Source organism: Mycoplasma sp. 'Moose RK' (assembly GCF_015708155.1).
In the GTDB taxonomy this organism is placed as follows: domain Bacteria; phylum Bacillota_I; class Bacilli_A; order Mycoplasmatales; family Metamycoplasmataceae; genus Mesomycoplasma.
In genome coordinates, this window is record NZ_JADDYD010000001.1 from 406,027 (window position 1) to 463,697 (window position 57,671).

General features: G+C 28.2%; 44 protein-coding genes, 5 tRNA genes and 1 CRISPR repeat array (2 of these 50 only partly in view). Of the genes, 22 read left to right on the forward strand and 27 right to left on the reverse strand.

The features are described 5' to 3' along the window. The 3 genes in view from IM807_RS01405 to IM807_RS01415 are tightly spaced (at most 10 nt apart) and all read right to left on the reverse strand, a layout consistent with a single transcriptional unit that may run on beyond the window. Nucleotides 1-906 carry the 5' portion of a hypothetical protein gene (locus tag IM807_RS01405; RefSeq protein ID WP_230861153.1) on the reverse strand. Its footprint begins 765 nt before the window's first position, so only the first 906 of its 1,671 coding nucleotides appear in the window; its start codon is at nucleotides 904-906; its stop codon lies off the left edge, out of view. Further along, a complete protein-coding gene (locus IM807_RS01410) occupies nucleotides 887-1,093 on the reverse strand; it encodes a hypothetical protein (protein WP_196362730.1) in 207 nt (68 codons plus the stop codon). The genes IM807_RS01405 and IM807_RS01410 overlap by 20 nt, the downstream gene beginning before the upstream one ends. A 10-nt stretch (nucleotides 1,094-1,103) precedes the next feature. Continuing rightward, the gene (locus IM807_RS01415; protein WP_196362794.1) at nucleotides 1,104-2,243 is read right to left on the reverse strand and encodes an Mbov_0400 family ICE element protein; all 1,140 of its coding nucleotides are present in this window, start codon (nucleotides 2,241-2,243) and stop codon (nucleotides 1,104-1,106) included. Nucleotides 2,244-2,362: 119 nt separating this feature from the next. Here IM807_RS01415 and IM807_RS01420 point away from each other — a divergent pair, with 119 nt between their 5' ends. Beyond that, entirely contained in the window at nucleotides 2,363-3,580 is a 1,218-nt protein-coding gene (locus tag IM807_RS01420; RefSeq protein ID WP_196362795.1) for an Mbov_0401 family ICE element transposase-like protein, read from the forward strand. Between the two features lie 221 nt (nucleotides 3,581-3,801). On the opposite strand, the gene IM807_RS01425 is transcribed toward IM807_RS01420, so the two are convergent. From IM807_RS01425 to IM807_RS03675, 7 genes are all read right to left on the reverse strand, one after another. Then, nucleotides 3,802-4,380, reverse strand: a complete 579-nt coding sequence (locus IM807_RS01425) for a hypothetical protein (protein WP_196362796.1) — start codon at nucleotides 4,378-4,380, stop codon at nucleotides 3,802-3,804. A 69-nt stretch (nucleotides 4,381-4,449) separates the two neighbouring features. Then, nucleotides 4,450-5,118, reverse strand: a complete 669-nt coding sequence (locus tag IM807_RS01430; protein WP_196362797.1) for a 5'-methylthioadenosine nucleosidase — start codon at nucleotides 5,116-5,118, stop codon at nucleotides 4,450-4,452. Then, the gene (locus IM807_RS01435; RefSeq protein ID WP_196362798.1) at nucleotides 5,099-6,184 is read right to left on the reverse strand and encodes a nicotinate-nucleotide adenylyltransferase; all 1,086 of its coding nucleotides are present in this window, start codon (nucleotides 6,182-6,184) and stop codon (nucleotides 5,099-5,101) included. The genes IM807_RS01430 and IM807_RS01435 overlap by 20 nt, the downstream gene beginning before the upstream one ends. A 2-nt stretch (nucleotides 6,185-6,186) precedes the next feature. Further along, a complete protein-coding gene (locus IM807_RS01440) occupies nucleotides 6,187-7,107 on the reverse strand; it encodes a Cof-type HAD-IIB family hydrolase (protein WP_196362799.1) in 921 nt (306 codons plus the stop codon). A gap of 228 nt (nucleotides 7,108-7,335) precedes the next feature. Continuing rightward, complete coding sequence (locus tag IM807_RS04235) at nucleotides 7,336-9,708, reverse strand: DEAD/DEAH box helicase family protein (protein WP_196362594.1); 2,373 nt, start codon at nucleotides 9,706-9,708, stop codon at nucleotides 7,336-7,338. Beyond that, complete coding sequence (locus IM807_RS01450) at nucleotides 9,695-11,083, reverse strand: site-specific DNA-methyltransferase (protein ID WP_308699299.1); 1,389 nt, start codon at nucleotides 11,081-11,083, stop codon at nucleotides 9,695-9,697. Before IM807_RS01450 ends, IM807_RS04235 begins: the two co-directional genes overlap by 14 nt. After that, nucleotides 11,005-11,376: a type III restriction endonuclease subunit M gene (locus IM807_RS03675; protein ID WP_230861154.1), complete on the reverse strand. Its 372-nt coding sequence runs from the start codon at nucleotides 11,374-11,376 to the stop codon at nucleotides 11,005-11,007. The genes IM807_RS01450 and IM807_RS03675 overlap by 79 nt, the downstream gene beginning before the upstream one ends. A 1,045-nt stretch (nucleotides 11,377-12,421) precedes the next feature. Here IM807_RS03675 and IM807_RS01455 point away from each other — a divergent pair. The 5 genes from IM807_RS01455 (at nucleotide 12,422) to IM807_RS01475 (ending at nucleotide 17,010) form a co-directional block, all read left to right on the forward strand. Then, nucleotides 12,422-13,591: an Mbov_0400 family ICE element protein gene (locus tag IM807_RS01455; RefSeq protein WP_196362800.1), complete on the forward strand. Its 1,170-nt coding sequence runs from the start codon at nucleotides 12,422-12,424 to the stop codon at nucleotides 13,589-13,591. 10 nt (nucleotides 13,592-13,601) lie between these two features. Then, nucleotides 13,602-13,808 carry a hypothetical protein gene (locus tag IM807_RS01460; RefSeq protein WP_196362730.1) on the forward strand — a complete coding sequence of 69 codons (207 nt, stop codon included), beginning with the start codon at nucleotides 13,602-13,604 and terminating at the stop codon, nucleotides 13,806-13,808. Continuing rightward, nucleotides 13,789-15,471, forward strand: a complete 1,683-nt coding sequence (locus IM807_RS01465) for a hypothetical protein (protein WP_230861155.1) — start codon at nucleotides 13,789-13,791, stop codon at nucleotides 15,469-15,471. Before IM807_RS01460 ends, IM807_RS01465 begins: the two co-directional genes overlap by 20 nt. A 161-nt stretch (nucleotides 15,472-15,632) precedes the next feature. Then, nucleotides 15,633-16,784: an Mbov_0400 family ICE element protein gene (locus IM807_RS01470; RefSeq protein ID WP_196362801.1), complete on the forward strand. Its 1,152-nt coding sequence runs from the start codon at nucleotides 15,633-15,635 to the stop codon at nucleotides 16,782-16,784. Between the two features lie 19 nt (nucleotides 16,785-16,803). Continuing rightward, nucleotides 16,804-17,010, forward strand: coding sequence for a hypothetical protein (locus tag IM807_RS01475; RefSeq protein ID WP_196363096.1), 207 nt, complete (start codon nucleotides 16,804-16,806; stop codon nucleotides 17,008-17,010). Between the two features lie 400 nt (nucleotides 17,011-17,410). Here the strand turns inward: IM807_RS01475 and IM807_RS01480 are convergent, their stop codons facing one another. Then, the gene (locus tag IM807_RS01480; RefSeq protein ID WP_196362802.1) at nucleotides 17,411-17,857 is read right to left on the reverse strand and encodes a hypothetical protein; all 447 of its coding nucleotides are present in this window, start codon (nucleotides 17,855-17,857) and stop codon (nucleotides 17,411-17,413) included. Nucleotides 17,858-18,340: 483 nt separating this feature from the next. On the opposite strand from IM807_RS01480, the gene IM807_RS04240 reads away from it, so the two are divergent. From IM807_RS04240 to IM807_RS01525, 10 genes are all read left to right on the forward strand, one after another. Further along, nucleotides 18,341-19,906, forward strand: a complete 1,566-nt coding sequence (locus IM807_RS04240; RefSeq protein ID WP_196362803.1) for a S8 family serine peptidase — start codon at nucleotides 18,341-18,343, stop codon at nucleotides 19,904-19,906. Further along, the gene (locus IM807_RS01490) at nucleotides 19,890-20,687 is read left to right on the forward strand and encodes a hypothetical protein (RefSeq protein ID WP_196362804.1); all 798 of its coding nucleotides are present in this window, start codon (nucleotides 19,890-19,892) and stop codon (nucleotides 20,685-20,687) included. Before IM807_RS04240 ends, IM807_RS01490 begins: the two co-directional genes overlap by 17 nt. A gap of 213 nt (nucleotides 20,688-20,900) precedes the next feature. Beyond that, nucleotides 20,901-21,308, forward strand: a complete 408-nt coding sequence (locus IM807_RS04450) for a hypothetical protein (protein ID WP_230861156.1) — start codon at nucleotides 20,901-20,903, stop codon at nucleotides 21,306-21,308. Continuing rightward, a complete protein-coding gene (locus IM807_RS01495) occupies nucleotides 21,268-23,073 on the forward strand; it encodes a putative immunoglobulin-blocking virulence protein (RefSeq protein ID WP_230861249.1) in 1,806 nt (601 codons plus the stop codon). Before IM807_RS04450 ends, IM807_RS01495 begins: the two co-directional genes overlap by 41 nt. A 21-nt stretch (nucleotides 23,074-23,094) precedes the next feature. Then, the gene (mip, locus tag IM807_RS04245) at nucleotides 23,095-25,575 is read left to right on the forward strand and encodes an Ig-specific serine endopeptidase MIP (RefSeq protein WP_196362806.1); all 2,481 of its coding nucleotides are present in this window, start codon (nucleotides 23,095-23,097) and stop codon (nucleotides 25,573-25,575) included. A gap of 306 nt (nucleotides 25,576-25,881) precedes the next feature. Further along, entirely contained in the window at nucleotides 25,882-26,691 is an 810-nt protein-coding gene (locus IM807_RS01505; protein WP_196362807.1) for a hypothetical protein, read from the forward strand. Beyond that, nucleotides 26,692-29,004: an ATP-binding cassette domain-containing protein gene (locus tag IM807_RS01510; protein ID WP_196362808.1), complete on the forward strand. Its 2,313-nt coding sequence runs from the start codon at nucleotides 26,692-26,694 to the stop codon at nucleotides 29,002-29,004. It begins immediately after the preceding gene. Between the two features lie 81 nt (nucleotides 29,005-29,085). Beyond that, nucleotides 29,086-31,041, forward strand: a complete 1,956-nt coding sequence (locus IM807_RS01515; protein WP_196362809.1) for an ABC transporter ATP-binding protein — start codon at nucleotides 29,086-29,088, stop codon at nucleotides 31,039-31,041. Between the two features lie 913 nt (nucleotides 31,042-31,954). After that, nucleotides 31,955-34,840: a preprotein translocase subunit SecA gene (gene secA, locus IM807_RS01520; protein WP_230861157.1), complete on the forward strand. Its 2,886-nt coding sequence runs from the start codon at nucleotides 31,955-31,957 to the stop codon at nucleotides 34,838-34,840. Between the two features lie 53 nt (nucleotides 34,841-34,893). Further along, nucleotides 34,894-35,370 carry a hypothetical protein gene (locus IM807_RS01525; RefSeq protein ID WP_196362810.1) on the forward strand — a complete coding sequence of 159 codons (477 nt, stop codon included), beginning with the start codon at nucleotides 34,894-34,896 and terminating at the stop codon, nucleotides 35,368-35,370. Between the two features lie 179 nt (nucleotides 35,371-35,549). Here the strand turns inward: IM807_RS01525 and IM807_RS01530 are convergent, their stop codons facing one another. The 15 genes from IM807_RS01530 to IM807_RS01600 form a co-directional block, all read right to left on the reverse strand. Further along, a complete protein-coding gene (locus tag IM807_RS01530; protein WP_196362811.1) occupies nucleotides 35,550-36,461 on the reverse strand; it encodes an aromatic motif membrane protein in 912 nt (303 codons plus the stop codon). Nucleotides 36,462-36,469: 8 nt separating this feature from the next. Beyond that, complete coding sequence (locus tag IM807_RS04250; RefSeq protein WP_196362812.1) at nucleotides 36,470-38,467, reverse strand: aromatic motif membrane protein; 1,998 nt, start codon at nucleotides 38,465-38,467, stop codon at nucleotides 36,470-36,472. A 3-nt stretch (nucleotides 38,468-38,470) separates the two neighbouring features. Next, the gene (locus IM807_RS01540; protein ID WP_196362813.1) at nucleotides 38,471-39,187 is read right to left on the reverse strand and encodes an ABC transporter ATP-binding protein; all 717 of its coding nucleotides are present in this window, start codon (nucleotides 39,185-39,187) and stop codon (nucleotides 38,471-38,473) included. A gap of 1 nt (nucleotide 39,188) precedes the next feature. After that, entirely contained in the window at nucleotides 39,189-40,871 is a 1,683-nt protein-coding gene (locus tag IM807_RS01545; protein ID WP_230861158.1) for an ABC transporter permease, read from the reverse strand. 864 nt (nucleotides 40,872-41,735) lie between these two features. After that, nucleotides 41,736-42,581: an FAD synthase gene (locus tag IM807_RS01550; RefSeq protein WP_196362814.1), complete on the reverse strand. Its 846-nt coding sequence runs from the start codon at nucleotides 42,579-42,581 to the stop codon at nucleotides 41,736-41,738. A gap of 1 nt (nucleotide 42,582) precedes the next feature. Beyond that, nucleotides 42,583-43,392, reverse strand: a complete 810-nt coding sequence (locus IM807_RS01555; RefSeq protein WP_196362815.1) for a YcsE-related riboflavin metabolism phosphatase — start codon at nucleotides 43,390-43,392, stop codon at nucleotides 42,583-42,585. Between the two features lie 13 nt (nucleotides 43,393-43,405). Further along, nucleotides 43,406-44,254: a tRNA pseudouridine(55) synthase TruB gene (gene truB, locus IM807_RS01560; RefSeq protein WP_196362816.1), complete on the reverse strand. Its 849-nt coding sequence runs from the start codon at nucleotides 44,252-44,254 to the stop codon at nucleotides 43,406-43,408. Nucleotides 44,255-44,309: 55 nt separating this feature from the next. Next, nucleotides 44,310-44,393, reverse strand: a tRNA-Leu gene (locus IM807_RS01565). A gap of 17 nt (nucleotides 44,394-44,410) precedes the next feature. Next, nucleotides 44,411-44,487 (reverse strand) — tRNA-Thr (locus tag IM807_RS01570). A 4-nt stretch (nucleotides 44,488-44,491) separates the two neighbouring features. Beyond that, nucleotides 44,492-44,567, reverse strand: a tRNA-Val gene (locus IM807_RS01575). Nucleotides 44,568-44,576: 9 nt separating this feature from the next. Next, a tRNA-Glu gene (locus IM807_RS01580) sits at nucleotides 44,577-44,652 on the reverse strand. A gap of 4 nt (nucleotides 44,653-44,656) precedes the next feature. Beyond that, nucleotides 44,657-44,731: transfer RNA gene (locus IM807_RS01585), tRNA-Asn, on the reverse strand. 72 nt (nucleotides 44,732-44,803) lie between these two features. Continuing rightward, a complete protein-coding gene (gene rpmF / locus IM807_RS01590) occupies nucleotides 44,804-45,001 on the reverse strand; it encodes a 50S ribosomal protein L32 (RefSeq protein WP_196362817.1) in 198 nt (65 codons plus the stop codon). Nucleotides 45,002-45,043: 42 nt separating this feature from the next. Beyond that, nucleotides 45,044-47,194 (reverse strand): phenylalanine--tRNA ligase subunit beta, encoded by a 2,151-nt coding sequence (locus tag IM807_RS01595; protein ID WP_196362818.1) that lies wholly within the window; start codon nucleotides 47,192-47,194, stop codon nucleotides 45,044-45,046. Between the two features lie 17 nt (nucleotides 47,195-47,211). After that, nucleotides 47,212-47,892, reverse strand: coding sequence for a hypothetical protein (locus IM807_RS01600; RefSeq protein ID WP_196362819.1), 681 nt, complete (start codon nucleotides 47,890-47,892; stop codon nucleotides 47,212-47,214). 1,027 nt (nucleotides 47,893-48,919) lie between these two features. On the opposite strand from IM807_RS01600, the gene IM807_RS01605 reads away from it, so the two are divergent. From IM807_RS01605 to IM807_RS01630, 6 genes are all read left to right on the forward strand, one after another. Further along, nucleotides 48,920-49,108, forward strand: coding sequence for a hypothetical protein (locus IM807_RS01605; RefSeq protein ID WP_196362820.1), 189 nt, complete (start codon nucleotides 48,920-48,922; stop codon nucleotides 49,106-49,108). A gap of 613 nt (nucleotides 49,109-49,721) precedes the next feature. Beyond that, nucleotides 49,722-51,509, forward strand: coding sequence for an AAA family ATPase (locus IM807_RS04255; RefSeq protein WP_196363078.1), 1,788 nt, complete (start codon nucleotides 49,722-49,724; stop codon nucleotides 51,507-51,509). Continuing rightward, entirely contained in the window at nucleotides 51,496-52,761 is a 1,266-nt protein-coding gene (locus IM807_RS01615) for a hypothetical protein (RefSeq protein WP_196362821.1), read from the forward strand. Before IM807_RS04255 ends, IM807_RS01615 begins: the two co-directional genes overlap by 14 nt. Nucleotides 52,762-53,174: 413 nt before the next feature. Further along, nucleotides 53,175-54,029, forward strand: coding sequence for a type II CRISPR-associated endonuclease Cas1 (cas1, locus tag IM807_RS01620; protein WP_196362822.1), 855 nt, complete (start codon nucleotides 53,175-53,177; stop codon nucleotides 54,027-54,029). A 25-nt stretch (nucleotides 54,030-54,054) separates the two neighbouring features. After that, nucleotides 54,055-54,363 (forward strand): CRISPR-associated endonuclease Cas2, encoded by a 309-nt coding sequence (gene cas2 / locus IM807_RS01625; protein WP_230861159.1) that lies wholly within the window; start codon nucleotides 54,055-54,057, stop codon nucleotides 54,361-54,363. Beyond that, nucleotides 54,363-55,136, forward strand: a complete 774-nt coding sequence (locus IM807_RS01630; RefSeq protein WP_196362823.1) for a hypothetical protein — start codon at nucleotides 54,363-54,365, stop codon at nucleotides 55,134-55,136. The genes cas2 and IM807_RS01630 overlap by 1 nt, the downstream gene beginning before the upstream one ends. Nucleotides 55,137-55,206: 70 nt before the next feature. Beyond that, a CRISPR array of direct repeats spans nucleotides 55,207-56,698; the repeat unit is 36 nt; unit sequence GTTTTTGTGCTGTACAATTTCTTATTAGAGTAAAAC. A 195-nt stretch (nucleotides 56,699-56,893) separates the two neighbouring features. On the opposite strand, the gene cas9 is transcribed toward IM807_RS01630, so the two are convergent. Then, nucleotides 56,894-57,671, reverse strand: partial view of a type II CRISPR RNA-guided endonuclease Cas9 gene (gene cas9 / locus IM807_RS01635; protein ID WP_196362824.1) — the end only. The gene runs 2,783 nt beyond the window's last position; the window shows 778 of its 3,561 coding nt (coding positions 2,784-3,561); its start codon lies beyond the right edge, outside the window — the gene reads right to left on this strand; its stop codon occupies nucleotides 56,894-56,896.

Here is a 57,671-nt window from a genome sequence, read left to right on the forward strand (position 1 = left end):
ATTACTAGGTTGATATCTTTTTTCAATATAATAATCATCTCGGAAATAACGCGCAGTATTTATTATTGAATCATCATCCGAGAGTAATGGTTTATCAACTGACGAAGGTCAAATTCGTTCATTAGCTAATAAAAAATCAAAAACAATTGCGTATTTTATTGTTTCATCATTAGGAATTTGGACTTTGTAACGGTCAAGTTCGGGTTTAATTATTGAAAATACTTTGTTTACGTCAATATCACCCAATGACTTTACCTTATCCTTATCAGTTAAATCTTCATTAAAATCATAAGTTGATTTGCCATTCATTTTTTTTATAAAGTCTTCATATGATTTTCGCAGGCCTTGTTTTCAAACTTCGACTTCACCAGGATTTTGGTATGATTGATAATCAACTAAATTGCGATTATAATATCCTCTAATTTTTTCATAAAAATAATCAAGTCTTTTTAAATATTCTTCTTTATTATATTTATAAGTATTAAATCCTTTTTTCTTTAGATATTCAGGAATTGACTGTAAAAAGTATCAATAAGGCAAAAGTCCATATTTCCCGGTTCCGCCTTTATTTGGAATAAAACTAGCTTCAGGAATTTCTTCGGTGTAATTTTTTTCAACATTAAAGCGATTTTTTGCTTCTTTTGGGTTTTTCTTTTGTCCGTTAAATCCTAAAACCGAATTAGTAATTGTATCGGAATTTTCTTCTAAAATTGGATTTCCAGCAACTGGATTTGCAGATTTTGGGTTATAACTACCCGGGGTAGGAACGAGCGATTTAGAAATATGTTTTTGCATTTCTTGATAAGGCTGAAAACAAGAAACTAACAAAGTTGGCGCTAATGAAAAACTAGTACTTAATAATAGAATTTTTTGTTTTTTCAATTTTTTATAGATCAAATGCAACATAAAATACTCCATAAATTAAACAAGCTATAATTAAAAAATAAAAATAAGTTAAATTTCGTTTGCGCTTTGCTGTTTTAGAAATAAAAGCTTTTATTCTGTTTGTTTGCTTAACTTTTGTAATATAAATTCCAAAACTAGACCAGAATATCAATGAGAAAATTGCACCAATTAAATGCCCAATTTCCATATTTCTCTCCTTACATCTTCATTTTTAGTTTCTTTTTGTTTTTATCTTTTTCTTCTTCTGGTTTCTGCTTTGCTTTATCTCAAACAGAATTTGAATGATTTGATTGGTTAGTATTTTTTTGCAAGTTTTCTTCAGCTTGAATTACTAATGAAGTTTTAAATCTTTCATTTTCTATTTTTTTTAAAATATCGTTAAATTCAAATTCTAGGTGATTAAAATCAAAAACATCAATTTGATTATTATCTTTTTGCATTATTAATTTGAATATTTTAAAATTGTCTAGATCAAGACTTAAATTACTTTCAACAAACCAATTTATCATAAATTCAAAGTCGTTTTTTTGTAACTCATCTGTTAATTTATCATAATCAATTATTGATTTAGTAATTACTTTTGCATCAATATTAATTGGTATTATTGGCTCTTCTAATGAATTATATTGCTTGATAATCTCCATTGAATTAAGACCATTTTGAATGAATTTATTTTTCTTAATTCATTTTAATAAAGGTCAATGAATTTTTTCTTCCTCGTATTCTTTCTTAGCAAGTGATAAATTATTTCTCAAAAGATTGAGATTTTGAGAGTCTCTTTCTTTTTGCAAACCTTCTTTTTTAAATTTGATTTCGGGCGATTTTGAAGAATTATTATAGTCTTTTTTAAGATGCCAATCGCTAGCATACAATACTTTTGAAGTGGCTTTTTGAATTTTTTCATCATAATCCACTTGTGTAAGCACTACAAACGGTGGTCTTTGATTTAAAAAAGAATTGATAGTATTGAAAATTTTATTTACATAATAATAATCTAATTCCTGAGTGTCCCAAATTTTAGTTTGATTTTTCTTTAAAAACTTTTCCAAGTCATCTTTGTCTATATAAAAAATTTGGGAGCAATCAAGATATGAGTCCTTTCTAAATAATGTTTTAGGTTTATTTACTTTTGGTATTTCAATCTCACCTTTTAACTTTTTTCTAATTTCACCGTTTTTTTTATATTTCGAACGCGCTTTGACATAATAGTATAAATCAGTGTTTGAATCATAAAAAACAACAACAGGATGAGCATCTACTGGTTCTTCAAGACTAGAAAAAATAAGAGAATCATTAAAACTAGTAGGTGTGAATTTCTCTATTAGTTTTTTGGCCATTTTAAACACCCCTTTGACTAAAATTTATTCTTAATTAATATAAATTATAATGTGAAAAAAGTTAATTTTTCCTAATTTTTTCTTTTTTTAAAAAAATTTCTATTATAAAATGAAAAATTATGATTTATACAGAATTAGAAAAAGAAATTTTATTAGCAAACTTAATTGCAAAAGTTAAACAAGAAGATGTAAAATTTTCTCAAAAAATAATTAAAAATTCTGAACAAGGCCTTCACTCAAAAATTAAACGAAAACTGAAAACTGAATACGGAAAAATTGAAATTGAAATTAATAGATATTGAAAAAAAATTTTAGTAGGTGATGAAAACGGCGAAGTCATTGGCAAAAAAAGAAAAATTTTCTATTGTGATTTTTTTGAAAAATTAGTGCAAAAAGGAAGAACAATTACTAATTCACTAATTAAAAAAATTCTGAACCTTTGATACGAAGTTAAATATGGCACAGCAATTTCGCGGATTTTTAATAAAACAATTTCAACTACGTCAGTTAATTTAATATTAAAAAAAATTGATACAACTAGCTATTTAGAAAGCTTTCATGAACTAAGTGTTACTCAAAATTATATTAACTTAGCGGTTGATGATAGTTATAGCAAAATCGTTCAAAATCGAAAAATATTTAAGGTTAAAAATCGAATGCTAGTGTTATATTTAGGCAAAAAAAATGGAAAAGTTTTTGGTAAAACTAATATTCTTGAAGTAAGAAAAACAAATAGCCCTAGCTTTAGAATTGATCAACTTGCAGAAATTGTTAAAGATACAATTTGGCGTGTTTATAATAAAAATCTAAAAATTATTGTCTATGGCGATGGGGCAAAATGAATAAAAACACTTGCAAAACAATTAGACGGAATTTATATTTTAGATAAATTCCACCTATTAAAAAAGTTATCCGATTTAGTATCTTTAAAGAATAATAGCTCGTTAAATCGTATTTTGTTTAAAGATAAATTCCCACAACTTTATCAAAAATTATTAGGTTATTTTGAAAAAAATCAAGGTGATAAAGTTGTTTTTAAACTTCGTCAAATAATAAAATATCTTGAAATTATAGCAACAAAAAATCCTTGACTTTTTAGTAGGATCAGACAAAAAATCGAAGAAGTTGAAGACTTTTTACGCTATGTAATGTCTAATTCAGCTGCAGTTAGTCAATTATTTTTATTTCAGAATGCAAGTAGTTATACCGAAAGTTTTGTTGCAAATTTAGTTAAATATAATACAAAAATTAAATACTCAACTTATTCGTTTGGTCGTTATTTTAATAATTTAAATTTACATCACAAGAAAATTAATACAAATTTGTTATTAGTTTAAAGTTTTTTTAAAATGTTAGTTTTTGGAATTTTATATATATTACTATGTAATATATACTTTCTTAAGTAAGTCAAAAATCAAAAAAAAAGTAAATGCTGTTTTTTATGGAAATAAAAAAAAACTATAAAATTTACTAATTATCATTGATAATTAGTAACAGCATAAAAAAGGAATGCCTTTTCGTTAGAAAAATCTAGGCATGCCTGCCTATTAAAGGGTAATTAAAAAGACAAAGTCGGAAAATTACCCTTTAATGTTCTACCACAAAGGAAATAAAAAAAAGTTTTGTTATTGATTTTTTTGTGATAAAATAATGAATATCAGGATCGAATCACAAATTTTTTTACCTTACGTGCCTTTGTTTTTAAATTTTCAAGTCGAGAATCTGAAGTTGAAAGCGAAGGCTTTTGTGATTTTGAAATCACTTCTGGTCTAGTTAGTGGAATATCGATTTGTTTTTTGGCACCTGGGTCCACAGGTGCGGTTTTCTCAATTTCTTTTTTAGTTACTTTTGCTTCTTTTTGGGGTAATTTTTCAGGAAGTGGGCTAACTTCTGCAGGCGGAGCAACTATAAGTTTCTCAGTTGGTCTGATTTCAGTTATCGGGTTTTCTTGTCCAGTTTTATTACCATTTTTTTCAATTGTTGAAGGATTATGTTGTCAATATCTGATTGGGTTTGATTCAAAATTGAGGCTTTGAAACTGACTAAAACCAACACTGACACCTGCAACGACAAGAGGAAAGACAGCAACTAGGATTAGTTGCTGTCTACGCGTAATTTTTCGTATGAAATTAGCCATGAGTTTTACTCCTTTCATATAAAAGATTTAATTTATATTATACAAAAAAAAGCAAAAACATTTACAAAACTATTTGCTTGCAAGATCATCAAGGATTTTGAAAACAAAATTAATTGCTTTTTGGGCGCCATTTTTAATTGCAAAATTGACTTTTTCAAGGTCAAAATTTGCTTCAATTTGATCACTTGGATATTTTATACAATAAAATTTAAGGTCATTTTTCCTACTTATTTGCGCGAAAGCAAATGCCTCCATGTCAAAAAAGTCAACAAAATTAAAATCAACAATCTGTTTGGAATCAGCGATGAAGCTGTTGGATGAACCAAGAATTCAGGGCTGATTTGCCAGCAAATTGTTGTTATAAAAAGGTGATTCACCAGGCAATTGTCCCAGTGGATACCAAGGTGTTTTAGCATCAAGAAGGTAAAATTTTTGTGGAAAAACAAGTTGATTTTGTATTTTTGCAAAATCAACTTGCAAATTTGTGCCGCAACTCCCATAATTAATTAGATTTTCAATTGCAAATTCTGTAACAACTGCCTGGGCAAACATTGTTGCATTAATAAGGCCAATTCGTGAATTTACATACAAAAATTCTTGATTTTTGTATGTAAAAAGTGGCACTTTTGTGCTTAAAATGGTATAATTTTTTACAAAAATTGCGCCATTTTTTTCTAAATTCACAGCCTCATTTTCATCAGCATAAAAAATTGCAGTCTTAATTTTTGTGCTTTTCATAAAGAGCTTCTTGTTGATTAGAATTTGCTGAATATTGGTGTTTTTTAGCAGCTTTTTGAACAAGAATTTTAAATGCTTGTTCCAAATCTTGCTTTGCAAGTTGGCGTAAATTTTGGATTCCAAAAAATTTGCGACCACGAGCAAGTTTGTCTGCTACATAAATTGCTTTATCAAAAATTGACATTTCAAAACAAAGACTTGTGTGGCAAGAAATTGCATAAATTACCTCTTTATATGGTAAAAAATAGACGTTTTCAAGTCAAATTGCCGCTGAAAGTTGGTGCAATTGATAATCTTCAAGATGGGTGATTTCTTGATTTTGGCTTTTGAGAAATTCAAGGTGCTTTTCTCTTGGCCAAGTTTTAGTAAGATCATGAAAAAGTCCAGAAAAATAAGCTAATTTTGAGTTTAAATTATAAATTAAGGCGTATTCTTTGGCTAATTTTGCAGTATTTCTTGAATGAATCAAGCGCTTTGAATTACCAACAAAACTTTCTAAAATTGAATCTGCATAAAGGAAATTTTTACCAATATATTTCTGAACCTTCAAATCAAGCCCACTAAAATCACCCTTGCGAATTTCAGAAGAACTAAAATTTGGTAAATTGACTGGCAAAATCAAGGCATTGTAGCGTTTGACAAGACTAATGTTTGGAAAACCTTTACGGGCAAAAACAACAAGTTGGACTTTCTCAAGAATTTCCTTGTAATTTTTTCAAGCTTTGAAAGTTTTGAGATTATCAGAACCAATAATTAAAAAAATCTGACAATTTGGATATTTTTTATGAAAAAAATTCACAGTGTCAATTGTGTAACTGACTTTTTTGGCTTTGATTTCAAAATCACTGACAGTTGATTTTGGAATTTCTATCAATTTGAGCATCTCAAAACGGTGTTCGGCTGCAATGTTATTTTTTTTGCGTTTCTTTAGTGGGTTAAGGTAATTTGGTACAAAAAAAAGTTGATCAACATTTAAAAAATCAATTGCCCGTTGGGCAATTTCAACATGAGCTCGGTGAACTGGATTAAAAGTACCACCATAAATTGCAATTTTTTTAAAATTCATTTTTAATAATCGACACTGCCAACAACAACAGATCAACGAAGTTCCTTAATTTTCTTTGATTTTTGAATTTCTTTTTGTGGATCCTTTAAAAAGCGTCTGATGTAATCGCCAACACCGCCCTCGCGATTAGTCTTTTTTAAAATGACTGTTGCATGTTTTTTTACTTGTGGCGCTGAGTTTTTCATTGCAACTGAGATTGTTGCAATTGAAAACATGCCAATGTCATTAAAACTATCACCAATTGAGATAATATGGTCAAGGTCAATTTTGTAATAACGTGAAAGCATCGAAACTGCTTTGGATTTATTGACTCCAATTGCCGTCATATCAAAAACATAGGAATTATTTTCACCCTTGGATCAAGCCGAAAATTCACCTAAATCACCAAAACGACGTTCTAAATAGAGCTTAAAATCAGCAATGTTTGTTGATTTTTTTGTGTCCAAAATCAAACAAGTTGGTCGCAAAGGAATTTTATAAAAATTTAGACCAGGTTTTAAGTTTGGAAGATGATCAAAACCAAAAATCTTTTCAAGATCAGAATCACGCTTTTTAATTTTCGCTCATCCCGGACCCTCAATTGCAATATTTGTGATCTCACTTTTCACACGTTTGTCACCAACAATATAAAGAATATCATTAAGATTTATGTAATTAATAGTGGGAACAAAATCGTTATCAGTTGGATTATGAACAAAGGCACCATTAAAATTAGCAACAATCGTATTGAGACCAAGTCGATCATAAATAGGTTTTGTTGACCTTCAAGGTCTTCCCGTCAAAATACAAACAATATGACCTAATTCAATTGCACGTTTAATTTCACTTTCAGTATCGGGGTGAATATCAGATTTGCCACTATCTGACAAAACTGTACCATCAAGATCTAAAACAAAAAGGAAACGTGTTTTTGAAGTTTTCATCTAAAAAATTTTATCACAAAAGTGGTTTTTTCAAAATGAAAAAGGCAGCCTAAAAAATTTGCAATCAAAAACCCTTTGAAAAAAAGGTAAATTAGTGAAATTTAGAAATTTAATTTTAGGCATGGTTCCTTGGTACCCTCTACTTTTTTTTTTTTTTTTGAATAGCTGCACTTTCAAAATTGAGGAAGCTGCAGAAATTAGAAAGCAATATTTTGAAAATAACAACACTTAAAATTCAAAAAATTTTGCCAAATTTTGGGAAGGAATTTCTTCTTTTCTTTTTTTCTCAAATTCCTCTTTTGAGTTAGATGACAAATTAAAATCAATTAATTCCTTCAACTCTTTCAAAGTAGATGAGCCAGCAAAATATAGTTCTTTAGTATCGGTTTTAACCCAACATAATACTAAAGTTAAGTTAATTTGATTGTTAATGTGAGTTTCTAAATATTTTTGATAATGCTCGATTAGCAATTTTGTCTTGCTAGGATCAAAATCATTGTAATTTTTAATTTCAAAATAGAAAAAGTGGTTACCCTTTCTTACTAAAAAATCAGGATAAGATTGCGCAATTTGTTCCACTTTTATATATTGAAACCCTAATTTGCCATATGCTGAATTTTTTGCCCAAAAATTAATTTTTTCATTTTGCTTATTAATTTTTATTAATTCATTTGCAAAAAATTTTTCTGCTTCTGAATCTAAAAGAAGTTCGTCTTTCTTGTTTTTGCTGCCGATTTTGCGGTAACCAAAATATTCATCAGGTTCAATTATTCGTCCTTCAGGGCCAAACTCAATTTGCTCTGGCAACGGCTCGTCAAAACTAAGTTTGTACTTAATTTCCTCATTTTTAATCTGCGAATTAATAGTGTCATTGTAAATACCAATAAATTCAGGTCTAAAATATGACAACAGAATCATTTCTAAAATTTGTGAATTTATTTTATGTTTTTGAATAAGTTTAGCTTTGATTTCTGCAAAGAAATTGCTAATTTGTTGCGTTAGATATTTTTTAAGATTATTTTTTAATTTGATTAGAAAAATTTCTAATTCAATAATATTTGAAATTTTTCTAGTAATCAGCGTTCCTGAACCAAACTTTTCTGACCCAGCAATAATAAATTTATCACCTTCTCACTGTTGTTTATACTTGTTGATTAGACTTTCAAAAGAAACATAAAACTTACTTTTCTGGATAGATTCAGTCTTAAATTTATCCAGTTCAGGCCTGAATTTATCCAGAAAATTTTTTTCATACTGTTTTATGTCAACAATATTTTTAGAGTTATTTTTATGATTGGAATACTCAATATTGCCTGATATGAATCGATAATCCTTATATTTATCCTTTAAAAAAAGTTTATGCACAGTTTTGTCTTCTTGATCCAAATTACTGTAAATAAAATATTTTAAAGCAATTGAATTATTCAAAAAATTATATTCGGGATTAGGATTTCTTTTGATTCTCCCGATTGTTTGAATTGACAAATTGGTTGAAGAAATATTCCTTAACTGAACTAACATACAAGCTCTGGGAATATTCCAGCCAGTTGCTGGACCAATTTTAAAAATTATCACATCAACTGAGGAAATATTTTTGGAAATATCACGTAGGGAAAAATTTTCCTTTTGCCTTAAACTGCTTTCTTTTTTGTTTTTATCAAAATATTTAACTCAACTGAGGTTATTTTTTTCAATGATTTTGATGATGGTTTTAATATTTTTTTCAAAAATTTCCCTTTTTGCAATATCTTTTTCACTATCATTGTCGATTTGAATTAACATTGCCGGGTTAATTCCTTTTAACCCTGGTTCATTTACATCATCATTGTATTTTTCTTTGATTTTATTAAATTTTTCACAGGCAATTTGTAAAATTTCTTCATTACTGTAATCACCACCACTTTTTAAACCAAAATTAAATTCTTTTTTGTTTTTAAGAAGTTGAATATTATCTTCTTCTAAATCTTTTTCTGATAATTCAATTAATGGTAAATCAGTTTTAGGGGTAGCGGTCATTTTAAGAATAAAATTTGCATTTGCTTGCATTTGTGTTTCAAACGATTTTTCTTTTTCATTGAGTCTAACACTAGAACCAATATGGGCTTCGTCTCTAATATAAATTAAGACTTGGTTTTTTCTTTTAATTTCAGCTAAAAATAACTCAATTGCTCCTTGTTCCCGGAGAATTGAGTTGGATTTAAAAGATGCACCACCCATAATATAAATTGAATCAGGCTTTGAAAAAAATTGATAATTTTTATCAATTTTTGATGTTCTATTTAAATTTGATGGGCTTTCAATTCGAAAAATCTCCAAATTAGAATTGTTAATAAATTGCTTGTATTCATCAAAACTTTCTTCCATTTGCTTTGGTAATTCAGCGCTAGATAGCGTAACAATTACAAAAACTAGCTCATGATTACTATGAAATTTATTTCATTGTATTAATTCATCAATGTAATTTAGCATCATGAATGTTTTGCCAGAACCTGTTGGGGCTTTGAAGTAAATTGCATTATAATTGATTTCTTGCTTGAGAAATGACTTTGTTGTTTCAACTAAATTTTCAACAGCTTTATTTTGGGCGCTAGTTAAATTCATCATTTTCCTTGCTTTTTTGTGGTTTTAGCGCTAAAAGATGATTAAGCAATTCAAGATATTTGCCTTCGCTAACATTCTCATTAATTTTAATATTAAATTCGCGAAATAATTTCATGAGTAAATTAGTCAGTTGTTCAATTTCAATTTCAGAATTAAAAATGCTGGTGTCAAAATAGTTAATATCAAAAACTTTTAGATTAGTACAATAAGCTTCATTTTTTTCAGACCAAGCCACTTTTTCATTTTTTGTGCCAAAACCATTTGCAACCCGAAAAAGTCTTTCGTAAGTAACATTAATTCCAATATTATTTTGGTTATTTGTCACTAAAGTAAAAGTTCGATTGCCACCGTCTTGACGATTAAGATCCCAAACAGCATGGCCGGTTGTTCCTGATCCAGCAAAAAAATCAAGCACTTTTATATTTTTATTAGGGTGCAAATTAATTAAATATTTAATTAAATCAACGGGTTTTGGATGATCAAAGACTTTGGTTGCAAAAATATTTTTTTGTTCCTGAGCGCCCTCAGTTCCTTGAGCTAATAATATTAAATTGGAAAATTTCGAAACTCTTTCTATTTTTTGGTTATTGTTATCAACAAATTGATACTGTTTTGTATAAACCCTTTCATTTTTGAAAACAATAAAACCGTTTTCGATCCCTCATTTAACTTTTTGGTTACTTCAGCGTCAGCGCCAATCCTTTACAGCGTGGCTTCCATGATGTCTGGCATTTCACTTTTCTTGACTTCCACCAGCATAATAAGTTTTACCGTTATATTTAATCGGATAATCGAGACGTTCAGATCATGTTAATGAAGCAAAATCAAGTTGAATCAACTTATATTTTCCTCTTTCGTGAATATATTCATCAGAAAATTTATATGATCCGTCATCAATATTTTGGATATAAATATTTGTTGTTAGTTGTTGAATATTTTTTGAATAAGCTAATATATGTTCGGTTAAAACCTTTACAAATTTGGAATCTGCCGCCAATCCTTCATGCTTTTTTTGTCAAACAAAATTAGCGATAAAATTTTCCTCGCCGAAAATTTCATCCATTAAAACTTTCAAGTAAGCTTGTTGGTTGTCATCAATTGAGATAAAAATTAGCCCATCCTCTTTTAAAAGATTTTTGGCTAAATTTAGTCGCTCGTTTAATAAATTTAGCCAGCCGTTTCGCGAATATTTATCACGATAAATAAATTTTGAAGGCAAAATATTTTCTTTATCATTTGCAACTTGATTTCCTTCATTAAAACTAGCCTGAGTATTATAAGGTGGATCAATGTAAATTACATCATAGCCACTTGCGTGGCTCTCTCTCTCTCTCTCTCTCTCTCGATGACTAAAAGATTTTTGAGAGCATCATAATTTTCGCCAATAATAAGGGTGTTTTGTGGCTTATTTGTGTCTAATGTAAAAGAAAGTTGTTCATTTTTAGATAGTATTGCGACTACACCCGAATCACTTTCGGGTGCTGCATCAAAACGAAAACCAGTTTTTACTCTTTGAGAAATAAATTGAAAAACATATTCAAGTTTATTGTCGGGAAATTTTTCAAGAATTTCGAATGCTAATTTTTTTTGATCCAGATTTAATTCTTTTGAGGAAATTTCCTCGATTTGTTGCTTAAATTTTTCTAAAAGTGTTGATTTTACTTGCATATTTTACTAATTTTCTCTTTTTCACATTTAATTTTAAATTTTATGATGTAGGTTCAGGTGTTGAGGTTTTAAGATTGTTGATCATCTCTTTTAATTGTTGTAGCAATGAATCAAAAGGGATGACATTAGTTTTAATCAGTACATAAATAATTATAGCTGTAAGGGCAAAAAAGATTAGATTACAGAGAATCATTGTAAAAAATAGTTTGATAAATGACATAATAATTCCTTTAAAAATTTGAATAGAGTCGTTGATGGTAATAAGTTTTTTATTTTAATTTTTTGCTTTTAGATTATTAGGTTTAATCCGGCTAACAAGATCATTAAACCTAAAAAGATCAATTATAAACTTGCGAGTATCCTTGATTTTTTTACACAAGTTCGTTAAATACTTTAATTTCGTATTGACTAGAAAAAAATTGCGAACAAAAAGTTTAGTATCTTTACAACAAAAATTCCCACTGCTCTTAGGTTACAAAAACTGGTCATAATAGATTATTTGTAACTTATTGTAAACAGAAGTTGATAGTTTTATTCTGTGAATCTTTGACTGCAAAAATTATAATAAGAACTATCCATGATTCAACAGTATGTAAAACAACCAAATTATCATTTACTGATTCTTCAAAAAGCAAAAAGTTAACTGTATAATTATAACATAATTTGGTTATTTATTTGTAAGCTATGTTGAATGTAAGGTAAAAAAAAAAAAAAAACGTGATCAGGACCTGGTATTCATCATTCTACCACAAAAAAATCAATAACCAAACTTTTTTTATTTCCTTTGTGGTAGAACATTAAAGGGTAACTTTCCGACTTTTTCTTTTTAATTTCCCTTTGATAGGCCGACACACCCAAGTTTGTTCTGACGAAAAGGTATTCCTTTTTTTGCTGTTACTAATTATCATCGATAATTAGTAAATTTTATAATTTTTTATTTTATAATAGAAATTTTTTTAAAAAGAAAAATTTTAGGAAAATTTAACTTTTTCCCCATTATAATTTATATTAATTAAGAATAAATTTTTAATCAAAGGGAATTATTGTGGCAATTAAAGATTGAATAAGAGAAGGGATATTCAAAAAATTTAGCCCTTTTAAAACTCTTGTTTTTAACAGTTTAAGTCAAGAAATAAAAGTAAGACCAGTAATTATTTTTTATGATAGTGAAGAAGATTATTACTATTATATTAAAGCACGTGATGCCTATAATAAAAACGGCAAACTAAAAAAAAGACGTCAAGGTGAAGTTTTAATTGAAAAATCAGATAAACCAAATACTTTATTTACAAAAGATTCGTATTTAGATTGTTCACAAATTTTTTATATTAACGATATTGAACTAAAAGAATTAACTAAAAAATATCCAAAAACAACAATACTTGATTCTAAAGAATTAGAATACAACCAAGTTGAAAAAATATTTGAAAATATCTATAAATGTCTGACATCTGAGCCACCTTATATTGTAATTTCTGAAGTTTCTTATGATTTAAAAACAAGAAAAACTAAGTCTGATGTTCAATATGCAAGTGATGAACATTTAAACAATGATTATGAAAAAGCAATATCAGAAACACAAGAAAATAAAAGAATTGAAGAACTCAAAGAACTGAAGAATAAATTAATTATTAATAAAGATCAAACAAGATTGGACTTATTTGAAACTGTTTTGGGCGATGCCTGAAGAGAATATAGACAAGAAAAAGTATATAATCCCTTGTTTAAATGAATTAGCGAGAATAAATTTATCCAAAAAGGACTAAATTCATTAGAAATTATTCAGGAATATAGAAGGCTATTAAACCCAATAACTCCTATTAGTATAGATGCTAAAATTGTTTTTAACTCATTATGGAAAAAACGCGATTTAGTCAATCAATTAGAAAAAACCGATTATAAATTTATGATTGATTGAATAGGCAAAAATGATTTAGATGTAAATATGAAAACATTTAGAAAGTTTCGCAAAGCAATGCAAAAAGAATGGTATCAAGGCGAAGTTTTTTACTTTCATAAATTAGAAAATCAACTTGAAGAAAAATTATCTAAACTAGAAAAAGAAATAGATAATAAAGACCAATTTATAAATAAGGAAAACAAGCAAAAAAATACTAACCAATTAAATCATTCAAATTCTGCTTGAGATAAAGCAAAGCAGAAACCAGAAGAAGAAAAAGATAAAAACAAAAAGAAACTAAAAATGAAGATGTAAGGAGAGAAATATGGAAATTGGGCATTTAATTGGTGCAATTTTCTCATTGATATTCTGGTCTAGTTTTGGAATTTATATTACAAAAGTTAAGCAAACAAACAGAATAAAAGCTTTTATTTCTAAAACAGCAAAGCGCAAACGAAATTTAACTTATTTTTATTTTTTAATTATAGCTTGTTTAATTTATGGAGTATTTTATGTTGCATTTGATCTATAAAAAATTGAAAAAACAAAAAATTTTATTATTAAGTACTAGTTTTTCATTAGCGCCAACTTTGTTAGTTTCTTGTTTTCAGCCTTATCAAGAAATGCAAAAACATATTTCTAAATCGCTCGTTCCTACCCCGGGTAGTTATAACCCAAAATCTGCAAATCCAGTTGCTGGAAATCCAATTTTAGAAGAAAATTCCGATACAATTACTAATTCGGTTTTAGGATTTAACGGGCAAAAGAAAAACCCAAAAGAAGCAAAAAATCGCTTTAATGTTGAAAAAAATTACACCGAAGAAATTCCTGAAGCTAGTTTTATTCCAAATAAAGGCGGAACCGGGAAATATGGACTTTTGCCTTATTGATACTTTTTACAGTCAATTCCTGAATATCTAAAGAAAAAAGGATTTAATACTTATAAATATAATAAAGAAGAATATTTAAAAAGACTTGATTATTTTTATGAAAAAATTAGAGGATATTATAATCGCAATTTAGTTGATTATCAATCATACCAAAATCCTGGTGAAGTCGAAGTTTGAAAACAAGGCCTACGAAAATCATATGAAGACTTTATAAAAAAAATGAATGGCAAATCAACTTATGATTTTAATGAAGATTTAACTGATAAGGATAAGGTAAAGTCATTGGGTGATATTGACGTAAACAAAGTATTTTCAATAATTAAACCCGAACTTGATAAATATAAGGCAAAAATTGACCAGAATGACTGATTTCAAAAAAGTCTGATTAGTTTTGATTTTTTGCTTGCGAATGAAAGAATGTGGCCTTCTGTGGTTGATGAAAGGGGTGAATATGTTGAGCAAGATACAAAAGATAAATGAAAAAACACTGCTAGATATTTCCGCGATGATTATTATATTGAAAAAGGGTATAAACCTAGTGACCCAGAAAAATTATGATATGAAATTGGCTGATTTATGATGCGGGTGCAACGAATTCACCAAGCTGCTGATAGTGCAAGATCAGTTTTAGAGTTTGTGGGTTCAATTGAAAAATACCTTTTTGAAATCAATGACAAAAATCAAGATATTGGACAACAACTTGCTGGTAAGTTGGGATCTCCAATTGCTTCTTTTGTGTCATTACTTGCCAAATTTTTAAAGCCACATAATCATTTAAATTTAAGAAAAGATTTAGTTTTTAATATTGATATCTCAAATAACCAAGACGATCAATCATTGATTGCCGACTTGATTCAGTATTACAATCAAAAAATTGCCCCGATTATTTGAAGAATTGATAAAGCAAGACCAAGCGAAAAATCAGGAAACCTAACCACAACTATCCAAAACAAAATTTCCTACTTTAACACCTACCTTCAACCCCTTTTACCCAAAATTCAAGATCTACCAACTCAAGAAGATGCAAAAATTGGCAATAATTATTCTGAAGAACTTAAAGAAAAAGCACGCCAAGGAGCCAAAAAAGCTGGGCAAAAAGCTTGAGGGCAGTGACTAAAAAACTATCAAGATAAATACGGAATCCAATTTAAAGCTGATCCTGAAATCGACAATGAATATTATGATGAATCAAATTCGTCGGTAGTAAAGCCAGAAAAAACTAAAGAAATTGAAAAAGAAAAACTAACAAAAGAAACAAAAGAAACAAAAGAAACAAAAGAAACAAAAGAAGAACTTCCAAAATAAACAAAAGAATCCCGTTCTTAATTCTAAATTTTCTAAAAGTGAAATAAAAAACGCCGAGATTTTTCTTTGGCGTTTTTTTATCAGAATATCACAGAAATTAACGTTTATTCTTGTATAATAAAATTAATTAAGAATAAATTTAATCAAAGGGGTGTTTAAATATGTTAAATAAGTTTGTTCCCTTTAAAGTAAATCGAACATTAGTTTTTGATAGTCTTGGAAGAAAAATAAAGTCAAGACCAGTAATTATTTTCTATGATAGCACCGAAAATAATTACTATTATATTAAGGCGCGTGATGCCCGAACAGATAATGGTGAGTTAAAAGATAAGTTTAAAGGTGAAGTTTTTATCCCAAAATCAGATAAACCAAATACTTTATTTACAAAAGATTCGTATTTAGACTGTTCACAAATTTTTTATATTCGTGATAACGAACTAGAAGAATTAACTAGAAAATATTCTGATACCGAAATACTTGACTCAAAAGAATTAGAGTTTTCTCAAGTTGAAGAGATATTTGATAATATTGATAAATGTCTGACATCAGAACCGCCTTATATGGTAATTTCCAAAGTCTCTTATGATGCAAAAACAAGACAAACTAAATCCGATGTAAAATATGCTAGCAAAAAACATTTAAGCAATGATTATAATAGTCGCGGATTCAAAACAAAAAAAATTCGCAATCAAATGAAAAGTTTGTTAAACGATAAAGATGATGTGTATTTAGAAATACTTGAAACTACTTTAGTGGATGCTTGGGAAGATTATAGACGTGAAAAAATATATAATCCTTTATTTAAATGAATTAATGAAAATAAATTTATCCAAAACGGTCTTAACTCAAAAGAAATTATTCAGGAATATCATAAATTGTCAAACCCAATTGTGCCAGAAGTTGTTAGCGGGGAAATAATTCATACTTGTTTAGTTAACAATAAATGGCATAATCGAAGTGATTTTAGCCTTTCTGATAAACTAGAAGAAACTGATTTTGAGTTTATGATTGAATGATTTGATAAAAATAATTTAAATATTAATATGCGGACTTTTAAGGAATTTCGTAAAGCAATGAAAAGAGAATGACCACAAAGTTATGTTTTTGATTTCCAAGAACTTGAATTCCAACTTGAAGAAAAATTATCTAAACTAGAAAAAGAAATGGATAATAAAGACCAATTTATAAATAAGGAAAACAAGCAAAAAAATACTAACCAATTAAATCATTCAAATTCTGTTTGAGATAAAGCAAAGCAGAAACCAGAAGAAGAAAAAGATAAAAACAAAAAGAAACTAAAAATGAAGATGTAAGGAGAGAAATATGGAAATAATGCACTTAATTGGTGCGATTTGTTCACTAGTTTTTTGATCTAGTTTTGGAATTTATATTACAAAAGTTGATCAAAGAAACAGAATAAAAACTTTTATTTTTAAAATAGCAAAACACAAACGAAATTTAACTTATTTTTATTTTAAATTTTGGAATAACCGCTATTTCAACAACATTTACACTGCCTTTTTTAATATTAATTATTAATGAAAAAACTGCTAAAAATCATAAAAATAAAACTGTTTCAAATTTTGCTAAAACATCAATGCGAATCTTTTAAAGTGATTTGCGCTTTAAAACAGAAAAATATTTAATCCTTTTCTTCCGTTAGCGATAATTCTGAGGAACAAATTAACGATTTCACAAAATTCAGATTTAAACCTATAAAAGAAAAATTAGTTAAAAAGGCCGTTCCCGCTGGCAAAATTAGAAAAAATATTTGGTTCTAAAATTTAAAAAATAAATAAAATTCACTTATTATAGACCTCAATCATTTTCTTCTAAATGTTTCTTCTGAAAATTTAACTTCTTTTGGTGTGTCTCATTTTTTTCTTCTTATTTACGGAAAACTATAGTTTCTAATTTTATTTAAAACTATTAATAAGAATTATATGATATTCGAATTAACGTTGAGCGCTAATTCTTTTTGGTGGCGGGAAGTTAAGAATAAAAACATTATCATTGAAATTACATCGACATAGGGTATGAAAAATCCAATAATCGCTGTAGTTTTAATTGGTGAAAGTTTTATTAATATTGTCGGATTTTGTTCTGTATTGATAAAAATTTGGTTAGGAAAGCTTACTTTTGCAATATAAGCAATCATTAAAGCTCGACTTGTAATAGTCAGTAAAATTCAAACAAGTATAGTAATTAAAATTCCGGTGCTAATAATAAGCGAATCGCGATTTGTTAATAATTTGCTAAATGCAGGGATAAGAAATATAAAAAATAAAGTGATGCCCACTATAAATTTAATAAAACGTATTGCTAGTGAAAACAAAATAAAATTTTTAAAATAACCTAAAGGATTTCTTCTTTTACTGATATTCATAATAAGTAAATTTTATCATTTTTCTTCTTTAAATGCTAGAAATTCATTTTTACGTATTGAATTCTTATTACCCTATTTTTTTAAGCTCTTAAAATATTTCTAAATTTTAAAACACAAAATATTTAATGTTTCTAAATAAAACTTAAGATAAGTTTTATTTAGAAAAAAAGCTTTTTAAATTTTTTAAATACAAAAATACATGTTTTATCAAATTATAATTTATTTTATAAAATATGTTAAAATTACTATAATGATACACAAGAATATTTAATAACTAGGTTTTTTATGAACAAAAAAATATTTTTTAAATTATTGTACTCATTATTTATTTTAACGTCTATATCGCAACTCGGTTTTAATACGAGTTTAAATGACAACTTTACTTACAAAAAAACTACTAATTTTTTAGACGTATCAAATTATGATATTCGTAATGTTAATCTTAGCAGTTCGTCTCTAACATCAGGGAACAAAAAGATTAATATGGGCGTTAATAGGATAGATATTTTCATAAAAAATATAAATAATACCTTAATTGAAGATCTAAAACAAACTCTAAATATAAAATTTAAAATAGGATTCCCTATAAAATATGACGAGTATACTGGGGTTCTCTCTATAGCTCATATTAAAAAAATAAACAACGATGAATTGCTTGAATTCTTAATTCATTGGCTTAAATCAAATAAGATTAATTATAAGAAAATTTATAATTTTAACACAAATACTTATTATGATGATTTTATTAAAAATGACAAAAAAACATCGAAAAACATCTTTGCGCCAAATTCATTAAATGGAAGATATAATTATTCATATTTTAAAACAGAAACTGAAAATCTTAAAGCATATGATATGGTAGGTTTAAATGTTGAAAACCGATCAAGACATTTTACAAGTTTTATTGACTCCGATGTTAAAGTAGGTATTTTGGAGGCAGAAGGTGTAATAGAAGATGATTACTATGGCTTTACCTGAAACAAAAGATTTGGTAATTCTATGTGGTGAAGGAATTATTGATTATACTATGAAAGTTATTCACGACACGCTTCACAGGTTGCCGAAATTATTGTTGGAAAAAAAGGAATCAACCCAACTTTAGGTCTTGTGTCCGTTGAATTAAATTTATCATGAAATGGTTTATCAGGTGAAATGAATTATCTATTATATTATACAAATATTGTAAATAATAGCTGGGGTATAGAAGAATTTATCCCTAAATATAATTGACTATCTGAATATTTCGATACTTTAATATATAATAATAGCGAATTAATAAATATTATCGCTGCAGGAAACGATTTTCGTGACAAAAAAGTATTGTCCGATATTGGTTTGTCACGAAATAGTGTTGTTGTTGGAGCGATTGATTTTAACGAGAACAAAACTGATTATTCGCAAATAGGAAACGATTTAAACTATGTCTCAGTTGTTTTGCCGGGAACATACACCTTTTCTGAAAAATCCCCAATAAAAAATAGTGATGGCAAAATAATTGATTATTCATTCCAGGGTAGCGGAACAAGTTTTTCTGCCCCCGTTATAACAGCGATAGCTGGAACATTAAAGCAAAAATTCAAAAGTTACTTTGATTTAGGTTCTGATTCTTTAATTTTTAAAGCCTCTTTAATTGCAGGATCTAGAAAGCCTAAAAATACATCTATAATTTATAGTCCTGAAACAGGGTATGGCATACCACAATATAGGAAAATTGAGGATGCTATCAAAAATATTATTGTATTCAAAAATGTAGAAAAATCAAAAAATAGCACTTACAACCAAAGAAGTGTTTTTCTCCGTCAAGGTGACAGAATTCGAGCAACACTTGCCTTTCTTTATCAAAATCAAAATGACAAAACAGACATTGATTTAAGAATATTAGATGAAAACGACAATTTAATTACTAAATCAGAAAACGGCAATAGAAACCTCGAAATTACTGAATTTGAAGTCCCAAAAACAGGATATTATAAATTTCAAGCCTATCGCTATGATTCTGAAGAAAAAAATCTACCTGAGGCGGTTATAAGCTATGTTAAAGAATCCTAAAAGCAAATTTTGAACTTTTTTCTCTGTTGGAATGTGGTTTTGAATTCAAAGCACAATTTTACTTTCTGTTGGCGGGTATTTGATTTATGTCTATGATAGTCAAAATCAAAATGAGTTATCAAAAATAAGCGAATATCAATTTTGAAATACTAAAAAAAACGTCTTAACATTTGAAGGTAAATTTCCTCGTCTTTTTATAGATAACATTAATAAATTAACTGATGAAGAAATAAAAATAAAAATAGATTCTAAAAAAGTATTGGATTACCGTGATTTTAGTGATAATTATGTCTATATTAGTAAAAATTCACTTTTATTTAAAAAGCAAAAACAAGAAAATGAAAATAATAAGCAATTATATAATACTTATTTAATCAAAAATAAGCAAGATCTTGTTGATTTAATTGCATTGAATCAAGGAAAGTCAACTTTCACAACCAATGAATTTTTTTTAAAAAGTAGTGTTAAAAAAGATGTTGATAAACTGTTTGAAACAATTGATTTATCAAAAAAAGATGTAATTATTTTGAATAATTATGTTAGTCAGCTTTTTGGAATTTGAGGTGATCGCAGAGAAAAAGGTCTAAATCTTGTTGATTTTAGTTTTAATGAAAAGACAAAAACAATAAAATTAAACTGGAAATTCCAAGACTATCGTAAAAGATCTGCGATTAATCAGGCAATAGGAAGTTATGATTGATTTAAAAGTTATTTTCTTGTAATTGATAAAAATAAAATTAATAATCTTGATAGCATTAGTTTTGAATCGGCTTTTTCTTAAAAAATTAATTATCTAATAATTAATAAAATTCAGAATTTTGCATCAGAACCTGTGATGAATTTATCAAGAAATAGTGATTTTTTTTTTTTTTTTCGATTATTTTAGGACAAACTCTATTAAATAATTATTTTCTGCCATGAAAAATCTTAAATTTTGAAATTTTGGTATAATTATATCATAAATAGATAAAGCGTAAAGCAAAAAGGAGAAATTATGATGGCTTACCTCTCAAGACGTAAAAAAATGATAATTATTTCGGCTGCCAGTGTAATTTTTATTGGTAGTTCTTTTGCTAGTTCGCTTATAACTAATTTTGTTTCATTTAACAATGAAATTAGTTATAATTCAACAGCGCCTTCTCTTGTAAATAAAAATGATCCAAATGACCTCACATTTTTCTCACCGGTCGTAAATTCAGAGTTAAAACCTATAAAAAAAGAAGATGTGCCAAAAGCGGACTTGATCAAACCCGAAGAAAAACCTGAGCCTAAACCTGAACCGGAAATTCAAAAAATTACACCTCCGGTTAAAAGAAAAATACAAATTCAAAAGCCAATCGAAACACCAAAAAATTACAAACCTGAAACAAAAAGTCTCTCTCTCTCTCTCTCTCTCTCCTAAAAAGTCCGAGATATCTCGGCCTAAAAGTGAGGCAAAATCTCCAATAATAAACAATCCTTCCACAACTCAAACCAACACCAGAAGCTCCGCCCCGGTTTCTTCATCACAAATTCAAAACGCCTTAGAACGATATAAGCAAGGTCTTGCTGCTGAAATTAAAAATGTTGAAGGACGTGTTGCTGCACTTCAGGCTCAAGTTGATGAAATTAATCGTTCCTACGAAGAAGATTTTGAAAAAGATCATATTCGCGGTAAGATCCCAAAAACAAAAGCTGGAAGAGATCTTTGAAAAGAAATTTACCAAAATCGAATTAATCTTCCCAAATATAATTTAGAAAAAGAGAAAGCATATCTTGAAGAATTAAAAAGAAGAGCACCAAAAACCTCGTTTACTCCTGAGGAATTAAAATCATTAAGACAAGGTTTGGTACCTTCAACTGAATCACCAAATGTTTGAGTCTATGAAGATGAAAATAAAAATCCGACATTAAATCGGCTAAAACAACACAATAAAAATAGGACTTTCAATACACCAAGTTGGTATGGACTTACACCTGATAATATTTCAAATGGTAATTTTCCTGGATGAACAAAAAGTGATGTAAGTGGTTCTTTTTCAAGTGAAATTAGTGGTCACACTAATTCAATCAAGGTTTATGAATACACACCTAATGCTGACAATGAGGATAAAAGTAGACAAGCTTTAAAATTGATAGAACTTGATGCAAATGATAATAATGCTTTTGACAAATTTAAAGAAATTATGTCAAAAATTTCCCAAAAAGACAACAAAGTTCAAGCAATCCGAATTAAAAACATTGGGGAAACTCACTCATTACAAAATGCAGCTGAAATTTTAAAAGCAATTCCTAGTCAAATAAATACAGTTTCTGTATTTTTAAATAACACAAATGCCACTAAATCACTTCGTGGTCTTGAAAACAAAAAATTAAAGGAATTATCAATTTATACTGAAATTAACTCGTTAAATGAAGAATGAACCATTAATCCAAATGCACTTAATAATGTTGACTTTATTAGCTTTGATTATAACAATCAGGCTACTTTTGATCCATCATCAGGTAAAATTGGTGGTTCAATCATTTTCCAGGGTCTTAGATGAGAAAAAGGTGATGATATCAATAAAATAAATGAGGGTCTTTCAATTGTTTTTGATTCAAAAATTAACCAAAGAGTGTTCCAAGGAAACTTTGGTGGCAAGGGTGGTTGGCCCACAACCCTTGATTTTTCTGAAACTGATGTTAACACTTTTAAAAACATCAAGTTTAATGAGTTTGACCAAAAATTCAATGAAAAAGTTAAAAATTGGAAAGATGACCCTTATGCCAAGGAAAATTACACCGGGTTTAGAAAATTAAAGTTTAGCAAATTAATTATTAAAGGATCAGAATCAGCTGGTAGCTCAAAAAGTCTAAACTTTAAGTTTTCTGACCTTGATGGCGCACAATTTACTGAGAGATTTTCAGAACCTGTACCAATGAATAATCCTAAAGTTGTTGTCAAAGTTTCTGGCCAACAAATAAATTCATACCCTGTTTATATATCAGGAACTCCAAGTGGTGATGCAATTGAGCAACTTAAAAAATTTATTGAGGTAGCAAATGGCTCAGGTAATAACATTACCCAAATTTTTGTTGAAAATGATAGTGTAAGATCACAAATAGGTTCAACCATTGGTCTTGCACAAGTGTTAGTAGGAAAACAATCCAATGGTGTTGGTTCTAATTCTCAAGATCTTGTCTAATTTAATTTTTAGAGGTAATATATGAAGAAAAGAGATTTTTTAATGAAAAACAAAGCAATTTTTTTGCTTATGGGTCTTAGTTTTAGTAGTTTTGTATTTTTTTCATGTGGTGCAAAAACTGAGTTTAGTGGCAATAAAAATGATGAGAAAGCTAAGTCAGAAAATCAAGCAAGCACTGATGAAAATAGCGCAAAATTTGATGAAAATACCAAAAAATCTTTAGAAAATCAGGTAAATGCCTCTTATTCAAGTTTTGAAAGTGTTCCTTCTGAAGCAACCTACCAAGATTTTTCCAAAAAACTGGATGAAATTAAAGCTTCTTTACCTAAGCTTTTTCAGAATCCTGATTTAGAACAAAAGCAAAATGATTGGGATAATGCCAAAAAAACCTTAGATACTCAAGTTCAAAAAAATGGCTATAAAACTGATAATTTAACGAAACTAATTATTGGCTCTTTTCTTGATGTTTTAAAACCTGTTGCAAAAAAACAGCAATTACCACCACAAAAAGCCCCTGAAATACCAGAAGCTAAGGTTAATGAATATTATAAAAAATTAAGCGAAATTGCCCCTAAAGGTCAAAATTGATCAATTATAAGGGATGGAAAAAGAATTGTTGAAGATCAATATAAATATGATTTCCCTGATCATGAATGAAGGTATTTTCTTGAAAAATATGGCGGCGGTGGCGCTAAAGTTATTGGTCTTGATGACCCTGATGGGCTTGCTGATTATCCGCTTGGAAACACAAAAAAATTACCTGAAAATTTGAAATCAATAATTGATAACAAAGCAAAGGAATCAGGCCAACCTTTGTATGATAATGCAGCTCAACGTACCTTTGTGTTGCCAAAATATGACAATTCTGGTTCAATTTCTGGTATTGATATCCCTGAATATCATAAGGGAGACACATCTCCTGCAATTCATCTTGACCCACAAACAGGAGCGCTTTTGCGTGGTGGGCCTGGAAGAGTTGGGTTACCACGAATGTTACCAAATAATGAATACAAAAATTTAACCAAAAGTGCAATTTCGGTTACATTCAGAAATGGTCAATATCTAAAAACCCATGATGGAAAAGAAGGTGTGCCTGATTATTTGCCACCTACTGAAGTTGTTCATTTTAGTGGTACTCACCGAGGAACTTTAAATATTATTGACTATAAAAAAGAAAATGATGGAAAATATCCATTAACTTGATATTTTATCACTAACGCCCATGTGTTAAATAGACTTCAGGTGGCAAATGATTATCACAGCGGTAAAATTTATGGGCGAGACGATGATGCCTACAATACGCATAATCGCCAATATAATACTTGAGATATTCAACTTACAAAAATCAAAAGCTCAGTCGAGCTAAATAATGTAATGACAACAACTGGTGAACCAAGAAAGGATACTTACTATGATACTGTTTCTGTTAGTGTTCGAACAAAATCAAATGTTCACAATGCAGGAAAAAAATTAAAATCTGATAATAATTTTCAAGTTGAGGAGGATAAATTAAATAATAACAATGCAATTTCCCCAACTGATGAATTAAATGCAAAAACAATTGTTTTTGGAACTAATGTTTTTAATGAAAGTCCAGGAAACTTTACAGAACAACAAAAATATAAAAATATTCAAGAATTCCTTGATTTTGCTATCATGGAGTTAACTTTTGACAATGAAGAGCAGGCAAAAAAAATTACCAAAGAATGATATGACGAGCATCAGGATACAAAAACCAATGATAAATCAACTGCAATTACTTCAGATGCTGATTTTTTACAAAAAGATCAATATGAAAAACTACCCGCAAATCAATTTTATGGTTTAGGATTCCCACTTTCTGAAGCAGAATTAAAAACCACATTAGATGAATTTAAGAACAAAAATGCTTGACAAACAAGAAAATATAGCGTAAGCCCATATGTAAATAAGGATAATGAGCTTTATTTTAACCAGGATCCACAAAATGAAAAACTAAAAAATGGTGGTGATCTTGCTTGATCAAGATCCTATCGATCCTTTGTTAATAAACCAGGATTAACTGATATTTTTATTTCGGTTCCATTTGTAAGTAATGGTCTTATTAGAGTTACTAAATTTGACAGTTCAAAAAAAGAATTCACAACTATCCCCTATTTATTTTGAGGCTTAGGCACTTTACTTGATAATTTCACAGGTGGTGGTGGAATGTCAGGAACTGGAATATACAAGGATAAAAAGCTTTATTCACTTGTTTTTGCTACAGATTTAAGGGCATCAACTGCTGTTAGTTTAAACTTAAGATCATATGGAAATGATTACAAAGGTTATTATGGTAGCTACAATTTACCAAAATATGACCTAATTTATGGTTCAAAACACCAAAGAAAATCCTATTTTCAAGCAATGCAAGAACTTTATAAAGAAAAAAATGTAAAAACATATTTGTTCCCGAATGGTTTTGATGATTCGCAAAAAGTTGATGTCTTTGGCGATTGAAATTCAAGCACAAGTTCTAGTTAATTTTTTACATTTTCCTACATGTTAAAATTTGTAGGAAAATGTGTTTAAGTAAGGAAAAAAATTGTTCCCTTCAAAGTAAATCCAACATTAGTTTTTGATAGTCTTGGAAGGAAAATAAAATCAAGGCCCGTGATGCCCGTTTGGATAATAGTGAGCTAAAAGATCGTTTTAAAGGCGAAGTTTTCATTCCAAAATCAGAAAAAGCTAATACTTTATTTACAAAAAATTCATTATTACAAAAAATTTAAATAATTATTTTATGCTATAATTTTTATGCTATAATCAGTTATAATTAAAAGGAAATTTATGGTTATTTTAAAATTAAAAAAAGTATTAGGATTTTCACTTGTTAGCCTTGTTCCTCTAACGTTTTTTACTTATACTAATGTGCAAAATAATCATAACAATATAACTCAGAGTTTAAAACCGCAAATGTTTTCATATTATAAAAATTATGACAATAATAAAGAAAATATTTTGCGTAAAATACAAAAATTAAACCGCAATAACAACAATTTTAAATCTTTTTTTTCATTATCTAAAGAAAATAATGTCGGTTATGAATATAAACACAAAGTATTAAAAATTGAACAAGGAGAATTAGAAATCCTTATTGCTGGTTTTAAGAAAATTGTATATTTTGGAGGTTTGTTTTGGCAGGATAAAGCTGCATGAGTAGGGGTATCAGAAATTAAATATGATAAAAAAAATAATTGATCATATTATCATAATCCTAAACCTGAAAATATTAATTTAACCACTCGTGCTTGAATTAGCGGCTTAGCTAGCCCATCTTTTGAAATAAATGGTGAAGCTAAATATAACAGCGGTAATAAAGAATCATTCAGCGCTGGACTTCGAATATCAACAAAAATTGATTTTAATACAAAAGAACTTGTTGACACTTTTGAGAAAAAAAACACCAACAGGTTGGTGATGAATTATCAAGGCACAGGTTGAAATTATAAAATATTTGACTTTGGTCAATACGCAACTGGATTACTAATAGATGACTATGAATATAGTTCTATTGCGACAAATAACCCTCTAATTCCTGACAAAGAAGATGGATATACTTTATTACCATATACTAGCGAAGACGAAAGCGTATTTTAGATGATAAAAATTGAAAATTTAACAAAAAAAATCAATGACAAAATCATTTTTAATAATTTAAATCTAGAAATTCCCTCAAAAACAATCACTTTTATCATTGGCAAATCCGGAATTGGAAAAACAACACTAATTAATTTAATTGCTGGATTTATGAAAAAAGATAGTGGTGAAATCTCCTTTTTTGCCGAAAATGGCACAAAAATTAAAGATCCATTAATTGATGTTGTTTTTCAAAATTTTAATTTAATTGAATCATTATCTATAAAAAATAATATTTTGATAGCTAATCATATTTTAAATCGACAATCTGATGATTCAAGAATAGAAAAAACTGCAAATTTTATTGATATTGAAACTCAAAAATTAGATCAATTAGTAAAAAATTTGTCTGGCGGCGAAAAGCAGCGAGCTGCTTTCTTAAGAAGTTTGTCAAGAGATAGTAGTTTTATTTTACTCGATGAGCCAACTGGAAATTTAGATCATGAAAACTCTATTGCCTTACTTGATTTATTAACAAAAACTTGTAGTGATAAGACAATTTTAATTGTTAGTCATAATTTAGAATTGGCAAAAAAATATGCTCATCAAATTATTAATTTAGAAGATTTATCAGTTGAAGTTATTAAAAATAAAGATCAAATTGAGATAATTTCAAAAAATACAAATTTAAACCAAGTGGCAAATTATGTTTATAAAAAGCCTGGTTTTTTGCAGAAATTTAGAGTTGCTTTATTACTCACACTTGCAGATTTTAGATCAAAAATGGTAAGTTTTTTTATGGTTTTACTAACTTTTTTTGCCCTAATTTTTAGTATTGTAATTTTTGTCAATTTGAATATTTCGGCAAAAAATATTGTCCTAGACAAAGTTACTCAATTAAATTTAGATACAATTCTACTTGGCGAAAAAGATATTTCTGCATTGCCACTAGAAGAAATTGAACAACTTAAAAAAGATAATCCCAAAATAAAATACATTATTCCACGGTATGCTGAGTCAAAAGGTTTTAAATTTTTGTACAATGACAAAATCGCTTTAGAAAACCATATTTTTCAAATTGATGAATCAGATTTTTTCAAAAAAAGATACTCTTTATTTAGCAACGACAAAAATTTTGGCAACCGTTTTATTAAAAATCCTAATGAAGTTATTATCTCAAAAAAATTAGTTAAAGAACTAGGAATTGATAACCCAATTGGCAAAATAATCAAAATTATTAATATCGATATACCAAGCAATGATATAAAATCATTAGATGATTTTTCTGAAACAGCAACAATTGTGGGAACTTTGGACAAACCTTTTGAAGATGGTGTTGATTTTTCAATTGTTCATACTAATAAAATAAAGTCAATTTATGAAAAATTTTACAAAACATTAATAAAAACCCAAGAAAACAATGGTTTTAAAGAATATGAATTTTTACCTAACAATTATTATTCATTAGATTTTGAAAAATACATCACCAGTCGAGGAACAACTGCCGCAATAATTCCTGACAACCAACAAATACAAAAATCTTTTTATGAAAATTTACCTGAAGCCAAATCGATAAATTTAAGTCAAGGCAGGTTGCCGGAAAAATTTAATGAAATTGCAGTTAGTTCAAATGTGACTAGTGAAATAGGTAAGCTTTTAAAAATTAGAAACAATATTAATAGCTTAATTTTTAAGGTTGTTGGAATTTTTGACTCTAAAAATAACGATGAAAATACTATCATTTTTCACCATAACGTTGAAAAATATTCAAAAGAATTACTACCAAGAAGTTTTATGGTTTATTTAGATCAAAATAATCTATATAATAATATACAAGAATTTTTAACAAAATATAACAAACTAGGAGTTAACCGCTATTACAATGTAACCGGAAGCCCTGATGAAATCATGAATCAATTAATTTCTTCTAGATACACTTTATTATTAGTTATTTTTGTTTCAATTGTTATTTTTGGAATAAGTTTATTAATTTTTGTTTCAGCATATGCGGCAAATCTTTCTAATTTTAAGAAAAAATCAATAGGAATTTTAAAATCTCTTGGTGGGAAAACATCGCAAATTTTTTTATATCATTGACTAAATTTGGTAATAATTTCAGTGTTTGTTTTTGTTATAGGTATTATATTTTCAGTTTCTTTAGTGCCTGTAGTTTATCAAGCAATTTCACAACAAAACTGAATTTTTCCGGATTATTCACAAATTAGCATTATTTTTATAATTGTTTGGCTTGCAAGCTTTTTTGTTTTGTCTATAATTTATTTATTAATTTCACATAGAATTTACAAAAAGGACATTGTAACACTATTAAAATAAATTTAAAATGATAGAATTTATAAGTTTTTTGGATTAAATTGATACTACAAAATCAAAAAAATTAAATAAATTTGGAATAAGATGATAAAAATTGAAAATTTAACAAAAAAAATCAATGACAAAATCATTTTTAATAATTTAAATCTAGAAATTCCACCAAAAAAAATTACTTTTGTTATTGGTAAATCCGGAATTGGAAAAACAACACTAATTAATTTAATTGCTGGATTTATGAAAAAAGATAGCGGGAAAATTACCTTTTTTGACCAAAAAGGCACAGAAATTAAGGATCCATTAATTGATGTTGTTTTTCAAGACTTCAATTTAATCAATAATATTTCATCAAAAAACAACATTTTAATTGGAAATAACATAATAAACAGAATTTTTGATCAAAAAGATCTAGAAAAAAAAGCTAATTATATATCGATTAAAAATCAGCAATTAAATCAGGCAGTAAATAGTTTATCTGGTGGTGAAAAACAAAGAATTGCAATTTTACGCTCACTTTCACGAGATTGCGATTTTATTTTGCTTGATGAACCAACAGGAAATTTAGATTTTGAAAATGGGGATTACGTATTTAAAAATCTAGAAAATATTGCCAAAAATAAAACGATACTAGTAGTTAGTCATAATTTAGAATTCGCAAGAAAATATGCTGATAAAATTGTTTATATTGAAAAAGAAGGAATCAGACAGGAAAATTTTGAAAAAACAGAACAAAATTCAGTGGCAAACACTGAAAAAGATGGCAATTCTGTTGTTTTAAATAATTCTCCAAATTCCAAGATTTCAAAAATTAAGCAAGAATTAAAAACAGCTTTTTTGCTTACAGTAGTAGACTATAAATCAAAATTTTTCTCAACAATTTTGTTTGCCATACTTTTTCTTGCCAGCTTTTTTGGCACTTTATTATTCGGCACTCTAAATTTAAACATTTCCACTGCAAATTATCTGAAAGTTAGTGAATACCAACTCGATTCGGTTGTAATTGCTAAAAAAACAGAAAATGAATTTAGCAACGGTTTTACAGAAAATGAAATTAGTAAAATTAAGGACAAAAATAAGACTATAAATAAAATTGCCCCTTTTTTTACTCTGCCTTTTTTAAATTTTGAATATAATAGCAAAAAAGAATTTGCAATTCCCATTGATTACATCGATGAAACTGCATTTTTTAAAAATAGGTTTAATTTTGATGGGAAAATTTTAGTTGGAAGACCAATTAAAAATGAAGATGAAATTATAATTTCAAAAACATTGGCTACAAAATTAAATATTCAAGAACCAAAAGAACAGAAAATTTCTGTTTTTAGTGGCAATAAAATTATAAAAACGGTAAAAGTTGTTGGAATAAACAGTTCTGTAACTTCAAAAAAGTTAAATTTAACTTTTTTGCATTATAAATTAGGCGAAAATATTGGATTAGAACTAAAAAATAAAACAAAAATCGATAACTCTGAAACTGCACAAGTTAAAAAAATTCAGCCGTTGCTTTTAAAATTATATTTCAAACATGAAAATTTAGTAAAAAATATCGAAAATTTTACTAAAAACAACTCTGAATATCGAGCTGACTCCCCGCTAGTAAGTATATCAAAATTAACTATTGATGTTCAAAATCTGGTAGTTATAATTGCCGGAGTAATTTTAATCACTTTTATTGCAATTTTGTTAATACAAATAATTTTTTATTCAAAAAATTTAAGTGATTCAAAAATAAAACTAATAGGAATACTGAAAGCGCTTAGGGCAAAAACCTGGCACATTTTTCTCTATCACTGACTAAATATAATTATAATTTCAGTTTTAATTTTAGTTATTAATTTATCAATTTTTCTTCCTTTAATGCCGAAAATTTATAGCGCAATTGTGGGGCAGGAAGCATTTCTCCCTCCAATTTCGCAAATTGCAGGCATAATTTTTGTAATTTGGATAGTGATGTTTTTTGTAATTTCAACAGTTTATTTATTAATTTCATGGTTTAATTACAAAAAACCTGTCACAAAATTGTTGAAATTTGATCAAAATTAGTATATTAATTTCAGACACATAAATAAAGGTGTGTCAAAATGAAACAATATAAATTCACATTTGAATAGAAAATTAAATACATTAAAATTACTGAATTTCAAGGGTTACAAATTGTAATTTTGCATGTGTATGGAAATAATTTAATATAAAATTTACAATAGAAACTTTATAATAATAGTATGAAAAGTTTGATAAGCGCTTGTGAGAAAAGCGTTGAAAAACAGGTATTTTCTTTAAAATTAAATCACAAAAACAATTAAAAAAGTGGAAAAATTTAAGAAAAACCTTCATCTTTCCACTCAAAATTTGTCATTTTTCAAGCAAATTTTGGCAAAATTAATTTTAAAAAAATATAGAAAAACCAAAAAAGACTCTAATTTCTGATGTTTTTTTGGTTTAAATTAAAATATAAGATTTAGGATTTTGCAACTTTGTCAACGGAAATTTTCTTTTTGAACAAAACTAGCAATTTTGTTTTTAATCGTAGGCAAAATTGCTAGTTTTGTATTTTGAATAGCAAAATTTTGTGAAAACTTTGCATTTTTTTTCTTGGTCTCTAACCAAAAAGGGAATTAAAGTGAGACTAGTTAGGAAAAGTGATTTGACAAGATTTTTTTTAGAGATCATTTTTAACTGATTGATTACTTAATACAATCAATAGAAAGAGCAAAAAGGTGTTTTTCGGGAGTTTTAACACAAAACAACCTTCCTTTTGAACTATATTTTTAATTACATAACAAAAAAATTAAAAATTACCAGCTAAAGACCTTATTTTTTGGCAAGGTTTTTGCCAAAAAAGGAGTGTTAAAAGTGCAAAAACGCCTCCATTTTTTTGCAAATTTTTCCTTTGTTTTTCCAACAAATTTGGTATAATTTTTAAGATATTTTGTAAATAAAGCCGGGGGTGCGCGCGATGATAAAGTCATTGTTGAAATTTTTTAAGACATCGTCGGAAATGCGCCTTGCTTACCGGCTTTTGCATCAGATTAACCAAAAACGCAGTTTTTACGCAGCAATGACCGATCAGGATCTTGCAAATCAAACTGTTGTTTTAAAACAGCGCCTTGAAAATGGCGCGAAATTGAAAGACATTCGTGTTGATGCTTTTGCGGTTGCCCGTGAGGCCACCAAAAGAATTTTAGGAAAAAATCCTTATGATGTACAGATTCTTGGTGGCCTAATTCTTGACATGGGTTCGGTTGCCGAGATGAAAACCGGCGAGGGGAAAACAATTGCTTCAATTGCGCCGGTCTATCTTAATGCACTTTTAGGCCAAGGTGTTATTGTTTCAACGATCAACGAGTACCTTGCCCAGCGTGATGCCGCTGACAACGGTAAGGTATACAATTTTTTGGGACTTTCTGTTGGTATTAACAAAGCTGATATGGATGCTAATACCAAGCGGATGATGTATAATGCCGACATCACTTATTCAGTCCACTCAGAACTTGGATTTGACTATTTACGTGACAACATGGTTTTTTCAACGCAAGAAAAAGTGCAGCGGGGTTTGAATTTTTGTCTAATTGATGAGATTGATTCAATTTTAATTGACGAGGCCAAAACACCTTTGATCATCAGTGGTGGAAAAAATAACTCACCAACTCAATATCTTGCTGCCAATCAGTTTGTCAACACCCTTATTGATGCCGATTTTTACATTGATCATGAAACAAAAGGGATCAAATTGAATGACCAAGGCATCGACAAAGCCAACATTTTTTTTGGCGTGCAAAATCTCTATGAAATCAACAATTCTGAATTAGTTCACCGAATTCAGAATGCTCTTCGAGCAAACAAGGTGATGAAGAAAGATGTTGAATATATTGTTCAGAACAACAAAATTGAACTTGTTGACCAATTTACTGGTCGAATCATGGTTGGTCGTTCTTATTCAGAAGGCCTCCAACAGGCACTTCAAGCAAAAGAAGGTCTGGAAATTGAGCCAGAAACAAAAACTTTAGCCACAATTACTTACCAAAATTTCTTTCGCCTTTTTAAAAAATTATCAGGAATGACTGGAACCGCTAAAACTGAAGAACAAGAATTCATTGATGTTTACAACATGCGTGTTAATGTAATTCCAACCAACAAACCGATGGTTCGGAAAGACGAAAATGACCAAATTTTTGCCACTTTAGACCAAAAAAACCGAGCAATTATTGATGAAGTTGTTAAAGTCCATTCCACTGGTCAACCAATTTTAATTGGAACCTCACAAGTCGTTGACTCTGAAACTCTTTCGGCAATGTTGCACAGCAAAGGTCTAAATCACACTGTTTTAAATGCCAAACAAAATGAACTTGAAGCTGAAATTATTTCTCGTGCAGGACGGAAAAATGCTATTACAATTGCAACAAACATGGCTGGAAGGGGAACTGACATCATTCTTGAAAGAGATGTAATTGCTCTTGGTGGACTTTATATTTTAGGAACTGATAAAGCAGAGTCACGAAGAATTGATAACCAACTTCGTGGGCGCGCGGGCCGCCAAGGTGATGTCGGTATTTCCCGTTTTTTTATTTCAATTCAAGATCAATTATTGCGCCGTTTTTCCAATTTTGAGCAAATTTTTTCTGCCTATGGAAATTCATTTGGAGCAATTAAGGGGAAATATATCCACTCGGTTTTACTTGCAGCACAAAAAAAAATTGAAGGTTTTAATTTTGACATGCGAAAAACCGTGCTTAGTTATGATGATGTCATTCGTCAGCAACGCGATTTAATCTACACTCAACGTGACATTTTGCTTGAAATTCAGAATTTTGACCACTATATTCGCAAAATGATAATTCGTGCTGTTAACATTATTTTAGGTTATGATTTTATCACTTTGCCCAATCAAGAAATTAATTATAAAAATTTAGTTGATTATTTAAACGACAATCTTTCGCGAAACAGCAAAGTCGACTTTGGTCAATTTGAACTTGAAAATTACCCCTACGAACAATTAAATGATGTTTTAGTCAAAAAATTAGAAGAAATTTACTTTGAAAAATTGCAACCATCATTGAAAGAAAATCTTGGCGAAAACTACTATGAATCAGAGCGCTACATAATTTTATCAACCCTTGACAGCCATTGACAAAATCACATTGATACGATCGATAAACTTCGTTCATCGGCTAATTTAGTGCAATATTCGCAAAAAAATCCTTACCAAATTTTTACTGAAGATGCCACAAAAAAATTCAACATTTTAGTTTTTGAGTCTGCTTATCAAGCAATAATTGCTCTTTTTAACAACACAAATGCTGCTAAAATTGAATACAAAGATGCAATTTTGTCAGACGGAACTGCAATTACATATGCAGCAGATACTCCCCCTGAAATTGTAGAACAAATCATTGCTGCTGGTGAAGAAAGAATTGCCGCTATCCAGCAAGCAGAACTTGAAAAAAGCCCCGAATTTATTGCCAAACAACTTAGCGATCTTGGAATCGAACAGATTGATTTTGGTCCTGATTTTGAACTTTGAAAAGTTGCCAACAACAAGCTTGTTCAATTGAAAACAACTATGTCAGTCACTGAAAAACGTGATTTACTTATCCAAATGAATCAAGAGCAACTTGAAGTTATTGCCGAAAATCCTGACTTTTTGACTCAAAATTCTGATGATGATGATGACCAAATTTCAACTGATTTTGTCAATGTGAGAACAAATCCTGAAAAAATGAGCGAAATTTTGGCTCAAAAAGTAGCTCTAAACCGTGAAAATGACGACAAAATCAGCGATGAAGAAACAAAAATCGCTGATTTTGTTGATCAAAAAAGAGAAACAGATTCAAACTTAGAATAGGAAGAGGGTTTTTTTGTTAATTTAAATAAAAAACTGGAATTTTTTTAGAAAAAATGGCAAAAAGTCTCAAAAATTTATTTTTCGCTGCAAAGACTTGCTATTTTTTAGCAGTTTTTGCTTTTCTAAGTTCAATTTTTGAGACTTTTTTTGCTTATTTTTATCACCAAAATTTATCACTTAGTATTCTTATTGGCTTAACAACTTTCAATTCCAGCGCAATTTTAGCACTAATTTTTGGACCCTTTATCCCGAAATTAGCGCCTATTTATTGGAAAAATAGTTACTTTACTGACAAATTATTTCGAAAAGATGTCTGTGATCTATTTGCTCAAAAAGGGAAAATTTACACTGCATTTTTTGGCTTCTTTTTTTTAATTCTTTTTGTCATCGGCCTTTATTATTTAATTGCTAAAGCAATTGTTGTTTTGAGTTTAGCGCAAAGTATTGCCTGTTTTCTTACATTTTTGACCTCAAAACTACATGTTGATTTGGTTTGTTTGAAAAAAATCAGACAAATTCTAACTAAATAGTATTTGATTTCAGGTACGCCTTTCTTGATGCTTGATATGTATGATTTTTGATACTAATTTAATCAAGAAATCAATGCTTTTTGCTAAAAATTTTTCTTAAAATTATCTCAAACTTAGTGAAAATTCCTTTAGACAAGCAATAATTAAAAAAAATGTGCCCAAACTTAAGTTAATTTCAATTAATTAAAATCAATTAAGGTGTAAAAATACCTTGATCCACCTTGTTTTTCCTCAAAAAATGACTTTTCAGGTTGTGAAACGCTAACACCTTGTTTTCCTGATCGAAAATTTGAAATTACATAGGCATATTCTTGAAGAGGAAATTGCAAACTGTTTTTGTTTAAAAACTTAGGGTAAATACTGATTCAAGGTGACAAAGTCGCGTTAACCTTAATTAATTTGTTGTCTTTGAATTGCTGCTCAAAATTTATTGAAAAAATAAAATTTTCTGAATTCAACAAGTAGAGTTCGTATTCTTTTGTCAAAATTTGATTTTCGGGATTTAAATTTGAATTTTTTAAAACTAGTGCCATGTCCTTAAATTGGTTTGAAATTGGTTGATAAAAACTTGAATTTAGGGCATCTTCCTTTAATTTTAAATTAGAATCCTCATGTAAGATCAAAAATTGATCAGCTTCTTTGATACCGCGGATAAAAATTGACCTTTTGATGTTTGCCAAAAATCAAAGTCAATTATTTTCAAAAAGATTGCCATAAGAATTAAACGCCTGCTGAAATAAAAGTGGATTCGGATTTCCAAGCAGTGAATTGCTAGCCTTTGAATTAATTGTGTTGTAAAAATTTAGCTTGAATTTCAAGTCTTTTTGGTAACTTTCACTATTGATTGCATCCACTTGTTCAATAATTTCCTTGCTTGAATACAAATCAGAATAAATAATTTTTAGGCTCTGTGAAATTACTTCATTTTGAAAAAAATGGTGATAATTATCATTTTTCCTTGTTTCTTGGTCAGTGAAATTATAATATTTTTTGGCTAAAGATTGTTTAAATTGTGTGAAATTTCCACAGCTTACCATTGCTAAACTAGTTAATACTGCGGTCATAAAGGTAAAAAAAATCTTTTTTTTCATAAATTTTCCTATTTATCCTTAAAAATCATCTGTGCTGGATTGTTGTAGCGAAACTTTTTTACAAGCGATTTTTCAAAATCAAAGTAAGATTCTTTTGATGCATGATAAAGTGCCTGGTGAAAAATCTCAGTTAAAATTTTGACAGAGATTTTGTGCTTTGACTTCGGAAAATAGAGTACAAACGGGTTCAAAGTGACTTTTGGTGTTCGTGAAGAAGTGTCAACTTTTAAATTAATCAGCGCATTTTGTTTTAAAATGTACAAATCTTTGTAATTGCTGATGGATTTTGTCGTGTCACCCTCAGAAATTTCTTCAAGAAGGCTATCTGTGATTAATAAATCGTCATTTAGGGGCGCTAATTCCAGAATGCTTTGTTTAAAGGCATCAGAATGACCAACTTTTATTGAACCATCGGTATTGAATTGGTCAGGAAGCAAGAATCAATTGTGAAAATGAAGATTCATTTTTCCAAGTCTTTTTAGAATAAAAAATCAATTTTTGTTAACAAAACTTTTGTATTCATTAAGTGACTCAGCGCTTTTATTTGATTTTTTTAGGTTTTCCTGAATCTTTTTTCACTCATTTTCTAGTTTCTTTAGATTTTCTGCTTTTTCAAACTCATTTAGAAAAGCAACTTTTGCTTTTTCATCATTTGGTCAAATAAAATTAAAAATTGTGTCATAAACGAGGCGATTTTTATACTCTTCTTCAGTTTCAAAAGGAGCTTGAACATCCAGTTTCTTGTCAATAAATTTTTCATATTTTGAAAAATAAAACGATTTTTTTGCTAGCTTTTGCGGTAAAATTACTTCATTTTTTGTGGTTTGTTGCAAATCAATTGAAGTTAAACTGTATTTTTGAAACGGAAAAGGTGACTCAAAACCAGTTGTGTCTGTTGTGATGTCGGTAAAAAAATTAGAAGCTGTAGTATCATTTTTTTCCATTAATAACTTATTTTTAACAGTTTTTTCCAAATTATTAAGATTAGCTTGGTGCTGAGACTCCAAGTTTTTTAATTGATTTTGAAGATCTTTGAGACTATTTGAGTTAGAATTGTCCTGAAAGGCAGTGGTTGAAGCAAGCAAACTTGATGAACCTCGGTTGGTTTTTAGCAAAAACTTTTTTTGTTCTTCAGTACATTTGTCAATATTTTCAAGACTGCAAAAATTTTCTTCATTCTCATCTTCAGCCATGTCGGGATTTTCTAAAAGGTTAATTTTTTGCTGAATTTCATCTCTTTTTTCAACAAAATCATATTCTAATTCTTGTTTTTGTCGCGCAAGTTCCTTTTCAAAATACTCATTTTCCTTGTTGTCAATTCAGTTTTCAAAACTTCTTGCAAATAAAAACTTGTCAGCTGGCTCTTTGTCAAGTACAAATAAATTGTAGTCCAACTTTGTTTTGATTGTGTTTTTATGTTTTACAACAGTAAATCTAATAAATTTAGTTTTTTCAAAAATTAAATAGTAAGTGGTATTTTCATTGTCTGCAACATAATTTTTGACAATTTTGATAAAATCAAAATTTTTATCAAGAATTTTAATATTTTTTAGTGGTGCTTTTTCAACCTTTATTTCATTGGGATTTTTTACAAATCTTGAATGATAAGGGTTAAAAATAAAACCTAATTTGTCAATGTGAGACAACAAAAACAACCAATTTTTTGCCAAATAGGAATGAATAGTGAAATTTGAATTTTGTCTTGTTTGTTGGTATTCATCATAAAACGATGAGATAAAATATGGTCGTGAAAATACTAAAGAATATTTTAATTCAGCACTAACTTTTCCAGGATCAAGTGAATTTTGGTTAATTATGTAGTTATTTTTTGTTGTTTTGTCACCACTGAAAACTGAATCTAACAAATCCTGGATGGACTGATTTTCGACTAATTCCCTATTTTCTTGTTTATTTTCAAATTTATAAAATTGATAAATTGAAGAGCAAGATGCCAAAAAAAGTCCTGTTGTACTCAAAATTGTTGCTAAAATAATTTTTTTAGGCATATTTTAACCCTGTTGATTTTCTAAAATATATTTTTTATACATTGATAATAAATTTTCAGTTTTGGGACCAGAATAATAAATTTTCCCCTTGTGAATTAGAGTTAAGCTATCAATAATTGAGTCAATTTCACTGAGATTATGACTTGACAAAAAGATAGTTTTGCCATCATTTTTCAGTTTTTTGACAATATAAAGAAATTCAGCTCTTGCTGTTGGATCCAAATTAGAAAAAGGTTCATCCAAAATAATTAATTTTGGATCGTGTATCAGTGATTGCATCAGCATAATTTTTCTTTTTTGTCCAGAGGAAAAATTGCTTGGTTTGAGATCGCGAAGATTTTCAATTTTGAGAAATTGAAAATAGTAATCAATTTTTTTAGTAACATTTTTAGCGCTAATTCCGGACATGAGTCCAAATTCATAGAGAAATTCAAAGCTTGTGAATTCACGGGGAAAAATCGAATTTTCCGGAACATAGCCGATAATATTTTTGGCTTCAGGCATAATACTTGCAAAATTATTGATCAAAATTTTGCCTGAAAAGTGTCTATATGCATCAACAATGCACTTAATTATGGTTGTTTTTCCGGCGCCATTTTCGCCAATAAAGGCATGAATTTCGTTTTCATAAACCTTAAAATTAACGTTTTTGATACCACTTTTTGATTTTGGGTAAATTTTTGTTAACTTTTCAACTTCAAGAATTACTTTTTTGTCCATTTTACAAATAATCCCTTCTTGAATAAAATCTGAATGTAAGATATAGCAAAATTGCACTAAAACTTAGTCAAATCAAAGGATAAAGCCACTTTTTGACCACTTGATAATTTTCTTTGACTTCCATAATTTGCAAAGCAGGTTGAAATAAAAAGTTATTACTTTTAGTTAAATTAAAACGATTAATAACTTTTTCATTGACAACTCTTTGTTCAGGGTTGAAACTAGAAAAACCGCCAATTTGGTAGTTTTGTTTGTCAATTTGGACAAAAAAAGCAGCGGGATCATAGTTATTTTTTTCATTTTTAAGAAGTGCATCAAGTATTTTTTCATCCTGCTTGTTAAAGTAAATTCAGTAAATTAGCGCAGCAGCAAGATAAATTTTTCGTTGTGTTTCATTGGCGATTTTGCTTGAATGAACATTTTTTTGGAAAACAGTTGTAGTTTCATCGTCTATTTCCAAAAGTTCCTTATTAGTTGAAATTGCCTCGGAAATCTTCCCTAAAATTATTTTTTGATCGATTTCTTTTGGCAATTTACTAAAGAAATTTATTGCAAAATCATTAAATTTTTGTGACAACAAAATTTCCTTAATAAAATTTCATCGTAATTTTCCAACAAGATCTGAGGAAAGACCAAAAGTTTGTGAATCCTGTGGTAATAAAATGTTGAAATTTCCAGCATTGGTATTGGCATAAATTATTTCACGGTTTTCAAGATTGCTAAAATGAGAGTCATTTTTGAGTGCGCCTGGAACCAAAAAAACACTTTTTCCAGAGGATAATTTGAACTTTTTAAGCCCAGAATTCGGCGATAAAATGTAACTTTTTCCTTTTGAAGCCAAATTGTTGTTGTAAATATAAGGTTGCAAAAAGTTTGGCTTATTTGCGACCGCATTTTCAATTGCATCACGGTCATTTTTTTCAAAAATATTAATAAGTTGGTAAGGAATTAGCAAATATGAAGCAGCTTGCCAAACTTGCGCAGCAGCGGTGCTGTCATTTCAAGCGCTTTGCAAATATTTTATTTGTCGTTCAGTAAAATTTGGATTGTCAACTTGTTTTGGAATGATAAAAAAACGATCTTTTTTATCATTTAAGTAAAATTTTTCAACATCAGCAATCGTTTTTGAATCATAGCCCTCGTGTTCTAAGTTCAAAATTTCTGCAAATCTATTGATAGGTGAAGTTGAACTGAATGCTGAAGAAGAACCAATCAAAATCAAGGGTGAAAATGCAAAAATTGTAATTGAAAGGGATAATTTGGAACTAAATTTGTAACTAATTAATGCTGTAATTGTTCCAAAAATTACAAAAGAAAAAAAAGGTGAAATGAAACCCCAAAGAAAAAGTTTATTCACCTGGTTAAAATATTGATAATTTATTAGGTAAAAAAGTGTCAATAAAATTCAAAGAAAGAATGACCAAAATGCCCCAAAGCAAATTAAAAAAAGAATTTTTGTTGCAATAAAATATTGCCTGGAATAGGGTTTTGTGAAGGTAATAATATCAACACTTTGAGCGCTTAGATCTTTGAAAATTGACAAAAACATGTATGAAGCAATGATGATCGTTAGCGATAAATTTATAAAAAGGTTAATAAATGAAAATAGACTAAAAGTCTTATCAGTTGCATAAAACCTTGTAATTAAAGCCATCATGAATGTTGCAAGAAATGCAAACAACATGAAAACATAGATCGCTTTCTTTTTAAGACTCAGTCTAAATAAAAATCTAAAATAAAAGTTTAATTTAAAAATATTAGTTCTAATTTGTAACAAAATTAGCCTATTCTACTTCCTCTTTTTTAAAAAATTAAAGAGAAAAAATATAAAAGTATGTTAACACAAAAGATGGTTGTAAATTTAAAATTTGACTAAATTTTCAATTAAGTCAAATTTCTAAATGTAATTATAACAAAAAAAATGCCTAAAAAAAAAAAAAACTTTGAAAAAATAAATTAGTAGAAAAAATTCAGACAATTAGTTTTTTAATGATTTTTAAAAAATTCTGAAGAATTAATTTAACTCATATAAAAACCTGGAGTTTTATATGAGTTAAATTAATTTGAAGTCTTGAGTTGTTATGTCTTTAGTAAATGACTTTATTTTTTGATAGGCAACAGTTATATTTTCAAAATTGACCTTCAATATTAATTAATTCTCGCTATAAAATCGCATAAAGCTTTCTGTTTTTGTTTTTTAAATTCTTCAATAACTATCGCAGGATCAATCCCATATCTTCTGAAAACATTTTCCATTATTTCTTGATAAATTCGATGGTTATTTTCAAAAAAATCGTTAATTGTGTATTTCTTTCTTAGTCTACGAGAAGATTTACTTTTCCACAGGCGCTTATTAGAATTTTCATAGCATTATTGAAAAGCTTTTGTTGTCAATTTCGTATTAAATTATTTCCATAAACATGCAAAATTGTAGTTTTATTCCTTGAAATTCAGCAATTTAGATTACTTAATTTTCTGTTAAACTATGAATTTATATTGTTTCATTTCAGACACACTTTCTTGATGTGTCTGAAATGAATATACTAATTTAGTTATTTATTTCCATTTTATTATTATTGAAAAAAATATGAGCTTTTTCAATATCGTCATTATTGAGTTTATCACTTTGTCTTGTGTAAACATATCGGATCTGCAAAGCAATTTCTAAAAATCCTTTTTTTAAAACTATTTGCTCAAAAAAATGAAGTTGACATGTTGATTTTGCAAATTCAATTTGCAAAATCACAGGAAATTTTTGATCTTTTTCAACTTCAATAAAATAACCTAGATAAAATCCGGCAGGTGGCAAAATCAAATCTGGGTTTCAGGAAAACTGCCCTTGGGCGTTTGGTTTTATGGAAACAAGAAAATTTCCAACTAGAATTTGATTTAAATTTGCAAAATCACCAAATTCTAGTAACAATTTTAGTTGCGAAGTAGAAAATTTGTTGCCATTTTTGTCAAAAAGAAGATCAACAATTTTTGTATTTGGCCAAAAATTTTGTAATTTTCGAGCATTATAATCACCATTGTTGCCAAAAACAAAGTTTTTGCCGACAACAAAAAAATTTCCGCCGTAACTAATTAGTTTTTCAACAAATATTTTGCCGCTAAGTTGCCGAAGATCTTGATCAAAATCAATTATTAAAATTTTTTTGATTCCAACATTTGCAACCATTTGTACACGTGCTGCAAGGTCAGTAAAATTTTTACCTTGAGATTTTGGTAATTTTTGTGGATTCATGATTAACATCAAAACAACTTCTGATGTTAATTTTCGGGCAATTTTCAGTAATTCTTGGTGCCCAAGATGAAAAGCTTCGAAACTACCTAAAATGAAAACTGCATTTTTAAAAACTGGTTTTTCCAACGGGTAAAAATAAACCTGAGTCATCCTAGTCAATAATTTTCAATTCCTTGGCTTTGTGATAAACGCCAAATTGCCTAACTGTGAGTGCAAAATCCTTGGCAACTTTTTTTACTTCAGGAATTGCGTTGGCCATCGCGACGCCGTAACCAACATTTGCAACCATTTCGGTGTCATTGTGTGAATCGCCAAAAGCAATAATTTCCTCATTTTTGATTTGGTGCATTTTTGCTAAAACCTGCAAAGTGGTTAATTTGCTTACGTTTTTGGCAACAACAAAAAAACCTAATGACCAACGTGAACTAACTGAAACCTCAAGGTTTTCATCCAAAATAAACTTTTCAAATTCACTTTGAAGGAAAGATTTTGAGTCCTGATTGTCAACAACAGTAAAAATATGGAATTTTTCTTGAAAATTACACTCAGAAAGTGGTTTTACTTTCTTATAAAATGACTTTAGAAAACCAGACAGGGTATCAGGATGATGATTTGAGGTGTAAATCCAGTTTCTATCCATAATTATATAAGGGGTTTTGCGGGAGTCGAAGAATTCAACAACTTGTAATAAATCAATAATTTGGATTGATTTTTCCCAAATTATTGATTTTCTGGAAAAATCATAAATAAAAGCACCATTGGCGCCAATGAAAAAATCAACATTTTTTGCATTGAATAACTGACCAATTGTTATAAAATCTCGACCTGTGACGAAAGTGCTAATGACATTTTTTGCTTTTAATTTGTCAAACAAAAACTGAATTTTTGCAGGAAAATGTTCGCCTCCATGCTCAACAATTGTATTGTCAATGTCAGTCGCAAAAAGTTTAAATTTGTTCATTGTTTTTAAATTTTTATTCTAATTTTTTTAAAAATTTGGCAATTTTTTTGCCAAAAAGTCGCTTGGAAATTAACTTGTTTTGATCAATTTTGCCAAAACCAATCACATCATCTTGAAAAACAAGTGCAATAAAATCATTATTTTTGGCAAAAAAATCAACCTTTTTCCCTTGACTTAGCAGTTGAAGTTGCGCAAAAGTGAGACTAACGGAATCATAATTTAGCAAATTTTTTGCATCAAGGGGGAAATTACAAGAATCAAGATCAAATTTTCCGATTTTAACCCGCTCTAATTCCTTTAAATAAGCCCGGTTTTCCAACATTTTTCCTAGGTCATCAGCTAGAGTTCGAATGTAGGTTCCCCGTGAAACATGCCACTTTATTGTTGCAAGTTGAGATTTAACATCGAAATTAGCCAATTCTCAATGATTAATTTCGATGTTAATCGGCTTTAGATAAACAGTTTTGTTTTCACGAGCAAATTTGTAAGCTGGCTTTCCTGCTAGTTTTTTTGCTGAAAAAATGGGTGGAATTTGACTTCTTTGATTAGCTAAATTTTCAAGAGCAGTTAATAAATCCTTTTTTTCAATAATTTTTGGATTTTTAACAGCAAAAATTTCACTGCCGGCATCAAAACTGTCAGAATAAAATCCAAATTGAACCTTCGCCAAATAAGTTTTAAAATCAGCATCAAGGTAGGATAACAATTTTGTATCCTCGTCGGTTGCAACTAGCAAAAGCCCAGATGCCAATGGGTCAAGAGTGCCAGCGTGTCCAGCTTTTTTGTGGAAATTCTCTCTTGCTCAATTACGAATGAAAGTCGCTGAACTAACATTTTTTGGCTTATATAAAAGGATAATCATTTTTTAAAGATTTTAAAAAAAAAAAAAAAAATCAACACAAAGTTGATCAAGAACCTGGTGCGCAAGAAGGGACTTGAACCCTTACACCCGAAGGCACTAGAGCCTAAATCTAGCGTGTCTGCCATTTCACCACTCGCGCAAATTTGCAAGGTAAACTGGTGCCACTTATAGGAATCGAACCTACGACCTTTCGCTTACAAGGCGACTGCTCTGGCCTGCTGAGCTAAAGTGGCAAAATGGTGGAAGATAAGGGACTTGAACCCCTGACCTTCGCCTTGTAAGGGCGTTGCTCTCCCAACTGAGCTAATCTTCCAAAATAAAATGGTGACCCGTACGGGGTTCGAACCCGTGCATCCATGAATGAAAACCATGTGTGTTAACCGCTTCACCAACGGGCCAAAATGGCGCCGATTGCGGGGATCGAACCTGCGACCAACTGGTTAACAGCCAGCTGCTCTGCCTCTGAGCTAAATCGGCAAAAAAAGGAAGGCAATATATATTATACACTAAAAATGCTTAAATAAAAATTTTTTAAAAAACAAAAAATTTTTATTTATTGTCATTAATTGCCTTGAATGCAACAACACGACGATTTTTGTAAAATCCGCAAAACTGGCAAACATGGTGTTGCTGATACTTGTTAAAACAATTTTTGCAATCAACTAAATTTGGAACTACAAGTAAGTCATGAGTACGACGTTTATGCTTGCGTTGCTTAGAAGTTTTGCGCTTCGGAACTATAGCCATTTTTTTCCTTTCTTTTTTAGTTTTTTAAACCAAAATTAAAAATTAACGATTATACAAAACATCAACAACATCACAAGCTTGATCACTACCAGTTATGCGATAAGTTATTTTTTGTTTTTCATTAATTATAACATAATCTTTTTGTTTTACAGAAAAAATTCCGGGAATTTTTTCAATTTGCCTGACAAAACGGTCAGGAATATCATTTAAATCAAGCGAAATTGTAATGTCGCGAAATTTTAATTGGGCATTTTCATAAGGCGTAAATTTTTTTTGTCTTTTTTCATTAAAATCAATTCGCGACATTAATAATTCAAGAAAATTTGCTTGTTTGAGTTGGCAAAATTTAGTATTAATTTTGCCAACTCAGCCAACCAAAACTCCCTTTAAATAAATAAATTGTGCCTGTTTTGGTTCAAAAAATTCAGAATTTGCTGGAATAAAATCAAATTCAAAAGGGAAAAGGTTTTTTAATTTTTGTTTTAATTCTTCAAGGCCAAAATCAGTTGATGCAAGTGCAAGTGATTGATTTCACTCAGCAACTGAACCAATTTCAAAGAAATTGACATCTACCATTTTACGTTTAACATTGTAAATCAATGCTTTGGACAACTGAAAAGCAAGTGAATAACGAACTTTAACATGCTCATGCGAGGAAAAAGTAATTAGTTTAGGAGATTTAAGATCAAAAGGGTTGAAACTCTCTGATTTTGGCACCAACAAGTATGTGTTGGCTTCAAAAAAACCAAAAGCTTGGAGTTTAATTGGTAAATTAGACTCCTTTACAATTTTTCTTGAAGAAATTTGCGGTAAATTTTCTTCAAAGGAATCAAGACCATAAAATCTTAAAAAATCTGCTGCTAAATCAGCAAGAAATTCAATATCAACACGGTAAAAAGGAGGCAAAAACTGGTTCTCTAAAAAATTATAACCAATTTTCAAGAGCGCTAAATTAGTTTTTTGAAGGCGATCTGGAACTAATTTGAGTCCCAAAAGTTGATTAATTTCCTTAAAATTAAAGTGAATTTTTTGTTGATTTTGGAACAAATTTTCATCAAAATTAATTGGTTTTGAAAAATTAATTTCTTGGTTTTTTAAAAAAAGATTCAAAAATTTGAAAGCAAGTAAAGTTGTTCCAATGCTATAATTTCTTGCAAGTTGTTTTGCAGTAGGTGTATTAATTTTCAATTTTTGAAAACTTTGGCGAATTTTAACTAAGTCAAATTTTGGCAAAATTAACAAAAGTGGCTGATTTTCAAGAACTTTTGGTTCTAAAACCTCAGGAATTAAAACTTGATTGTCATCAAAAAATAACTTGAAAACAGGAACTTTTTTTGCATTTTTTTCATCGTTATTTATTTCATAAATAACTCTAATTTTTTTAGGCAACTTGTTTGTTGGGACCAAAAAGCAAGGCTGACCTGTGTAAATTAGGACAAAATTTGCAAAATCTCGGGGATCATTTTTGATGCTAATTCCAGATTTTAGGAGTAAAAATTGGTCAGCAAGCGAAATTTTTGGTGCCTTTTCAATTTCAAGGGCGCTAATTTGTAATGGAAATTCACTTTCAACTTCGAGTTTTTGCGAAAAATTTCCACTAATTTGTCAGCTATTAAAGTTAAATTTGGTTGAAAAATAAGCTGCAAGTTCCATGGCAATTACTAAATAGGAATTAGCATCAGGACGATTTCATAATAATTTAATGTCAAGAATTTTGTCTTTTAATTCTAATGTTACAAGCGGATCAAGATCAAGATCAAAAATTGGTTCAAAAAGAAAAATTCCTTGGGATTCTTCGTTTTCAAGTAATTTTTGATCAAAACCAAGCTCACTTAGCGAAATTAGCATACCTTCTGATGGTAACCCTCGTAGCATTTTGCTTTCAAAAATAATATCTTTGTTTATTGAGCCAGGAACAAAAGCTAAAACTTGTTTGTTGGGAATAATATTTTGTGCTCGAGTTTGAATTGTTCTAATGCGGTCAGCAAATTGAATCTTACAGACAAGAAGATTGTCGGCATTAGGGTTTTTTTCAACCTCTAAAATTAATCCAAAGCGAATTCCATCTATGTAGTTCAATTCACGGATACTATCAACCTCAAAGCCAAGGTTAATCAGACTTTGAATAACGATTTCATCACTAAAATTAGTTAAATTCGCAAGTTTTTTAAGTCGTAATAATGAAAAAAGCACTTTTCTCCTGTATTTTTTTAATTAAATTGTTTTAAAAAACGTAAATCATTTTTATAAAACTCACGAATATCATTAATTTGGTATTTGATCATTGCAATTCGCTCAAGACCAATCCCAGCAGCTAATGCACGGATTTTATAATCAGTAAATCCAGCGTTTTGCATCACTTTCGGGTGTAAAATACCACATCCTAGAACTTCAATTCATTGGTCGTTGAAAAAAATATCAACTTCAAATGAGGGTTGGGTGAAAGGAAAATAAGATGGCCGAAAGCGAATTTCCATGTCTTTATCAAAAACATGGGTAAGCAATGCACGAATTGTTGCAATTAAATTGCCAGCAGCGAAATCCCCAGTTGCAATTAAATCTAATTGATTAAATTGATGGGTATGGGTTTGGTCTTCAGCATCATTTCGAAAAACTTTACCATAAGAAAAAAAAGCAAAATTTTTATTTGGTGAGGATGCGAGTTCTCTGAATGAAATTCCAGTGTTATGTGTTCGCAGCAAACTAGAATGGTTGAAAACAAGACTTTGCCATGGTTCAGCGGCCGGGTGATTTGAGTCCATGTTTAAACTGAAGAAATTTTCTTGAAAACTAGTAATTTCTGATTCAATAACACGATAATAACCTTGATTTGAAAGTCATTCAGCAATTTTATTTGCAATTTCTGTGATCAAACTATGATAATTTTGCATTTTTTTCCCTTACTTGTGAAGGATTGGAAGTATTAAAAGACAATTCTGAATTTAAGGCTCTAAACTAAAATATTTATTTAAAAAGATTAAACAAGAAAAATATCTTTTTAAATACAAAACAAAAGAACAAAATATGACTAAATTATAATATAAAAAACAAATTTTCAAATAAAAATAATATATTTCCCAAATTTTCCTACTTTTTTGTTCAATTCAGTGATCAAAAACAAAAAATCAATGTAAATTAGTGCAAAAAATCAGATAATTATTTTTATCTAACAATTTTTGTGAGAGTTTTTCTATCATCTATCTTTTTAAAAAAATCTTTTTAAAAAGATCTGAAGATTTAATCTTCTTTATATAAAAATTTTGGTTTTTATAATAATATAACAAACCTAAATATTTGAATTGTTATATCATTCAGCAAATGAATTGATTTCTTGTGTGTTTTTGTTTTTTTGATTTACTTTTAGAAATTTTACTGTATTTTTCTACAAAATGTAAAATTACGGTTTGATCCTTTCAGATTCAATTATCTTGATATATTTGATTTTAACTTTATCTGTCAAATAGATATTTTTTATAAAATTCTAATTGAAGAGCAAATTCGTCTTTCTTTCTTTCTTTCTTTCTTTCTTTCTTTCTTTCTTTCTTTCTTTCTCTGTGTGTGTATTTTGTACTAAAATGTCTCTACTATTTTCCATAATTATCTTAATTATAAAAAAAAATTTTTTAATTTTTTATAATTTTTAGTGTATAATTAATTTTGCACAATTAATTAATGTTTTACTCTAATAAGAAATTGTCGCACAAAAATAAGGCCTGTTATATGCAGTGCCGAAACTCCTGCCATTTTGGCAGGTTTTTTTTTTTTTTTTAGTTTTTCCTTGTCAGAATTATGACAAAAACTGAAAAAAATTTAGGAAACAACAATCAAAAATTAAAATTTTTAGAGAAAAATTAGTCTTAATAATCTGTGATCAAGAAATTTTATTGTATAACAAAATTATTTTACAAAACGAAAAACATGAAAAAAATTATTGAAATTAACCAATCAGATTATGTTCAACTTTTTCTTGATAACATTATCATTAAACGTGATATTGAAAAATTTGTAATTCCAATTAACACAGTAGACGTTGTTATTTTTGAAAATGACAGAACAACTATTACAATTCCGCTAATTAATGAACTTGTTAAAAAAAAGTCAATATAATTATTTGCAAAAATCATTTACCAAATTCGCTCATAATTCCTTATAGTGGCTATTATAATAATAAAATTTTTCAAAACCAAATTAAATGGTCGCTAAAGTACAAAGGTCAGACTTGAAAAAAAATTATTCGTTTGAAAATCCAAAGATCACTGGATACTTTGGTTAAAAAAACTTGTTGTAAAAAATAGTAATTTAAATTAGTATATTAATTTCAGACACAACAAGAAAGGTGTGTCAAAATAAATCATAATTAAAAATAAAAAAGAGTTTGTCGTAAAATCATAGGAAAAAATAATTATTTGAGTTTTTTCTGCTAATTTATTAGTTAAATTAGTTTTGAAAGATTTAATAGCTCACAAAAATTTATCAGATTTTCAAAAATTTTGTTTAAATTTAAAAGCGCGTACTAAAAACTCATACTAATAATTAAAGAAAATAATAACGAATCACAATGACAAACAATTTTTAACTAAAATAAAAAAAACCTTTAATTAAGACAAACTTATGTATAATTATTTAAAGTCGTTCTCAATAAATGAGGTAATTATGGATATAAAAAAAAAAAAAAACTAATTTTACATTTCATGATCTTACAGAAGAACAACAAAATGTAATTAATTTAGCATTAAAGGGAGAAAATATTCTAGTTGATGCCTGTATTGGGAGCGGGAAAACAACAGTGATTCAAGCTTTGTGTAATGAATTTCCTCTTGATAAAAAGATTTTATATTTAACTTACAATAGATTATTAAAAGTTGATGCTAAAAGTAAAATCATAAACAAAAATGTTTTTGTACAAAATTATCATGGATTTTCATATTGATTATTAATAAAAGAAGGTGTTATTTCCTCTTCCGCGGACGCAATTAAAATATTTTTAACTACCGATATACCTGTTGGGATTTATGATGTATTATTGCTTGATGAGTATCAAGACATCACGGATGAAATATCTAGATTATTAGAAAGAATAAAAAGAGAGAATCCTAAGATCCAAATCGTTGCCGTTGGCGATATGGAGCAAAAAATTTATGATAACACAAGATTAAATGTTAAAGATTTTATTGATAAATTTTTAGAATCATACAAAAACGCTTATTTAACACTTTCTTTTAGAATGCCTAAAGAACATGCTAGTATGTTGGGTAGAATTTGAAAAAAAGAAATTAATGGCGTTAATGAAAATTGTCAAATCCAATATATGAAACCTGACGAGGTTAATGAATTTCTGTCTAGACAAAAACCTTCTGATATATTATGCTTGGGTGCGCGCTGGGAAATATCAGATACATTAAATTACCTTGAAGAAAATCATAATAAAATTTTTAATAAAAGAACTGTTTATGCATCTATAAAAGATGATGAAAGAAATTTAAATCCAAAAAAAAATTCGGCTATTTTTACAACATATGATAGTTCAAAAGGATTGGAAAGACCTATTTGTGTTATTTTTAGTTTTGAACTAAGTTATTGAGAAATGCGTTTAGGAAAAAATGAAACAAATTATGAAATTCTAAGAAATATATTTTGTGTAGCAGCAAGCAGAGGAAAAGAAAAAATAATCTTCGTAACACAAGACAAAAAAATATTATTAGATGAGAATACTCTCAAAAATGGAGATAAAAGTTCAAAAATCTCAAAATTATATTCAATGTCCACAATGTTTGATCATAAATATGATGATGATATTGAGAATATGCGTCAAATGCTTGATGTAAAAGAAATTTATACAGAAGATAAAAGCGAAATAAAAGTAAAAACAAACGACTTCTTAATTAATCTTGCACCGTGTATTGGAATCTTTCTTGAAGCATCTTATTTCAATGATTTTCAAATTGAAAATGAAATTAAGCTTTCAATCAAAACAATTGAAAATGGATATTTTTCAGAAAAATATAAAAATTTTATTTCAGAAAAATATAAAAATTTTATTAAAGAAAGAAAATCAATAAAAGATTTAACGCTATTTAAAGTTTATTTAGACACACGTCAAGAAAGATACATTACGCAAGCGTTTCCTGATTTTATTGATGATAATGCTATTAACAAAATGCATAAAAGATTGTCAGAAGTACTTAGTAAAAATGAAACAGTTCAAGCGAATTGTTCATTATGTTTTGCTAATGGAGCAAACGATTTTACAATGAATGTTATAGGTATAGCTGATGTTGTAAAAAATAATATAGTTTATGAACTAAAATTTGTTAACGATTTAACAAATTCCCATTTTTTGCAAACCGCTTCATATATGTTAGCCTTAAATTTGGACACAGGAATATTATGGAATATTAGAAATAACAAAATGTATCAAATTAAAATTAAAAATCGAGAAGATTTTAGAACTAAACTTGCACAAACAATCACTAAAGGGTATTATGAAAATGAAAATGAAGACAATTAAGGATCAACAAATTGCTAATTTGAATCAAAAATTTGCTGTAATCGATATAGAGACAAACTATGAAAATCAAATTTTTTCTGTTGGAGTTGTAATTGCTGATAGCACTAATTTTAATTTAGTTGATAAAAGGTATTGAATTTTAGAAAATAATTTACTAGTTGGCGGAATGTATAAGCATAAAATTTTAGCGCCACTTCCTGCTGAATTTAAAAATGAAACTATTCGAATTCAAACTCATAAAGCAATGATTAATCAATTAATTAAATTTTTGAATTATTACAATGTAGAAGATTGGTTTTCATATACGAAATTTGATTTTAAATATTTGCCTGAATTACACAATTTATTCAAATACAATGATATTTCTTTAGCTGCCAAAAGCAAGAAATTTAACAAACATATCCCATCAAATGCAGAAACAAGCAAAAACGGTAATTTGAAAAAAGGTTGAAATGTAGAACATATGTACAGAATGGTTAGTAAGGATGAACATTATGTTGAAACACATAATGCCTTGCTTGATGCCATTGATGAATTGCGGATTATGAAATTTCTAGAATTGGATTTTAAAACATTTCAAACATTAACTAAAAGGAAAAATAATCCAATTCAAATTTTCAAAAATGTTAGGACTCATATCGAAACAATTAAAGATCAACAAATTGCTAATTTGAATCAAAAATTTGCTGTAATCAACATAAAGACAAACTATAAAAATAAAATTTTTTCTGTTGGAGTTGTAATTGCTGATAGCACTAATTTTAATTTAGTTGATAAAAAGTATTGAATACTAATAAATAATTTATTAGATGGTGCAATGTATAGTGATAGTATTTTAGCACCTCTCCCTGCTGAATTTAAAAATGAAACTATTCGAATTCAAACTCATAAGGCAATGATTAATCAATTAATTAAATTTTTGAATTATTACAATGTAGAAAATTGGTTTTCATATACGAATTTTGCTTTTACATTTTTACCTGAATTACACAATTTATTCAAACACATTGATATTTTTTTAGCTGCCAAAAGTAAGAAATTTAACAAACATATCCCATCAAATGCACAAACATATAAGAATGGTAATTTGAAAAAAGGTTGTGGTGTAGAAGATATGTACAGGATGGTTTGCAAAGATGAACATTATGTTGAAACGCATAACGCCTTGCTTGATGCCATTGATGAATTGCGGATTATGAAATTTCTAGAATTGGATTTTAAAACATTTCAAACATTAACTAAAAGAAGATAAAGTAAAGTAGATTAATAACAATTTCTTATTAGTATAAATCTAAAATGATGATAATTTCTTGTTTTCCAAATCAATTTAATTAAATTTTTTAGAGAAATTTAAAATTAAAAAATTTTTTTAAAATTATTTTAATTTTTAGTGTATAATTAATTTTGCACAATTGATTAATGTTTTACTCTAATAAGAAATTGTCGCACAAAAATAAGGCCTGTTATATGCAGTGCCGAAACTCCTGCCATTTTGGCAGGTTTTTTTTTTTTTTTTAGTTTTTCCTTGTCAGAATTATGACAAAAACTGAAAAAAATTTAGGAAACAACAATTAAAAATTAAAATTTTTAGAGAAAAATTAGTCTTAATAATCTGTAATCAGGAAATTTTATTGTATAATAAAATTATTTTACAAAACGAAAAACATGAAAAAAATTATTGAAATTAACCAATCAGATTATGTTCAACTTTTTCTTGATAACATTATCATTAAACGTGATATTGAAAAATTTGTAATTCCAATTAACACAGTAGACGTTGTTATTTTTGAAAATGACAGAACAACTATTACAATTCCGCTAATTAATGAACTTGTTAAAAAAAAAGTGAATATAATTATTTGCAAAAATCATTTACCAAATTCGCTCATAATTCCTTATAATGGCTATTATAATAATAAAATTTTTCAAAACCAAATTAAATGGTCGCTAAAGTACAAAGGTCAGACTTGAAAAAAAATTATTCGTTTGAAAATCCAAAGATCACTGGATACTTTGGTTGAAAAAAAACTTGTTAGCACCGAAATTGAAGAAAAAATGACTTCTTATATTGACCAAGTTGAAGACCATGATGTCACAAATCGTGAAGGCCATGTGGCTAAATTGTATTTTAAACACCTTTTTGGAGAAAATTTTATCCGCGATCAAAAAGCCGATGATCGTGTTAATAGTCTTCTAAATTATGGTTATACTGTTTTACTTAGTTATGTTGCCAGAATTATTTGTGCCAAAGGAATGGACAATCGCCTTAGTTTGTATCATAAAAGTTTTAATAACAATTTTCCTTTGGCTTGTGATTTAATGGAACCTTATCGCTTTTGGATTGACCAAATTGTTTTTGATCATATTAATAAAAAATTTTTTTTATTTCAAGAATTCAAAGAAGATTTGTTTACATCTTTTAATAAACATATTACTTATAAAAATAAAAAAATTCGTTTTAAAAAATTTATTGATGCTGAAATTAGCGAAATTTTAGAGCTAGATAAAAATGCTGACTAATATAATTAAGGTAAACACAAGAGAAATGCGAATTTTATTAATGTATGATGTCTATTCAGAAAATGAGCAACAAAATCCTGAATACAACAAATTTGTTAAAAATCTTATTAGATTAGGCTATGTTCGGATTCAATATTCGATTTATGCCAAAATAATCCCTGTTCACACAGTTTATGAATCAGAAAGAAAAAAAATTGTTAATATTATTCCTAAAAATTCAAATGTTCGTATTTTACTTTTAACCGAGCAACAATACCAAAATATGGAAATTTTAAGTGGCTCAAAATCTAAAAACGAAATTATTAATTTTGAACAGGAGTATATAAAATTATAATGTTAAGTTTCTTTAATAATAAAGCCAATTTAGTTGAATTTAAGGAAAATATTAAAATTATTGAATGTGAAAATATTGATCTTTTTTTACACGACCTTTTTGACTATGAACATGAAAAAGGTATCCAATCGCTTGATTTAGATGGAAAACTTTATTCAATTAAGGATATTAGCGTTTTTACTTATTTAAACAAAATTGCTGATTTCCTTAGTTTAAGTCCAAAAAATTGACTAGGTAGCCAAATTATTCAAAATGAAATGTGGCAAAATAGCGATTTTTTTAATAATCAAGAAATCCGAATGATAATTGATAAAATTAATACTTTATTAGGTTTTGAACTACTTGAATACCAAATTGATAATACTAAATTATTAAAGTCATTATTTGAGATTAATGCAAACATCTTGCTTTCAAAAAATAATTTTGCAAAAATAATGGAAATTGTTTTTGCAAACAAAGCTGAACCACTGGTTTTCCTCAAAGATTTGGAATTTATTAATTTAACTGACCTTTTGCAATTTACAAATACAAAATTTATAATTTTAACCACTGATTTTACTAAGTATATTAATAAATATGAACAACTTGAACTTGTTAGTTTTTATAAAAATAAAGTAATTGTTGACATCAAAACACCCATACCTGTTGTTCGCTACTTTGAAAATCATAAAAATAGGGAAATTTTGGAAAATGAGTCCCTATTTTCCGATATAAATAAGAAAAATGAATTCCGTTATCACCTTAATATTATCAAAAAGACCTTTTTTGAGTAAAAAAGCCCAAAAACCGGTACTTTTTTAAGGAAAAACAAAAAAAAAAATCAGTTTTTTTCTTTGAAATGAGGTTTTTGTGCTGTACAATTTCTTATTAGAGTAAAACGAAATTGAATCATTTTTAAAAACAAGTTCTGTTTTTGTGCTGTACAATTTCTTATTAGAGTAAAACATTTACATTATTTTACCGTTTGAACGGACTAGTTTTTGTGCTGTACAATTTCTTATTAGAGTAAAACTTTGATCGAAATATTCATTTTCGTCGTATGCGTTTTTGTGCTGTACAATTTCTTATTAGAGTAAAACAAACAAAAAATACGCTATTGCAGAATGTAAGTTTTTGTGCTGTACAATTTCTTATTAGAGTAAAACAAAAAACAAAAATTTTTAATCGAAGAACATAGTTTTTGTGCTGTACAATTTCTTATTAGAGTAAAACTATGATATTGTTTTTATCAGTAGACGATAAGTTTTTGTGCTGTACAATTTCTTATTAGAGTAAAACGCAAAAAAAATAATATTTTATCTTTGTTTTGTTTTTGTGCTGTACAATTTCTTATTAGAGTAAAACTATTCGCTAAAATATCGTCTTTATTAACTGGTTTTTGTGCTGTACAATTTCTTATTAGAGTAAAACTAACCAGGAAAAATTAGAAAAAGAAGACATGTTTTTGTGCTGTACAATTTCTTATTAGAGTAAAACAATAATAATTAATAAATAAATTATAAATAGGTTTTTGTGCTGTACAATTTCTTATTAGAGTAAAACGTCTAAATTACTTAACAAATTAAGGTTGCTGTTTTTGTGCTGTACAATTTCTTATTAGAGTAAAACAACACCATTTACATTTATTAACAGTAGAATGTTTTTGTGCTGTACAATTTCTTATTAGAGTAAAACGTCTAAATTACTTAACAAATTAAGGTTACTGTTTTTGTGCTGTACAATTTCTTATTAGAGTAAAACTTTATCGCGTTTATATAAAAATAACCAGAAGTTTTTGTGCTGTACAATTTCTTATTAGAGTAAAACTTTAGAGAAGAGCTAAAAATGGATAATTTAGTTTTTGTGCTGTACAATTTCTTATTAGAGTAAAACCCGAAGAATATCGGAAAATGAAAAGCGAGCCGTTTTTGTGCTGTACAATTTCTTATTAGAGTAAAACAGATAATGTTAATAGCCGTTTGCAATTAACGTTTTTGTGCTGTACAATTTCTTATTAGAGTAAAACTTATAATTCGTATTCGTCTTTGTCTAAAACGTTTTTGTGCTGTACAATTTCTTATTAGAGTAAAACGTTATATAAAAATCCAGTTGTTTTAAACAAGTTTTTGTGCTGTACAATTTCTTATTAGAGTAAAACTAATTATCCTATTTATTTAAATGACAATGTGTTTTTGTGCTGTACAATTTCTTATTAGAGTAAAACGCAAATTGAATTTTTCAAAGCATGAAAGACGTTTTTGTGCTGTACAATTTCTTATTAGAGTAAAACTCTAAATAAGTTATTAAGTTGCATAGTTCGGTTTTTGTGCTGTACAATTTCTTATTAGAGTAGAACTTGAGTTTGTTTTTAAACAAAAATAGCGCCTGGTGCATGAAAATCAACAACCTGCCATTTTGGCAGGTTGTTGATTTTGAAACAAAAGGTTTTTCAAGTGAAAAATTAATTTATTTTTGTTTATTAATTAGTCTTAAATTTTGTTTAGCATTCTAAATTTTTGTTTTGTGAATCACTAATTATTCACTAATGGATTTATTGTTTTTCATTAATTAAATAATCTTCTATTTTTTTTTGTTCTACAGATGCATATTCATTTCCAAGTTCATCAAGGCTCACAAATTGAAATTCAATAAGGAAAGATTTGGTAATCATTTCTTTATCATTTAATTCATTTAGTTTAAGTGATTTTATTGTAAATCCAGTATCGTCCGTTTTTCTTTTGGAAATCCCAGTAATACAAAAATAATGATCATCATTTACACTTATAAGCAGTTCTTTCTTGATAGTTTTTCCTTGCTCATCTTTGATAGTTTTTCCTTGCTCATCTTTGGAATCAAAAGTAAATTTTTTATCAACCTTTAATTTTACAATTGCAGATTTTTTGATTGCCAATATTGGTTTCGATTCATAATCAATACCTAAATTATCTTTGTATTTTTTTAGATTTTCTTGATTGTATTTTGATTCATCCAAGGAATAAAAATCACGATCAAGCTCGGTTCCAAATTTTTTGGTCAAAAAATTTACAGGAATAGAATTAAATTCTCCTTTTTTATTTTTATAAACAAGCGCAAAAAGTTGATTTTTACCAGTTTGAAAAGATTTTTCACCTTGCTTTTTGTTAACAAAGACAAAATTTTTATTAACATTTTTTTCTGTTACCAGTCTTAAATCCTTAAAAAGCGTTTTTCTCTCAGTAGAAGGATCAAAATAAATTAGCTTCTTTGCGCCTAGTGCATTTGCTTTTTCTTCTGGATCTACATATTCTTTTTCAACTAATCAATCCATATAATTGTGAAAAGGATGATTA